Source organism: Stappia sp. TSB10GB4 (genome assembly GCF_900185745.1).
Taxonomy (GTDB): domain Bacteria; phylum Pseudomonadota; class Alphaproteobacteria; order Rhizobiales; family Stappiaceae; genus Stappia.
Genome location: NZ_FYAV01000032.1, coordinates 56467 through 110738, shown reverse-complemented (window position 1 = coordinate 110738; position 54272 = coordinate 56467). Strand labels below are relative to the sequence as shown.

Sequence of the window (54272 nt, the reverse complement as noted above, 5' to 3'; positions counted from 1 at the left end):
GCCAGTCATACGCGGCAACTCCGGTCCATGCGGCTATCGGGTCTGAGCGCCGAGCCAGAGGCCGACGCGGGATCGTTCGACTTGATCGTCGCCTTTTAACCTTGAGAGAGGGTTAATAGGGCCGAAACTCCGCGGAAATCTTCCGCCGGACGGGGGAGCGCGGGCCTGCTCTTGGTTAATGCCGGGAGCGCCGAACCGGCGGAAATGGTTTGCCGGACAGGCGTTTCTAGAACGGGCAGGGGGAGGAGAAGGTGATGCGCTTTCCGCCCTCGGGATGATGCAGCGTCAGGCTGGCCGCGTGCAGGTGCAGCCGCGGAGCGGCTCGTTGCGACTCAGCACTGCCATAGAGCGGGTCGCCGAGAATCGGGTGGCCGAGGGCGCACAGATGCACCCGCAACTGGTGCGACCGGCCGGTCACCGGCTCCAGCAGCAACCGGGTCGCGTCCTGTTCGCGGGCGATGACGCTCCAATGGGTTCGCGCCGGCCGCCCCTGCTGCGGATCGACCATCTGCCGGGGTCGGTTGGGCCAGTCGCAGCGAAGCGGCAGGTCGATGGTGCCGCGATCCTCGCCGACATTGCCGGCGACCCGCGCCACATAGGTCTTGGCGACATGGCGCCGTTCGAACTGCAGGCCGAGATGCCGGTGCGCGGTCGGGTTCATCGCCAGGACCAGCACGCCGGACGTGTCCATGTCGAGCCGGTGGACGATGCGGGCATCGGGATCGAGCGACAGGGCCCGGGCCGCGACGCAGTCGGCAAGCGCCGGGTCCTTGCCCGGAACGGTGAGCAGGCCGCTCGGCTTGTCGATCACCAGAATGTCCGCGTCGCGATGCAGCACGACGAGGAACGGCTCGCGTGCGGGGGCATAGATGCGCTCGGGCAGGGGCCGGACTTGGGGCTGGTGCTGGCTCGACATGAGCGGATCAATAGCGCCGGAACGCGCCAGTGCAAGCGGCTTGCTGTCAGCGTGGCTCGCCGGCGGGGAAGATCATGCAGGTCTCGACGCCATGGGCGATCAGCTTCCCGGCCCTGTCGACGAGCCGGGCTTCGGAGGTCGCCATGCGCCGGCCCCGGTGCAGCACCCTGCCTTCGCAGGTGAGAAGGCCGCTGGTCTCGAAGGCCGGCCGCACGTTGTTCACCTTGAACTCGATGGTCGTATAACCCTCACCGGCACCGAGGGTTGCGTGAACCGCGCAGCCGAGGGCGGAGTCCAGAATGGCTGCGATCCAGCCGCCATGTACCGTGCCGAGCGGATTGTAATGATCGAAGGACGGCTCGCCCTCGAAACGGGCGAACCCGTCCTCCGTCGCCGCTGTGAGAATGAAATTCATCGTCCGGCAGATGGGCGGGGCCGGGAAGCGGCCAGTCAGCATCGCCTCCAGTTGCCCGATGCCTGTGAGCTTTGCCGCTTCAGCCGGATCGGCAAGGCCGAAGCTCCGAGTCTCGATATTCATCTGTCAGTCCTCTCATAAGCGTGCATATGCACATAAACATGAGGCGAGAGCGCGCGCAAGCGCGCCAGGCTGAACAGTCGGGGCTTCTTCCGATCAAGGGAATGCCGGAACTGCGTGCCTATGCACGCATAGGGTCGGTGTGATAGGCTGCCGCATGGCATCCAACCTCCTTTGCTCCTGTCACCGCATCCACCGGGCCGGACGTGTCGTCACGCGTCTCTACGAGCGGGCCATCGCCGACAGCGGCAGCGGCCTGACGCCCCAGCAGTTCGCCGTTCTCGCTGCGCTTGCTGAAGTCCAGGCGATGACGGCTTCCGAGCTGACCGACGTGGTGGGGGCGGATCGCAGCACCCTGACCCGTGCATTGGAGCGCCTCGATGCGTCAGGTCTGGTCGTGGGAGCGCCGGGGACCGACCGCCGCGAGCGCCGCTTTACGCTGACAACGGCCGGCCGGACGGAGTTCGAGGTGGCAGTCTCCGGCTGGCGCCGGGCGGAAGGCGCCCTGCGCCGAGCCATGGGGCCGGACAAGGTGGCGCAGCTCTGGGATCTGCTGGAAGAGGCCGAGGCGGCGACGCAGACCTATGTGCAGAAGACGGGGCGCTAGAGCGCTCTCCGATCGGGCGGAATTGCCTGATCGATAAGAAATCGGCCCAGATTCAATATGCTCTAGCGCCCGCCGACCCGCAGCCCGAGGGCCGGGCGTTCCTTCAGGACCTCGTGGCGGAAGCGGAACAGGGCAGCCGGGCGCCCGCCGGTCTGGGTCGAGGTTTCGCCCGTGGGCTCCACCAGGTCGCCCTTCTCGACGAGCCGGCGGAAGTTCTGCTTGTGAATGTGCCGGCCGGAGATCGCCTCGACGCAGCGCTGCAGGTCGGTCAGGGTGAAGACATGCGGCATCAGCTCGAAGATCAGCGGCCGGTATTTCAGCTTGGTCCGCAGCCGCGAGATGGCGGTCGCCAGGATCCTGCGGTGATCGTGCAGCATCGGCTGCCCGAGCGGCGGCAGGCTGTCGCGCCCCTGCGCCGCGGGGCGCCCGTCGCGGCGCGCCTCTTCCAGCAGCCCGGCTTCATAGAGCATCTCGTAGCGGTCGAGCACGCGCTCCTCGTTCCACATCCCGTCGGTGATGGCGAAGGCCTGGTGCACCCGGTCCTCGCGGGTGTTGCCGCGCGGCGGGCTGTGTCTGGGAACGGGGGCATTCGTCCATCGCTCCAGGGCGGGCAGGATCTCGCGCTCGACGATGGCCGGCATGCCGTCGCGCCAGTCCTCCCAGGGGAAGAACGAGTACCAGGACCGCCATTGGGCGTTCTGCTGGGTCAGGGTTTCGTCGGACTTCGGGGTCTGGCGCGCCAGCGCGAGATAGCCGACGGAAACCACATGCGGCCCGGCATCGGAATGGATGTGGTGACGGCCCCGGTCGCCGAACGTGTAGAGCTGCTCGACATAGCCGAGCTTCAAGGCGGTCTGCTCCTCCACCCATTCGCGCAGGCCGATCTCGAAGGTGCGGTGGCGGGTCGGATCGAAGGGGCCGAACGGGAGCGAGGGGACGCGGGGGTCCGGAGGGGCCGCGATGGTCAGAACCTGCGGCTGGGGAGCGGCAACGGAGACGATGACGGCGTTGAGACCGATCTCGATCATGCACGCCCCGGAACCGGGCGCGGGTCGCGCGGTGCGACGGACAGGCTGAACGGCGTGCCCTCGAAGGCATCGGCTCCCCGGCCGATGGAGCGGACGGCCTCGACCATGCGGCCGTTGCGCCCGAGTACCTCGTCGGCGAGCGCGACGAGCCGGGAGTTCGGCGTTGCCGAGGCAGAGGCGCGGCGCAGGGCCGTCGCCAGCGCCATCTCATTGGCGGTGGGCGCCAGTGCGCAGGTGGTGATGAAGGCCGCTGCCGTCGACCGGCTGATGCCGGCGAAGCAGTGGATCACCATCGGCGTCGTCCGGTCCCAGTCGTGAACGAAATCGAGCAGGTCGCGAACATGGGCCTCGCCGGGAGGCGTCAACCCTTCCGCCGGGGCGGTGATGTCGTTGAAGGCCAGGAACAGATGGTTCTCGGTAGTGATGATTTCGGGTCGATCCACCCGCGTTCCCGCATTGATCAAGGTGATCATCCGGCGCGCGCCGGTCCGCTCCACGGTGTCCTGCAAACGGGCGAGCGAACAGACGGTTATCATGGCATCTCCGGTGGCGGTTTGCGGTGCGGCCCCATCGCCTCGCGAGGTCGGTGAGGTTCTATATTCCAGGTTCCGATTTATTTAGGGTGTGACGTGGGGCCTGTCACCGGCCGGACGGGGAACGGCGTCGGTCCAACTCGGAAAATCGTTCAAGGAACAGTCTTTGTGCGTCCGCCGCCGGCAAGGCGCGCAGGCCGAGACGGGGCGGCTGGCCGCGGCGCGTCGGAAACCCCGTCGGCGCGCCGAACAGTCGGACGGCCTCCTCGTCGTCGAAGCCGGCCAGTTCCACCGCCTCGAAATAGGCGGCGATGTGGTCGGCCTTCTTGGTCAGCTTGCGCAGGACCGCCGGCGTCGTCGCGGGCAGGGAGAACCGCAGATGGATCGCGGCCTGCAACCGCGCCTCGATCTCCTTGTAGCTGCCGCCCATCACCGCCTTGAACGGCGAGATCATGTCGCCGATGACATATTCGGGGGCATCGTGCAGCAGGATCGTCAGGCGGCTTTCCGGCGAAAGTCCGGGCTCGATCCGCAGCGCAAGCCGCTCCACCAGCAACGAATGCTCGGCGACGGAGAAGGCGTGGTCGCCGACCGTCTGGCCGTTCCAGCGCGCGACGCGCGCAAGGCCGTGAGCGATGTCCTCGATCTCGACATCGAGCGGCGAGGGGTCGAGCAGGTCCAGCCGCCGGCCGGACAGCATGCGCTGCCAGGCCCGCAAGGGCTCCGTTTTCTTTCGTGCCGGTCGGATCATCGGGGCGCCCGCCGTCATTCGGCTGTCTCGGCGCTGGCGGAGGGCTCCGGCCAGGCGAAGCGGGCGAACGCCGGCAAGGCCGGCTCCAGCGGCACGCCGCCCGCCGTCACCGGCTCGCCGCGAGCCCGGGCCTGGGCGATCCGGTCGAGCCTGACAAGCGCGAGGCCGGCGTCGCCGGCGACGGTCCCCAGCGTTCCGGCCGGCTTGTCGCCGGCGAGGATCTCCGTTCCCGTGGCGGGCAGGTCGCGCGTGCCGGTCACCTGGACGATGCGGCGCCGCGCCGTGCCGCGATGGCGCATGCGGCTGACCACTTCCTGGCCGATGAAGCAGCCCTTGTCGAAGGCGACGCCGTTGAGATCGTCCATGTCCGCATCATGCGGGAAGGCATCACCGAGCGCGAAATCGAACGGCGCTTCCGGCAGACCGAAGGCAACGCGGCGCGCGTGGTAGCTCGCCTCGGTCTCGCCACCGGCAAGGGCGCCGACGATGACGGGCGGGCCGATCACGCGCCAGCCGAACCCGGCAAGGCGGGGGTCGGCGACGACGAGGCAGCTCTCCGCCTCCGGCTTGCGCCCGAAGGCGGCCGCGACCGTCAGCGTCTCGCTGGCATCGGCGATGTCCACCTTCGAGCGCAGCTTGTAGAAGCCGAGCCGGCGCGCCAGCTCGCTTGCCGTCTCTCGCCAGGTGTCGAGGAGATAGCCGCCGTCAGCCGGCATCACCAGGAAGTCGAACAGGATCTTGCCCTGCGGCGTCAGCAGGGCGCCATAGCCGGCTCCGGTCGCATCGACGGCGTCCATGTCGCAGGTCAAAAGGTTCTGCAGGAAGCCGTGTGCGTCCGCCCCCGCGACGCGAAGCACGGCGCGTGCGGGAAGGGGAACGAAGACGGTCTCTACCCCCTGGCCGGTGGCCGGGGCGGGATCCGTCCTGCAAGTGTCTTCACTCATCGCGTGGCCGCTCCTTCGATCTCGTCGCGGTGAAGGCCGATGGTGCAGTCCGACTCATGCCGACCGCAATCCGTTTCTGGCGACTTAGGCCTGAACGGCGCGGCCAACAAGGGGAGGGCGGGCTTCGTGGCCGCTCGGTGGGAAACTCGCACAAAAGCCTGAGGGCGGGACCGGATGCCGAAAATTCGACACGGTTTGTTACCCCATTGACATTACCATCCTCACCGGACTCGTACTCCACTTTCTGGCCTGCAGCCGGCATGTCCGGCGGTTTCTGGGGTTTGCTGACATGTGTCGCCTGGCTGCCTATATCGGTGCCGAAATTCCGCTGGAAAATATCATCGCCCGTCCGCGCCACTCGCTGCTGGTCCAGAGCCAGGATGCCCAGGAGGCGAAACTGCGCGTCAATGGCGACGGTTTCGGCATCGCCTGGTACGGCCACCTTCCCGAACCCGGCCTGTTCAAGGACGTGCTGCCGGCCTGGGCCGACACCAATCTGCCGAGCATCTGCCGGCTGGTGCGCTCCGGCCTCTTCCTGGCGCATGTGCGGGCGGCGACGACCGGCGCGTCCTCCCGCGAGAACTGCCATCCCTTCACCCATGGGCGCTGGGCCTTCATGCACAATGGCGGCATCGGCAATTTCGGCCATCTGCGGCGCGACATGGAGGCGGTGATCGCCGACGACTACTACGCTTTGCGCCGGGGCACGACCGATTCGGAGCTGTTCTTCCTGATGATGCTGTCCAACGGTCTCGACGAGGATGCGCCGACCGCGCTTCGCACGACGCTGGCACAGCTCATGGCGATCGCCGGGCGGCGCGGGACGGCCGGCCAGCCGATCCGCCTCACCTGCGCCTTCAGCGATGGCGCGCGGATCTTCGCCTTCCGTTTCGCCGACGACGGCCAGGCGCCGACGCTCTATCTCTCCGACTGCCTCGACCACGGCGGGCGGGCCTTTGCCTCCGAGCCGCTGGAAGGACGTTGCGCACGCTGGCGTGCGGTCGAGCCGGATCTCCTGTATGAACTGGGGCCTGAGCGGCTCGCCGTTCATGCAATCGATCAGGTCCAGGCAGCAAGGAGCGCCGCATGTCCCCTACGTTCGATCTCGTCCTGAAGGGAGGCACCGTCGTCAATCAGGACGGTGCGATCGAACGGGATATCGCCGTCTCCGCCGGCCGGATCGCCGGGATCGGCAGCTTTGCCGAAACCTCGGCCGGCGAAGTGGTCGATTGCCGGGGCCTGCATGTTCTTCCCGGGGTGATCGACACGCAGGTGCATTTCCGCGAGCCCGGACTGGAGCACAAGGAAGACCTTGAATCCGGCTCGCGCGCTGCGGTGATGGGCGGCGTCACCGCCGTGTTCGAGATGCCGAACACCAATCCGCTGACGACCAGTGCCGCGACGCTGGAAGACAAGGTATCTCGCGGCCGGCACCGCATGCATTGCGATTTCGCCTTCTGGGTGGGCGGCACGCGCGACAATGTCGACGACCTGCCCGAGTTGGAGCGGTTGCCGGGAGCCGCCGGCATCAAGGTGTTCATGGGATCCTCGACCGGCGATCTGCTGGTGGAGGACGATGAGGGCGTTGCCCGCATCCTGTCGAAGACGCGGCGGCGTGCGGCCTTTCACAGCGAGGACGAGTTCCGCCTGCGCGAGCGCGCCGGCGAACGCCGGCCGGGCGATCCCCGCTCGCACCCGGTCTGGCGTGATGAGATCGCCGCGCTGACCTGCACGCAGCGGCTGGTCGGCATCGCCCGCTCCGTCGGAGCGCGCATCCACATCCTGCATCTGTCGACCGCGGAGGAGGTGGATTTCCTCATACCGCACAAGGATGTCGCCTCCATCGAGGTGACGCCGCACCACCTGACGCTGACCGAAGAAGCCTATGACCGGATCGGCACGCTGGCGCAGATGAACCCGCCGGTGCGGGCACAGCGCCATCGCGACCGGCTCTGGTGGGGCCTGGAGCAGGGGCTGCTGGATATTTTCGGCTCCGACCACGCGCCGCATCTTCTGGAGGAAAAGCGGAAGGACTATCCGGCCTCGCCCTCGGGCATGACCGGCGTGCAGACCCTGGTGCCGATCATGCTCGACCATGTGAATGCCGGCCGGCTCAGCCTTGCCCGATTCGTCGACATGACCTCGGCCGGGCCGCAGCGGCTCTTCGGCATCGCCCGCAAGGGGCGGATCGCGCTCGGCTATGACGCCGACTTTACCATCGTCGACATGAAGCGCCGCGAGACGATCACCAACGGCTGGATCGCCTCGAAATGCGGCTGGACGCCCTATGACGGCACGTCCGTTCAGGGCTGGCCGGTCGGTACGATGGTGCGGGGCCGCCTTGCCATGTGGCAGGGGGACCTCGCCGCGCCCTCGACCGGCGAGCCGGTGCTGTTTCACGAAGCCTTGCCGCGCGGCTGAACGCGGCGTTCAGGACGGGCGAGGGGACGGGCTTAGGCCGGGCTGGGCAGGGAGCCGCGACCGCTGCCGAAGACCGCCGTGATCGATGCGATGCGGGCGCTTGCCGGGATCGGGCGAATGGTGAAGAGCCGGGGGATTCGGGTGTGTCCCGCGTCGCTGGCGAGCGCCATCAGCGATTCGATCTGCTCGCCGACCCGGCGATGAGTTTCCGTCTCGATGCGGATGCGCCGCCACACATGCCGCTGGATCACCAGATCCATGCAGGTCTTGATGTCGGTGATGAGGAATTCGAGATCGAGCGTCGGCAAGCCGAGATAGGCGCGCAGTTCCTCGAAGATCGTCCTGAGCACCGCCGCATAGGCGAGGTCCTCGGAGGCCGGCCGCAACTCGTTGATGTCGAGGCACTGGATTTGCGCCTCCTCTCGGGCGGTCTCGATGAAGGCGGAGATCTGGCCGCTCGCCAGCACCGCCGTGCCGTCCTCCAGCGCGAGCTGCTTCATCAGGAGCGAGGCCTCGAAGATGTCGAGGATGCGCCGCGACAGCAGATGCACCAATTCGCGCAAGGCCCGCTCCTGGACCGGATTGCACTCCACGAAATTCATCTCGAAAATGTCGAAAAGCCCGGCCTCGAAGGTCTCGCTCATGTTGCGGAAGCAGGGATGATGATGCAGCAGCCTGTTCACCGCCGGCAGGGCGTCGACCTCGACGGGGCAATCGGACATGCGGATGTCGTTGATATCCGTGAAGAGCGGGGTGCTGGCGCGGTTCTGGCTGTTCTGGCACTTGAACACGGCAATCTCCTTTGCCGGCCCCGACTTGGGCGGCGCGATCATTTGTCTTGTCGTCTGGGCTTCCCGGCCGGAGGGGCCGTCTTGGTTAAACGATTCCGAATCGCGACCTGAGTCGCAATCAGGAACTGTCCGGTCTGCGCAAGGTTATTTTTGTGTTGATGGGCGCTTTCATGTGGACAGTCGCGAATCGGTCCCGGCGCCGGGAAACGCAGGCCTGTGACGGCAATCACGGTAAGTTGAGGCCCCGAATGCGAAGGATCTGCTGGAAATAACGAGGGATTTACGGCTTTCGGCTAGGTTTCGGACCAAGTCGCATCCGCGAGACTTTGAAGGTTGGGCGAATGATCGAGAACGCACGCAAGACGTCCCCGGTGGCGAGCCGCTTTCCGCTGGCCCTTGCCGCCATGCTGACCGCCTCTGGAGCCTTGGCCATTTCCGGCGGCCCGGCGGTCGCCCGCGATCCCGCGCCGATGACCGTGGTTGCGGGGGGCGGCGCGGCGGCCGGCACGGATGCCGAGCCCGCCACGGACATGCCCTTGCAGATCCTCGTGTCGCTGGACGACCAGATGCTCGAGGTCTATCGCGGGACGACCCTGGTCGAGACGAGCCGCATTTCGTCCGGCAAGAGCGGGCACGGCACGCCGACGGGGGTTTTCAGCATCCTGGAAAAGCGCCGGCGGCATTTTTCCAATCTCTATAACAACGCGCCGATGCCCTTCATGCAGCGCCTGACCTGGTCCGGCATTGCCCTGCATGAGGGTGTGGTGCCGAACTATCCGGCCTCGCACGGCTGCATCCGGATGCCGCGCGGCTTCGCGCAGCAGCTTTTCTCGATGACGGATCGCGGTGCCCATGTGATCGTCACCCGCAAACGCGCCGAGCCGCGCGCGGTCAGCCATTCGGCCTTGCCCGCCTTCCGCCTGCCGGCGATGGCGGTCGCGAGCCTTGACGTGAAACTGCGCCCCGGCCTGCCCGGCGCCGTTACGGACGGCGATGCGGCGACGGTCGGGTCCGTCGGTGCCGCCGATGTCGGGCTGAAGCTTCCCACCGAGCCGCTGCGCATCCTGGTGACGCCGGCATCGCCCCAGGAGCGCATCCGCGACATGCAGCGCGTGCTCGACCGTCTCGGCTATGGTCCCGGTCCGGTGGACGGGGTGCTGGGACAAAAGACCCGTGCCGCCATCCGGCTGTTCCAGGAGGGGGCCGAACTGCCGATCACCGGCAATCCGACCGACCTGGTGCTGCGCGCCCTCTATGCCGAAGCCGGGGAGGTGGGGCCTGCCACCGGTCGCCTTTATGTGCGGCGCAACTTCAAGGAGGTTTACTCCGGCAACGTGGTGCTGAAGGACGCGGATCAGCCGCTGGGCACCCATCTCTTCACGGCCATCGCCGACGTCGAACCGGGCGCCGCGCCGCGCTGGATGACCGTTGCGGCGGAGGAAACGGGCAGCCGTTCACCCAACGCCATTCTCGACCGGATCGAGTGGACCGACGAGGCACGCGCCTTCGTCGAGGAGAACCTGGCGCTCGGCTCGTCGCTGATGGTGACCGACCGGCCGTTCAACCTGCATTCGGGCCTTGGCACCGATTTCGTCGTGATGACGCGGCAATAGGCGCTCGCCTGGAGGGGCTTGCAGCGACAGGACCGATGCGAGGCGGCGCTTGCGTGCGGCCCGCCGCTCGCTCAGTCGCCGGCGACGAAATAATGCAAGGTGCCGTCCGGGCCAATGCCGACCCGATAGAAAGTCCAGGCTCCCATGGCTTCCATGTCGGCGAGATCCCCGGACGTGACCACCCGGTACATCTCGACCTTCTGCTCCCGGGTCAGCCGGGCCAGCGGGATGCGCGAGAAATACGGCCAGACATACATTTCCTGTGCCGTGCCCTTGTCGACATGGACATAGCCGGCCTCAAGGATCTCGGTGAGGATCGCCATCACCTCCAGGCCTTCGCCGTCGCCGGAACTGGCCTTGAGAAACTCGATCGGGTCGTCCATCTCGCCGAAGGTCAGCGTCGGCATCATCTCGTTGGCCTCCAGCACCATGCGCAGGCGGTCGAGGTCGCCCGCATAGGCGGCTTCCAGCAACTGGGACCGGGTGCGGGCGACGGGCTTGGGCAGGTCCGCCTCGCCGTAGAGCACCTCGGGCAGGGCCTCGGGCTGCACGCCCGGCGCGCCGGACGCTTCGGTGGCGGGCTCGGGGGGCGCTGCCGGCGTCTCCAGCGCGTCGGACGGGATCCGCGTCCCGTCTGCGGGGTCCTCGCTCGGCGCCACCTGGATCCGTTCCGTCTTCACGGTTGCGGCCTCCGCGACCGCCGGGCCGCCGAAAGCGACGGCGAGCAGGAGGGCAGCGAGCGGGGGAACAGGGTGCATGTCGATCCTTCCTGTCGTTGGGGGAGGTCGTGGAACTCGACCCTATACCAAGTGATCTGGCGGTGGAATCGCGCCTTGGCAAGGTATGTGGTTTGCCACGCCCTTCGAGGGATGGGCGGCCGCCCGAAGCGGCTATCCACGAATGTCTCTATCGGACTGTTGAGCTTGCCAGCGCCCTTGGATAGGGATTGTCGACAGGGCAAGCTGCGGTCACATCCGCGGGCAAAGGGTCGGTAGCTTTTGCAGGAACCAATCTTCTTCTTCATCATCGGCCTCGGCATCGGCATTGTCACCAGTGCTCCGGTCGGTCCCGTCAACATTGCTGTCATCCAGCGCTCTTTCCGATCCGGCCTGTTGCCCGGACTGTCCGCAGGCCTGGGGGCTGTACTGGCCGATGGGCTCTATGCGGCCTTTGCGGCGTTTGGCGTGACCGTCGTGTCCGATTTCGTGGAGAAGCAGAGCTGGATCATCCAGTCGGTGGGCGGTCTGATCGTGATCCTGTTCGGCCTTCGCGTCCTGATGACCAGACCGCATTTCGAGGCCGGCGCCGCTGCGCCCAAGGGGTTCACGGCGGGGCTCGCCGGCGGCTTCGTGATGACCATCACCAATCCCGGCGTCGTTCTGGGGTTTCTGGCGATCTTCGGAAGCCTGGGCGATTGGGCGCCCGATCCGGGAAACTATATGGGGGCGGTGTTTCTCGTTGCCGGCGTGCTGGCCGGGGCGCTGGGCTGGTGGATCGTTCTTGCCTCGCTCGTGTCCTATCTTCGCGAGCGGATGAACGATACCTGGCTGCTGTGGATCAACCGTGTGGCGGGCGGCACGCTCTGCCTGTTCGGCCTCGCGATCTTCGCCCATCTGTATCTGTAGGAGCAGGGCCCAAGGTTTGGCGGTCAGGTGGGTTGCCCTGACGTCTCGACAAGCGCCGCGCGAAAGGCGCGGCGGATCAATGCATGGGCTTGAACAGGGTGTAGTCGCCGCGCCGGACCCGCTCCGGCAGGCCTTCCGCCAGTTGCGCGACGGCTTCCTCGCCAAAGGTCATGACAAGGTCGGCAAAGGCTGTAAACAAGGCGGCATGCGCCACCGCCGCCGAATCGAGACCGTCGGCCACGGCCTCGGCGAAGGCATGGTCGATATAGCCGAGCGCCATCCGCCGGATATCCTGGTCGGTGGCTGTCGCCTCGTCGAACTCGGCGTCGGTGTTGTCGGTGTCGCGCATCTCGGCCCGCCTGCTGGCCTCCGCCCCGGAAAAGGCGTGGCATTTTGATGCGCTCACTTTGCGTGAGTCGCGGCGGGACCGTAAAGAAAAGCTTAACTCGTTCGTTAAAATCCGCGGAATATGGTTAATGCCGGTTTAGCAATTCAGCGGTTGTAGCGAGTGGTGACATTGCGGGTCAGGGCGCTGCCCTCCTCGATATACCGCGCAAGTGCGGCTTCGGCCGCTGGCGTGCACTTGAGATAGACCGAGGAAAAGCCGCGATAACCCTGGTTGAAGCGCTCGATGAAGCGCCGCCTGCGCTCGTCATCCTGCACTTCCGCCTCCAGCAGCGCCTCCATCTGGTCGCGCCAGACGCTGCCGTCCGGGGACCCGCAGAGCGGGCGAAGGTAATGGAGGGCGCCAAGGATCTCCGAAAGCCGCATCAGATCGGCCTCGTAGGGCGGGTCGTCGGTGCGGGGAGGCACCTGGGCGAGGGCAGGATGCCCCAGCCCGGCAAGGAGCAGGACGGCCAGCGGCAGGGCGAGTGCTCGCAGGCGCTTGGAGCCGGAAGCGGAACGGGATCGGCGGGTCATGGCCGGCAAGATGCGCTGTCCCGGTTCGTTCCGCAAGGGGAGGCGGCGCGCCTCATTCGGGGCGCAGGCCGCCGATCAGGCGAAGGATCCGCGCTGCGGTTCCTGGCGTCATGGAGAGCCCGCCGAGGGTGTCGGCATGAAAAAAGGCGGCATCCGCGGCGTCGTCGCCGGGCCGCAGCCTGCCTTCCGGCTGGCGGGCGAGGAAGACGGCGATGACGAAATGGCGTGTCCCGGTGGCGGTGTCGGGCACCAGTTCGACGATCTCGACCGGTACCGGCTCCAGTTGCGCCGACAGTCCGGTCTCTTCGAAGAGTTCGCGCGCCGCCGCCTCGCGCAGCCGCTCTCCGAACTCGACCGTCCCGCCCGGCAGGCTCCAGTGGCCGGCAAAGGGGGGCTTGCCACGCTTGATCAACAGCACCTCGTCCCGCTGTTGCAGGAGAATGCTGACCCCGAGCCGTGGGTGATTCGCACCGCCCATGGCTCTCAAGCGAACAGGGCGTCGATCGAGGCTTGCGAGTCCGTCTCGGAAACATCGGACGCATCGAGATGGCCGTGAATGATCGCACTTGCGGTGGCGATCAGCGGCTTGATCTCTTCAACGGTCTGCAGGGCGACGGCCGGCGCCACAGCCATGATATCGTCGGTTTCGCGCAAACGGCCCTGCTTCTCGCACACGGCGGTGTCCAGGGTCGCGACAACGTCCTTCAGGGCCTTGCGCACGGTGGAAGGGGCCGCCTGGAACGCCTCGATCGCCAGATGCTTCTCGGCGAAGTTCGAGGCCTCGAAATGCTGCTCATAGCTGAGCGGCTGCCAGTCAAGAACGTCCTCGGCGCATTCCGGCATATCCGGGAGCATCTCGAGCAGCATCACCACCTCGTTGAAATGATTGAGGTAGTCGGTGGCCAGCCCCGTGCGCGGATTGATGTTCGCCGCAAGGAGCCGCTCAGCCGATAGGTGCCCTTCTCCCAATGTCGGTTCCGCGAGGCTCATTTGACGTCCTTTGACGATCTCATCTCGGCAGTTTTAACTGCATGGGGTTTCGATTTGCCTAATTGCGCGAATACGATAACTGGCAACTTGAAACGATGGTCCGGCGGCGACCGGCAACAGGATCGGGATCTCATGTGCGGCCGTTTTGCCCTCAAGGCCTCTTCGGAGGAGTTGCGCAGCGTCTTCGACTATCTCGGCGCCGCGCCGGGCGCCGAGGGCATGCCCCCGCGCTTCAACATCGCGCCGACCCAGCCCATCGCGACCATCCGCCAGGCCCATGGGGCGAGACGCTTTGCCCTGGTGCGCTGGGGGCTGGTGCCGGGATGGGTGAAGGATCCCTCGACCTTCTCGCTGCTCGTCAATGCAAGGGCGGAGACGGTTGCGGACAAGCCCTCGTTCCGTGCGGCCATTCGCCATCGCCGCTGCCTCGTGCCGGCCAGCGGCTATTACGAATGGCACCTTGCCGAGGATGGCTCCAAGCAACCCTGGTACATCCGGCCCCGTCAGGGAGGCCTCGTCGCCCTGGCCGGTCTTTGGGAAGAGTGGTGCGATCCGGATGGCGGCGAGATCGAGACGGGGGCCTTGCTGACCGTTCCGGCGAACGGCGCGCTGGCGCCGATCCATCACCGGATGCCGGCCGTGATCGCGCGACAGGATTTCGACGCCTGGCTCGATGTCGGCGGCACGCCGGTCAAGGAGGCGGTCGCCTTGCTCAAACCGGCGCCGGACGATTTCTTCGAGGCCGTTCCGGTGTCGCGGAGGGTCAATTCGGCCCGCGATGACGACGAAGCCCTGACCGCGCCGATCACCCTTGAGAAGACGCCAGGCGGACCGGCGCCGTCGTCGCGCGAGGCATCGGTCGGAAAGACGGCGAAGGAGCAGCCGGCCGGACCCGCGGCCGGCCAGCTCGACCTGTTCTGACGGTCAGAGAATACGCCCAGGGTTGAGCGTGTTGTTGGGATCGAAGGCCGCCTTGATCCGGCGCATCAGCTCCAGCTCGACCGGGGACTTGACCTGCGCGAGCAGGTCCCGCTTCAGCCGACCGATCCCGTGTTCGGCCGAGATCGATCCGCCATATTTCAGGACGATGCCGTGAACGAGGTCGTTCATCTCGTCCCAGCGCGCCAGATAGGCGGCCTTGTCGGCGCCGACCGGCTGGCTGACGTTGAAGTGGATGTTGCCATCGCCCATGTGGCCGAACGGCACCGGCCGGCAGCCGGGCACCATGGCCTCGACGGCGGCGATCGCCTCGTCGAGAAAGGCCGGAACGCTGGCGACGGGGACGGAGACATCGTGCTTGATCGAGCCGCCTTCCTCGCGTTGCACCTCCGACATGCCGTGCCGCAAATGCCAGAAGGCGGAGGCTTGGGCGACCGATTCGGCAAGGGCGGCATCTTCGACCAGTCCGGCCTCATAAGCCTCGCCGAGAATGGTCTCCATCAGGATGCGGGTCGGGTTTTCGCCTTCCTCGCCGTCCGTGCCGGAGGAAAGCTCCATCAGCACGTACCAGGGCGAGGGGGCCTGCAGCGGGTCGCGCGCACCGGCAAGGTGGCGGACGGAAAACTCCAGCCCGACGCGCGGCATCAGTTCGAACCCGGTCAGCATGGCACCGGCGCGGGCCCTGGCGCGGGTGAACAGCTCCAGCGCGTCCTGCGGCGAGGCCAGTCCGACGAAGGCGACATCCTGCGCGCGCGGGCGCGGATAGAGCTTCAGGACCGCCGCCGTGAGGATGCCGAGCGTGCCTTCCGAGCCGATAAATAATTGTTTCAGATCGTAACCGGTATTGTCCTTGCGCAGGCCCCGGAGCCCGTCGACGACACGGCCGTCGGCGAGCACGACCTCCAGTCCGAGAACGAGGTCGCGGGTGTTGCCATAGGCAAGGACCGCGGTGCCGCCGGCATTCGTCGCGATGTTGCCGCCGATCTGGCAGGAGCCTTGCGAGCCGAGCGTCAGCGGGAACAGGCGGTCGACCTCTCCGGCTGCGTCATGGATCGCCTGCAGCGTGCACCCGGCCTCCACGGTCATCGTATAGCCCTGCGCATCGACATCGCGGATGCGGTTCAGTCGGCCGAGGCTGAGCACGATTTCCGTAGCGGAATCATCGGGAATTTGCCCGCCGACGAGCCCGGTATTGCCGCCCTGCGGCACGATCTTCAGGCCTGTCCTGTCGGCATGGGCAAGGATCGCCGACACTTCCTCGCGCGAGCCCGGCCGCAGCACGACCGGTGTGCGCCCCTGATAGAGATCGCGCCATTCCCGCAGATAGGGGGCTGTATCGGCAGGGTCGGTCAGGGCGTTGCGCGGCCCGACAATGTCGATGAGCGGGGCGAGGAGGCTGGCGTCGGACATGGCTGGACCGGGATCTGGAAAACGAGGACAGGGAGCGTGGAGGGTCACGCATATCACATTTTGCGAAGCAGTCGATGTGGGACAGGCGGCTGGCGATGGCTTGAAGCGGTGGGGGGGCTGTGCCATAGGAACCGTCCCGGACTGCCGGTTGCGGTGCGGGGCGGTTGGCGTTCGGCCCGTATGGCGAACGCCGCGTGTATGGACTTGCTGGAGACTTGAGCATGGCGATGACGCAGGGACTGATGGCTGGGAAGCGCGGCCTTATTATGGGTGTCGCGAACAATCGGTCCATCGCTTGGGGGATCGCCAAGGCGCTCGCCGATGCTGGCGCGGAGATCGCGTTGACCTATCAGGGCGATGCGCTGCGCAAGCGGGTGGAGCCGCTGGCCGCCGAACTGGGCGCACAGGTGGTCGGTCATTGCGATGTGCTGGACGAGACCACCATCGATGCCGTCTTCGCCCGCCTCGAAGAGATGTGGGGAAAGATCGACTTTCTCGTGCACGCGGTCGCCTTCTCCGACAAGGACGAACTGACCGGTCGCTATGTCGATACTTCGGCGGAGAACTTCCGCAACACGATGCAGATCTCCTGCTACTCCTTCACGTCCGTCGCGCAGCGCGCCGAGAAGCTGATGACCGACGGCGGCTCGATGCTGACGCTCACCTATTACGGCGCCGAGAAGGTCATGCCGCATTACAACGTCATGGGCGTTGCCAAGGCGGCGCTCGAGGCGAGTGTGCGTTATCTCGCGGCGGACCTCGGCAAGGGCGCGATCCGCGTCAACGCGATCTCGGCCGGCCCGATCAAGACGCTCGCCGCCTCGGGCATCGGCGACTTCCGCTACATCCTCAAGTGGAACGAGTACAACGCCCCGCTGCGCCGCACGGTCACGATCGAGGAGGTGGGCGATGCCGCCCTGTTCCTGCTGTCGGACCTTGGGCGCGGTGTCACCGGCGAAATCCAGCACGTCGATTGCGGCTACCACATTGTCGGCATGAAGGCAGTCGATGCTCCCGACATCTCGGTGGTCAAGGACTGACCTTTCCCGAAATGGCAAGAGCGCCGAACAGCGGTCCCCCTGTCCGCAAGGGCGGGTGAGCGTCGGCCGCGATGGCGCGTCTTCGGAGGTGCAATGAACAAGTCCGGGAACAATTCCGGGGCGGGTGCGGCCCGCTTCGCTCCCCCCTTCATGATCTTCATCCGCCACGGGCAGACGGACTGGAATGCCGAAGGCCGGATGCAGGGGCAGCGCGACATCCCGCTCAACGACACGGGACGCGACCAGGCCAGGCGCAATGGCGCCGCCCTGCGGGACTACCTGAAGGAACAGGACATCTCGCTGAAGGACCTGTCCTATTTCGTCTCGCCCCTGTCGCGGGCGGTCGAAACCATGGACCTGATCTTTGGCGAACTCGACCTGCCGACGGATCTCTACCAGCGAGATGAACGGCTGCGGGAGATCACCTTCGGCGCCTGGGAAGGCTATACAATTCCCGAGATCGCCGCGCGCTCCCCGGAACAGGCCGCGGCCAGAAAGGCCGACAAGTGGGGGTTCGTGCCGCCGGAGGGCGAAAGCTACCGGATGCTGTCGAGCCGGATCGACGCCTGGCTCGCCACGATCACGCACCCCGCCGTGGTGGTCTCCCACGGCGGAGTGATGCGCGTGCTGCAAGGCCGCCTGCTGCCGATGCCGCCTCAGGACATCCCGACGCTCGACATCCCGCAGGATCGGTTTCTCGTCTGGAAGGACGGGGAGATAGAGTGGGTCTGACCGCCGGAGGCGGTCAGTCGAGGATCTGGACGTCGGTCAGCATGCGGTTGCTGGTCGTCTCGTCGTAGAACACCAGCACCCGCATGCCGGTCTTCAGGTCGTCGACGAAGAAGTCGACCGGGATGGCATAGGTCTGGCCGTCCGACAGCACCAGCACGGATGCGTCGGGACGAATCTCGACAATGGTCGCCTCGACTTCGCCGGCCAGGGACGCGGCCGTCCCGGCAAGCATCAGCATGACGGCGGCAAGGGTCATCTGCAGCATGCGTTTCATCGTGTTCTCCGTGGACCCGCCCGTATGGTCCGGGGCGGGATCGAACAAAACCTCGGCTCTGGCGTCAAGTGGGGATCGGCAGAAGCGCGAATGGACGTCGCCGGTTCATCGGCGCTTTGAAGCGGGGTGCCAGTTGTGACTGCTTCGCCGACGTGATCGGCGGCTACGCCTCCTGCCCGGACGCAATGTCCACACGTCTTTCAGTCTGCCAGTCAAGCATGGCGTTTCGATGGCGCCGGTCGCCGCATCGACCGGGTCACCAGCCGGCGAAGGGCGTCGGCCGCGGCGGCTTTGCATGGCCGGGAACAGGGCTTGATAAAAGATCGCGCGCGATCTATATCCGGCTCATAGGAGATCCGACATGGTGCCCGATACGCCCGACCCCAACATGCTTGACCCCAACATGCTTGACGATGACGGGGCGACCCGCGGTCTGCCGCAAGAGCTTCTGTGCTTTTCCGTCTACGCGGCATCCCACGCCTTCAACCATCTCTACCGCCAGGCGCTGGCCGATATCGGCCTGACCTATCCGCAGTATCTGGTGATGCTGCTGCTGTGGCAGGCGGACAACCGCATGGTGAAGGATATCGGCCGGCACATGGACCTGGAGTCCAACACGCTGACGCCGCTGCTCAAGCGGCTTGAAAGCCTCGGGCTGATCCGGCGCACGCGGGACGCCGAGGACGAGCGGGTCGTGCGGGTTCATCTGACGGCCAAAGGGCGCGATCTCGAGCAGGCGGCGCGCGCGGTGCCCGACTGCATCGCGGCCGCCGTCGGACTCGACCCGGAGGAGGTGAGGGATCTCTCCCGGCGTCTGCACGCTTTGCGGAAACGTCTGCTGGAGGCCTGACGGCGCCCATATCCGTTCTTGAAGAGATTCGATCCGCTCCTGATATCGGCAACTGGCAGGGCGGAATGCCTTGCCTGCGGTGCAGCGGTGGCGGACACTGCCGCGTGAGGCGGAAGGATGGTGTCGTGAGCGATATGACCGAGGGAACCGGACACTTCTACCAAGCCTTACCGGTGTTCAGCGAGTTCGCGAAAGTGAGCGATGCGGCCGCCTTCGAGCCGCTTCCCGATGACTGGATCCTTCTGGCCTCGGACATCGTCCGCTCGCGCGATGCCATCGCCGCCGGGCGCTACAAACATGTCAATATGGTTGCGGCGGCAGTCGTTTCTGCAGTGTTGAACGTGGCGGGGCGCATCGAGCTTCCGTTCGTGTTCGGCGGTGACGGCGCGCTGGTGGCGGTGCCTCCGGCGCTTGCCGAGGAGGCCGGTCGTGCGCTCGTCTCCGTTCGCGCGATGGCGCGGGAGACGGCCAGCCTCGATCTGCGGGTCGCGGCCATTCCGGTTGCCGCGTTGCGGGCTGAGGGGGCCGATCTGCGGGTCGCGAAGTTCGAACTCAGCCGGGGCAACAACCTGGCCATGTTCTCGGGCGGCGGCATCGAGCTTGCGGAGACGATTCTCAAGGACGAGGCGCGCGTCGCCCCCTACCGGCTCGTCGAGCCGGATGTCGTGGAGCCCGCGCCGCTCGACGGCCTGTCCTGTCGCTGGGAGCCGCTGCCGGCGCGCCGTGGCAGGATCGCGACGCTGCTCCTGCGGCCCGCCAGCGGCCGCATGGAGGAGTTGAGCGGGATTCTCGACGACCTTCGCGGCATGCTCGGCATCGATCTGACGGGAGCAGACCCCGCGAGCGCTCCGGTGCGCCGAAGTTCGCTGAAATTCCGTTTTCCCCCTGCGGGGCTGAAGATCGAGGCGCGGATGGTTGGCTGGCGCCGCAGCCGGTGGCGCACCTACCTTGCCGGGCTGGCTGCATGCGTCGCCGTCGTCGTCAGCGTTGCCACTGGCCGCCGCATCGGCCCGTTCGAACCGGAGCACTATCTGCATCAGCTCGCGCTCAACACCGACTTTCGCAAGTTCGACGACATGCTGCGCCTCGTGCTCGACCTCGACGGGCGCGAACTGGAGGCTCTCACCGCCTATCTGGAAAAGGGAGAGGCGGCGGGACACCTGGTCTACGGCCTGCATCTCTCGGACGAGGCGCTGATGACCTGCCTTGTCTTCAGCCTTGAGGAAAACCGCCATATCCATTTCATCGATGGAGCCGATGGCGGCTATGCGCGCGCCGCGCAGGATTTCAAGCAGCGGCTGGCAGAGCAAGCCTCCGGCGCTGCCGCCTGAAAGCCCCTTGTCGCTTTTGCGGTTTCCCTGCGCGGCCGGGCGCTTTAGAAGACCTGTGCCAGTCCGTTTGTCGGTCATGTTCCGGATCCCCAGATGTCGCACAATACCTTCGGCCATCTTTTCCGTGTCACCACCTGGGGCGAGAGCCATGGCCCGGCGCTTGGCTGCGTCGTCGACGGCTGTCCGCCGCGCATCGAACTGACCGAAGCCGAGATCCAGACCTTTCTCGACAAGCGCAAGCCCGGCCAGTCGAAATACACGACCCAGCGGCGCGAGGCGGACGCGGTCCGCATCCTTTCCGGCGTGATGAGCGACGACCACGGCGTTCAGCGCACCACCGGGACGCCGATCTCGCTGATGATCGAGAACACCGACCAGCGCTCGAAGGACTATTCCGAGATCCGTGAGAGCTACCGCCCCGGCCATGCCGATTTCACCTATGACGCCAAATACGGCATCCGGGACTATCGCGGCGGCGGGCGCTCATCCGCGCGTGAGACGGCGGCGCGCGTTGCCGCCGGCGCCATCGCCCGCAAGGTGGTGCCGGGGCTCGTGGTGCGCGGCGCACTGGTGCAGGTCGGGCCGCACAAGGTCGACCGCAGCCGCTGGAACTGGGACGAGATCGGCAACAATCCGTTCTTCTGTCCCGATGCGACGACGGCCGCGCGCTGGTCGGACTATCTCGACCAGATCCGCAAGGACGGCTCTTCCGTCGGCGCCGTGGTCGAGGTGGTGGCCGAGGGCGTGCCGGCCGGTCTCGGCGCACCGCTCTACGGCAAGCTCGATCAGGAGATCGCCGCCGCCCTGATGTCGATCAACGCGGTCAAGGGTGTGGAGATCGGCAATGGCTTCGAAGCGGCTTCTCTGACCGGCGAGGAAAATGCCGACGAAATGCGGATCGGCGCCGATGGGCGCCCGGTGTTCCTCACCAACCATGCCGGCGGCATTCTCGGCGGCATTTCCTCCGGCGAGCCGGTCGTCGCGCGCTTTGCCGTCAAGCCGACCTCGTCGATCCTGACCCCGCGCCGTTCGGTGACCCGGTCGGGCGAGGAAGTGGATGTGCGGACCAAGGGGCGGCATGACCCCTGCGTCGGCATCCGCGCCGTGCCGGTGGGCGAGGCGATGCTGGCCTGCGTCATCGCCGATCACTATCTGCGCCACCGCGGGCAGGTAGGATAAATTCAGTATAACTGAATTTCTCGATATTTTTCATTGTAACTGAAATTGTCCGAGGCTAGCATCCGGGCATGCGTCTGGATGCTTGGCTTACCCTCAACAAGGAAACCCGGTCGGCCTTTGCCCGCCGCGCCGGCCTGTCGCCGGCGGCTGTGACCGCCCTGTGCAACGATCCGGGCGTCTGGGTCTCGCGCGAAAGCGCGGAACGGATCGCCGCCGCCACCGGTGGCGCCGTGACCCCGAACGACCTGCTTGGCTTGAAAGGATCTTCAAACGTGGACATGTCCCAGACACGCGTTGCGGAGGCGCTGCGCGCCTTCGAACGCGGCGAAATGCTTGTGGTTACCGACGACGACGACCGGGAGAACGAGGGCGACCTGATCGTTGCCGCCTCGCTGATCACGCCGGAGCAGATGGCCTTCATGGTCCGCCATACGTCCGGCATCGTCTGCGCGCCGATGACGCGCGAAAACGCCCGCCGCCTGCGCCTCGACCCGATGGTTGCCGACAACGACGCGCCGCTGTCGACGGCCTTCACCATCTCGGTCGACTATCGCCATGGCCTGACCACCGGCATTTCCGCCGAGGAGCGCTGCTCGACCGTCCGCGGGCTCGCCAATCCCAATGCCGGGGCCGCCGATTTTGCCCGCCCGGGCCACATCTTTCCGCTGGTCGCCCGCGAGGGCGGCGTGCTGATGCGCTCCGGCCATACCGAGGCGGCGGTCGATCTCTGCCGTCTTGCCGGTCTGCCGGAGGTGGGGGTGATCTCCGAACTCGTCAACGACGACGGAACGGTCAAGCGCGGGCCGGAAGTCGCCGAATTCGCCGCCCGCCACAATCTCAAGATGGTGTCCGTCGCCGATCTCATCGCCTGGCGTCAGCGGATGGAGCGGCTGGTCGAGCGGGTCGCGGAGCAGCCGATCGAAACCATCGCCGGCCCGGCCTATGCGGTGACCTATTCGACGCCCTACGACCCGATGCATCACGTGGCGGTGGTCTTCGGCGACATCCTCGACGGCCGCAATGTGCCGGTGCGCCTGCAACTGGAATCGGTGCTCGACGATGTGTTCGGCGATGCGCGGGTCATGGACGACGTGATGCGGGATTTCGCGGCGCGTGGCCGCGGCATCGTCGTCTACCTGCGCGAAGGCTCCGTCGGCGTTGCCCGCCAGGCGCGCCGCGCGCGCACCGACCTTGCCGCCGCCGAGGCCGAAGAGCATCAGTCGGCCCAGGCGCGCGAGGAGCACTGGCGGGAAATCGGCCTCGGCGCCCAGATCCTCAAGGATCTCGGCGTCAACTCGATCACCCTGCTGGCTTCCCGACAGCGCCGCTATGTGGGGCTTGAGGGTTTCGGCATCGTCATCGAGACGACGGAGATCCGCGAGGTGTGATTGCGGCGCCCCCGGCCTGCGGCGGAACCGCGCAGGCCGGGCACGGAGAGGGCGCGCAAACGGGCACCTGCACAAAAAGGAGGCCGTGCCAAAGGCACGGCCTCAAGTCGATCACTGTGCACGTGGCCCCATCGACCACAACCTGTATTTAGTAGCTTTTCATGCCTCTTGCATCACCTAAATGGGTGGGTAAAACCAGAATTTTCCCGCTATATCAGAAGTTTCGACAGGTATTGATTTACCCAGGGTTGCATTCCCCCGGCTCGAATAGTGATATTCTCCCCGCACGGTTGCCGCATTTTCGGCGCGATTGCGGGGGGATGCGAGCAGTGGATTTGCGCCCTATGTCTACATGGTGGTATTGAGCGACCTTGGCCGTCATAGCCCGGCCGCCACAGGGTGACGGGAGCATGTGCCGCTTCCGCCGTCTCGCGTCGAACTCCTGGGATCGCTTCCGTGTACAATCGCCCCGAAACGCCGCTGCTCGACACTGTCCGTTCGCCGAGCGACCTGCGCCAACTCTCCGAGCGCGACCTGCGCCAGCTTGCGGACGAACTGCGCGCAGAGGTGATCGACGCGGTTTCGGTCACAGGCGGTCATCTGGGGGCGGGACTTGGCGTTGTCGAACTGACGACGGCGATTCACTACGTCTTCAACACGCCGGACGACCGGTTGATCTGGGACGTCGGCCATCAGTGCTATCCTCACAAGATCCTGACCGGACGGCGCGAGCGGATCCGCACCCTGCGCCAGGGCGGCGGACTGTCCGGCTTCACCAAGCGCTCCGAAAGCGAATATGATCCTTTCGGCGCAGCGCATTCCTCGACCTCGATTTCCGCCGGCCTCGGCATGGCGGTGGCCCGCGATCTCGACGGGCGCTCCAACAACATCATCGCGGTGATCGGCGACGGCGCCATGTCGGCGGGCATGGCCTATGAGGCCATGAACAACGCGGGTGCCCAGCATTCGCGGCTGATCGTCATTCTCAACGATAACGACATGTCGATCGCCCCGCCCGTCGGCGCGATGAGCGCCTATCTTGCCCGCCTGGTGTCGGGGCGCACCTATCTGACCTTGCGCGATGCCGCCAAGCAGCTCGCCAAGGCCCTGCCGCGACACCTGCAGCAGAAGGCCGCCAGGGCCGAGGAATATGCCCGCGGCTTCTGGACCGGCGGCACCATGTTCGAGGAACTGGGCTTCTATTATGTCGGCCCGGTCGACGGTCACAATCTCGACCACCTGCTGCCCGTGCTGAAGAACGTTCGCGACACGCATCAGGGGCCCGTGCTGATTCATGTCGTGACCCGCAAGGGCAAGGGCTATGCGCCGGCCGAGAATTCCGCCGACAAGTATCATGGCGTCGCCAAGTTCGACGTCATCACCGGCGAACAGTCCAAGCCCAAGGCCAACGCGCCGAGCTACACCCGCGTCTTCGCCGAGAGCCTCGTCGAGGAGGCGCGCCACGACGAGCGCATCGTGGCGGTCACGGCGGCGATGCCGGACGGTACGGGTCTCGATCTCTTCGGCGAGGTCTTCCCGGAGCGGACCTTCGATGTCGGCATCGCCGAGCAGCATGCGGTGACCTTCGCCGCCGGCATGGCGACGGAAGGCTACAAGCCGTTCTGCGCGATCTATTCGACCTTCCTGCAGCGCGGTTACGACCAGGTGGTGCACGATGTCGCCATCCAGGGTCTGCCGGTGCGCTTCCCGATCGACCGGGCCGGCCTGGTCGGTGCCGACGGCCCGACCCATGCCGGCAGTTTCGACACGGCCTATCTCGCCTGCCTGCCCGGGTTCGTCGTCATGGCGGCGGCCGACGAGGCGGAGCTTCGCCACATGGTGGCGACGGCCGCAGCCTATGACCAGGGGCCGATCTCCTTCCGCTATCCGCGCGGCGAGGGCGTCGGCATCGACCTGCCGCAGCGCGGACAGATCCTGGAAATCGGCAAGGGCCGGATCGTGCGGGAAGGGAGCAAGGTCGCGCTGCTGTCCTTCGGCACAAGGCTGCGCGAGTGCCTGCTGGCGGCGGATGAGCTCGACGCGGCCGGCCTGTCGACGACCGTTGCCGATGCCCGTTTCGCCAAGCCGCTCGACGAGGACATGGTGCTGCGGCTGGCCCGCGAGCACGAGGTCCTGGTGCTGATCGAGGAAGGTTCCGTCGGCGGCTTCGGCTCGCATGTGCTGCAACTCCTGGCCGAGCGCGGCGCGCTGGACGCTGGTCTCAAGGTCCGGCCGATGTGCCTGCCCGACCGCTTCATCGAACACGACAAGCCGGAGCGCATGTATGCCGAGGCCGGCCTCGATGTTCGCGGCATCCTGCACACGGTGTTCTCGGCGCTCGGGCGCGGGAGCGAGACGGCCGCGCTCCTGGCGTGACGCCGCCGCCTGAATGGCGCCCGCATGACCCATGCCCTGCCCGGGCAGCGCCATGCGCCTTGCGTGCATTGACACCGGCACGCGAATATTGAAACGGTCCCGGCGACGTCACGTGTGCGCCCGTGCGCGCCGCAGTCATCGCGTCGGGATGTGTCGGGCAGCGCCGGGCCGCACTGCCTCAACCTTCCGCGAGACCACCCCGGCCGGGACACCGGCCCGCATCTGTGAGGAAAGGGCGCGACATGGCGCAGGCGCTGGCCCCGGTATCGGCCCTTCTGATCGCGATCGCACTGCTCGTCACCGGTCACGGACTGCAGAGCACGCTGATCCCGCTGGCCGGCTCCCAGGCCGGTTTCTCCGATCTCGAGATCGGCCTGGTGTCGTCGAGCTATTTCATCGGCCTGGTTCTCGGCTGTCTTGGCGCGCCTTACGTGATCATGCGCGCCGGGCACATCCGTGCGTTCGCCGCCCTGGTGTCGCTGATGTCCGCCGCCGCCATCCTGCATCCGATCATGGTCGAGCCCTTGGCCTGGAGCGCCATCCGCGTCATCTCCGGCTTCTGCCTCGCCGGTTTCTACATGATCGTCGAAAGCTGGCTCAACGAGCAGGCTTCGAACGAGAACCGCGGCACGATCATGTCGATCTATATCGTGCTGGTCTATGCGGCGATGACCGCCGGGCAACTGTCGCTGACGGTGATGGATATCGCCACATTCATCCCCTTCGCGATTGCGTCGGTGGCGGTCAGTCTCGCGGTGATTCCCGTTTCGCTGACCACGGCCAACCAGCCCGCGCCGATCACCGTCGTACGGTTCCGGCCGGTGAAGCTCTATCGCAACTCTCCGACTGCGCTGGTCGCGGTTCTGATGATCGGCATCACCCAGGGTGCACTGTGGATGCTGACGCCGCTCTATGCCATCCAGATCGGCTTGACCACCAGCCAGGCGGCCTATTTCGCCGCCGCCTTCGTCGGCGCTGGCGCTCTCTCGCAATGGCCGATCGGCCGCCTGTCCGACAGGCTGGACCGCCGCCTCGTGCTGCTGGGCCTGGCCGCCTCCGCCGTCGTCGTCAGCATCGTGTTCATGACCGTGCCGATCAACGGTTTCGCCATGGCCATCGCGCTGGTGCTGCTTGCCGGCATCGCCACGCAGCCGGCCTATGCGATCGCGGCCTCGCATGCCTTCGATCACGCGGATCGCAGCGACTATGTCGAGACGTCGTCGGGCATGAACCTCGCGTTCGGCATCGGCTCGTCCTTCGGCCCGCTCACGGCCGCCTATCTGATGCAGTCCGTCGGCTCCTGGGGCCTGTTCCTCCAGGTGGCGGTGATCCAGGCGCTGATGGGGTTCTATATTCTGTCGCGCCTGTTCCAGCGGGCGGCGCCCTCGACCGAGGACAAGACTGACTTCGACTACGCGGCCTCGGCGCAGGTGGGTACGGTCCTGAGCCCCGAGCCGCTGGACCTGGAGGACCCCTCGGTGATCCCGCCGGAAGAGTTTCCGGCCTATGATCATGTTTCCGACGACACGCTGGGGGCGACCGCCGCAGCCATAGGCGAGGAACATCTGACTCCTGCCGCGTTGGCGCAGACACCGGGCGGGGCGGCCGCGGGATCAGGGGAGCCCAAGGTCTCGGATGCTCCGGCTGCCGAGGCGCGGGGGGACTGACGATGTCCTTCGCGGCCCGGCCTGCGGCATCTCATCTCTCGACCCGGCAGGCAGGTTGGGGCATTGTCGCACGATGATCCAGCGAGCGACCATGTTCGGCCTTCTGCGCCGCGAAGCCTTGCCGCTTGCGCTGGCATGCGCGCTGGCTCTGCTGCTGCAACTGGCTGCCGTGCCGATGACGCTGGCACAGGTCGGGGAGGACCAGGCGCAGGCCCTGTCCTCCCTTTGCCTTGGCAGTACCGCCGCAGGCGAGGAACCTGGTTCCGGCCCCTTGCACCATGTCCCGGGCCTGTGCCCCTGCGGGCCCGTGTGTCCGCATTCCGCCTCGGTGTTCACAGCCCTCGCGGCAGCATCAGTTGCGACCGCCGAGCCCCCGTATCGGGCGAGCCTGCTGGTCCCGCTGGGCTCTCGCCGCGAGCCGCCTCTCGTCGGCTTGACCATCCGTGCCGGAGCCATTCGGGCACCGCCTCCCGCCAGGATCTGACCCGGCAGCGCGCGAACACTGCGCGCCCCACCTGCCGTCCTGCACCATGTCCCGTCTTTGCGCCTTGTCCATGTCGCCACGGGACTGAGCTGTTAGATATCGATTTTCGGGAGACGAAAATGACCTACTTTTCCAAGCTTGCCCTTGCCGCCCTTCTCGCCACCGCGACCCTGCCGGCAGCCACTCTGTCGGCACTTGCGCAGGACGTGACCGTCGGCGCCCTCACCCTGTCGGGCGCCTGGACCCGCGCCACGCCGCCCCAGGCGCGTGCCGGTGGCGGTTTTCTCACAATCACCAATTCCGGCGAGGCCGATCGTCTCGTCGCAGCCGTGTCGCCGGTCTCCAGCCGCACCGAGATCCATGAGATGGCGGTGGTGGACGGCGTCATGAAAATGCGCGAGATGGCGGACGGCGTCGAGGTTCCGGCCGGTGGAACGCTGGAACTGAAGCCGGGCAGCTATCATGTGATGTTCATGGATATCGTCGAGCCGCTGAAGGAAGGCGAAACCGTTACCGCGACGCTGACCTTTGAAAAGGCTGGCGAGGTCGATGTCACGTTCACGGTGGAGAAGATGGGCGCCAAGGCCATGCCGGGGCATGGGATGCCCGGCCACGGCAAGCAGGGCGTGAAGGAGTAAGCCAGCATGTCCGCACTGAAGATCCTGCGCTATGTCGCCTGGGCAGCGGTGATCGCGCTGCTCGGCGCCATGGGCTATGTCGGCTATCAGCAATATGTCGCGCCGGAAGGCGAGGGGCTGATCTCGCCGGTCGCCAGCATCGGCGGCCCCTTCACGATGACCGATGCGTCGACCGGGACGATCGTCACCGACGCCGACTTCCGCGGCAAGCCGGCGGCCTATTTCTTCGGTTTCACCTTCTGCCCGGATGTTTGCCCGACCACGCTGGCCGAAACCCAGATGTGGATCGAGCAACTCGGACCGGATGCGGACAAGATGAATTTCGCCTTCGTCTCCGTCGATCCGGAGCGCGATACGCCGGAGGTCATGCGGGACTATGTCGCCGCCTTCGACAAGCGCATCCGGCCGCTCACCGGCACGCCCGAGCAGGCGGAGCAGATGATCAAGGCCTATCGCGTCTATGCCCGCCGGGTGCCGCTCGACGATGGCGATTATACGATGGACCACTCGGCTGCGGTGTTCCTGATGGACAAGGACAACCGCTTCGTCGGGACCATCGCCTATGACGAGGCCCCGGAAAACGCCATGGCCAAACTGCGTCGCCTCATCGATAATGCGTCCTGAGGCGACCTGAACCGGACCTGTCGACATGCGCTCTGATCTGCTCCTTCCTGCCGGACTGTTCTTCGCGGCGGCTTTCGCTGCGACGGGGGTCCTGTGGTGGGTCTACGGCGAGCGCATCTATGTCGACCGGTTGCTCACCGGCATCGCCAATTGCTTCTGAGCCATGGCGGAGCGTGAGCGGCTTGACCAGCTTCTGGTGGCGCGCGGGCTTGTCGAAAGCCGTGCCCGCGCGCGCGATGCCATTTTGCGCGGCCATGTCCGGGTCGATGGCGTGGCCGTCGACAAGCCGGGGCAGAAGGTGGCGATTGCGGCCAGGCTCGACGTCGAGGACCCGGCGGGCGGCTATGTCTCGCGCGCGGCCCTGAAGCTCAAGGCCGGGCTCGAGCGCTTTTCTTTCGATGTTGCCGGGCGCATTGCCCTTGATCTCGGCGCGTCCACCGGCGGCTTCACCCAGGTGCTGCTGGAGGCCGGCGCGCTCAAGGTCCATGCGATCGATGTCGGCCACGGGCAGATGCACCCGTCGGTCGCGGGAGACCCGCGCGTGCTGCGCCGCGACGGGGTCAACGCCCGCGCCCTGACGCTCGACGATCTCGGCGGTGAGCACCCCGGCGTTGTCGTCTCCGACATGAGCTTCATTTCCCTGCGCCTTGCGCTGCCTCCCGCGCTTGGGCTTGCCGCGCCGGGGGCTTGCGGCCTGTTCCTGGTGAAGCCGCAATTCGAAGCCGGCCGCGAGGCGGTCGGCAAGGGCGGGCTGGTCGCCGCCGAAATCGGAGAGGGTGTGGCGAGGGATCTCGCCGGCTGGCTCGCCGGTCAGCCGGGCTGGTCCGTGCTCGGCCTCGAACCCTCGCCGATCACCGGCGGAGACGGCAACCGCGAGTGGCTGCTGGCGGCGGTCAAGGACGGCTGATCGCCGGTCTTGCCGGTTTCTGCCGCATGCGGCTTGCCTGTGTCCCGGCGGCGGAGTAACCGGTGCGCATGAGCCAGGATGTCACACTCGAAATCGCCGCCCTTGCCCACAAGGGCGAAGGCAGGGCGGAGACCGCCGAAGGTCCCGTCCACGTTCCCTTCGCGCTGCCGGGGGAGACCGTCCGCGTCCGCCGCGAGGGCACGCGGGCGCGTCTGCTGGAAGTGCTGACGCCCTCGCCCCTGCGGGTGGAGCCCGTCTGCCCGCATTTCGGCACCTGCGGCGGCTGCGTGCTGCAGCATATGGATCAGGCGGCGATCCTCGACTGGAAGCGCCAGCAACTCGTCGCCGCGCTTGCCGCACGCGGGCTCGCCGAGGTGGAGCCCCTGGTCGAGCCGACGGCGGACGCTGGCGGGCGTGGTCGCCGCCGGGCGGTCTTCGCCGCAACGCGGGCCGGCGCCCGCATTCTGCTTGGCTTTCACGAGCGCGCGAGCCACCGCCTCGTCGATGTCGTCCGCTGTCCGGTGCTGGTGCCGGAGATCGTCGCCCTGCTGCCCGCGCTGAAGGAACTCGCCGCGCGGGTGATGCCGCGCAAGGGCGAGGTGACGCTCAACGTCCTTGCCACGCCCACCGGCGTCGATCTTGCGCTCGTGTCCTCGGCAAGGGTCGAGCCGCGCGGGGGCGCCGCGCTGATCGAGGAGGCGATGGCCGCCGGCATTGCCCGCCTCTCGCTCAACGGCGAGGTGCTGGTCGAGGCCCGCGCCCCGACCCTCGACATGGGGGGCATTCCGCTGGTGCCGCCGCCCGGTGCCTTCGTCCAGGCGACGGAAGCAGGGGAGGAGGCGCTGGCCGCCCGCGTCCTGGCCGGTGTCGGCAAGGCACGCAAGGTCGCCGATCTCTTCTGCGGGTCGGGCACCTTTGCCCTGCGCCTTGCCCGGCAGGCAACGGTACGGGCGGTCGAAGGCGAGGCTGCCGCCCTTGCCGCGCTGGACCGGGCGATGAGAACCGGGGCGGGGGCGCTCAGGGAGATCAGGGCCGAGCGGCGTGATCTTTCCCGAAACCCGCTGACCGCGGTGGAACTCGACGAGTATGGACGCGGGATGGAGGCGGTCGTCTTCGATCCGCCGCGCGCCGGCGCCGAGGCGCAGGCACGGGAGCTTGCCCGCTCGAAGGTGCCGACGGTGGTGGCGGTCTCGTGCAATCCGGCGACGCTTGCCCGCGACCTGCGCATCCTGGTCGATGGAGGCTACCGGATCTCGTCGATCCTGCCGGTGGATCAGTTCCGCTATTCGCCCCATATTGAGGGTGTTGCGGTTCTGTCGCGCGGCTGAGAGCTGCCGCGGCGGTCCGGGTCGAAAGACGGGAGAACGCCATGGCGGAAACGAGTCTTGCCGGACGTGCCTTCACCTGGGGCCGCAGGGCGCGCTATGCCGCCCGGCAGGGGAGCCGTGTCGCCTGGTTCGCCGTGCATGGCGAGATCGCCCAGGCGATCTCCCGCCGGATCGTCAGGGCAGCGCGCGCCGGCGGCGAAGCGGCCTCCCAGCCGGAGGATCGCGAAGACGGGCGCCGGGAGCCGCGCCGGTCGGTATCGACACCCGATCTCCGGCGCCTGTTTTCCCAGATCGCCGCGCTGTTCGCCCGTGATCTCGCCAATGTCGAGGCGGGGCACTACCCGATGCCGGAGGGCGAGTTCGGCGGCCCGCGCGGCTTTCTCGATCTCAGCCGACGCTTTCTCGCCGACGTGCCGAAGGTGGCCCGGCGGCGCGTGACCGGTGGACATCAGGAGGTCTTCGAGGCAACGCGCGAGGCATCCTCCGGCCTGCCGCGCTACTACCGGCAGAATTTCCATTTCCAGACCGAGGGCTGGCTGTCGCGCGACAGTGCCCGCATCTACGACTTCCAGGTCGAGGTCCTGTTCAAGGGGGCGACGGCGGCCATGCGGCGGCAGGGCCTGGTGCACCTGTCGCGCCTCGTGCGCGAGACCGACCAGCGACGGCTCGCCTATGCCGATATCGCCTGCGGCACGGGCGGCCTGCTGGCCCCGGCCCTTGCCGCCTTCCCGCGGCTTCGCGGCATCGGCGTCGACCTCTCGCTACCCTATCTGCAACATGCGCGCGAGGCTCTGCCGCCTGCCCGGCAGCGCCGCGTCGGCTTCGTCAATGCCAATGCCGAGCGCTTGCCTTTCGCGGATGCCAGTCTCGACGCGATCTCCTGCGTCTACCTCTTCCACGAACTGCCGCCGAAGATCCGCCGGATGGTCGCCCGCGAGCTTGGCCGTGTGCTGAAGCCGGGTGGGCGTCTGATCTTCATCGACAGCCTGCAGCACGGCGATCTGCCGGAAAACGACGGACTCCTGGAGCTGTTCCCGGACCTCTTCCACGAGCCCTATTATCGCGGCTATCTGAAAGAGGATCTCGACGCGCTGTTCGGCGCCGGCGGCCTGCGCCGCGCGGACTTGTCGACGGCGTTCCTGTCGCGCGTCGCGCTGTACCTCAAGGAGTAGGTGAATGCGTCAGTCGACGTCGAGCGGGGCTGTTCCGGTTGCGCTGCCGTCCTCGGCAAGCTGGATACGCTCAACCTTGGCTTCGGCCGCCTTCAGCAGCTTGTCGCAGTGTCGGCGCAGCAGATCGCCGCGCGAGTAGAGCTTGATGCTCTCCTCCAGCGGAACGTCGCCGCGTTCGAGCCGGCCGACGATCTCCTCGAGTTCCTTGAGGGCGACCTCGAAGGCGAGCGCCTCGATCGCCGGGTCGGTGTCGTCTCGGGTCACACGCCTGCTCCTGCTTGCTGCCTCGATGGAGTGCCAACCTACAAGCCGCCCCGCCACCGGGCAAGGCAAGCCGTCCGGCCTTCCGCCTTGCCTGTGGACGGGCGGGATCAGGACTTCATCAGGGTCATGATATGGGCAGCGGCCGAGCGCGCGAGGCCTTCCAGGTCGTATCCCCCCTCGAGCAGCGACACGACACGACCGCCGCATTTGCGGTCGGCAATGTCCATCAGCCGCATCGTGATCCAGGCAAAGTCCGCCTCGACCAGATTGAGGCCGCCGAGCGGGTCGCGGGCATGGGCATCGAAGCCGGCGGAGATGATCACCAGGTCGGGTTGGAAGGTCTCGATGCGCGGCAGGATCGCCACCTCCATCGCCTCGCGGAACTCCTCGCCGCCGTCGCCGGCCGAAAGCGGCGCGTTGACGATCGTGTCGGCCTCGCCCCGTTCGCTCGCCGCGCCGGAGCCCGGATAGAGCGGCATCTGATGCGTCGAGCAGTACATCACCGTCGGGTCGGCCCAGAAGATGTCCTGGGTGCCGTTGCCGTGATGGACGTCGAAATCGATGATCGCGACGCGATCGGCGCCATGTTCCCGCTGGGCGTGGCGGGCGGCCACCGCGGCATTGTTAAAGAGGCAGAAGCCCATGGCCCTGGCCGCTTCCGCATGGTGTCCCGGCGGCCGCGAGGCGCAGAAGGCATTGCCGACCTTGCCGGTCATCACTTCGTCGACCGCCTGGCAGGCGCCGCCGACCCCGCGCATCGCCGCCTCCCAGCTTCCCGGCGACATGGTCGTGTCGGCGTCGACACGCACCAGACCGTCCTGCGGCGCCATCCTGTGAAGCATGTCGATATAGGAGGAGGGGTGGACCCGGGCGATATCCTGGATCCGCCCCATCGGCGCCGTCTCCCGTTGCAGCGTCTGGAACCGCTCATGCTCCAGGATCCGGTCGATGGCGCGGATCCGGTCGGGGCGTTCGGGATGACCGACAGGGGTCAGATGATCGAGATAGGCGGAGTGGTGCAGGTAGAGGGTTGCCAAGAGCGTTTCCTTAGCTTGGGCCGTTTTCGGGCGCTTGGTGCCTCATCTGACCGGGCATGGCAGACCCTGTCAATGAGCCAAAGGCAAGGGGGATCGCGGAAGGCAATCGCAAATTTGAGGCTCTGGGCAAAAGAAAACCGGGGCGGCTTGAAACGCCGGCCCCGGAAGAGGTGCGGGCAGTCTAGGGCCCGTAGGGGAGGTCCGCTGCATCACCTGTGAAGGTAATGATAATACTAATTGATTCGCACCCCTTTCAGAAGGAGGAATTTGCGAGAGACGGCGTTTTCGAGCATGAAATGATCGAATTTGGTAAAATCAGGATTTATTTTTCACTGTAAAAAATCCCGATGCCCAAGTTGTGCGGGGCAACATCTTGGTGTGCCCCTGCGTCAGATCGAGCAGGTGGATGCGTCTTGCGGTGCCCGGACGCGAACCGCCTTTCGCGGCTCAGTCCCGTGGAGCGGCGGCGCGGCGCAGGCGATCGTTGATCGCCTCGCCCAGCCCGGTCTCCGGGACCGGCATGACGGCGATGCGCTCTGCCCCGCTGGCGTCGAGGCGCCGCATGGCGGTGAACAGGTGGGCGGCCGCCTGCCGAAGGTCGGCCTGTTCGCTCAGTTGGACCACGGCCGCGGCGTGTTCGGAGCCGGGAGGCAGCGGCGTTCCGAAGGCGAGAAGCGCTTCCCCGGGCTCGACCCGCTCGGCATTCAGCCGCATCCCGGCGCGCGGGGCATAGTGGGAGGTCAGCATGCCAGGTGCCTCCGGCGCGGTTTCGCAGGAGAGGGAGGGGGCGGCAAGAGCCTCGCCCAGCGCCGCCTCGATCTCCGCGCGTGACACGCCGCCGGGCCGCAGCAGCGTCGGCCGCTCCCCGGCTAGACCGACGATGGTCGATTCCACGCCCACCGGGGTCGGTCCGGCATCGATCAGCAGGGCAAGGTGCTCGCCAAGGTCGCCCGCCACCGCATCCGCCGTGGTGCCGCTGATGCGGCCGGAGCGATTGGCACTAGGGGCGGCAATCGGCCGCCCACTCGCCGACGAAAGTTCACGCATGATCGCCGCTGCCGGTACCCTCAGCGCAATCGTTTCAAGCCCCGCCGTCGCCAGATCGCAGACCGGGCTGTCCGGTCGCTTGGCGACCACCATCGTCAGCGGTCCGGGCCAGAAGGCGTCGGCCAGCCGTCTTGCACGCTCGTCGAGGATGCCGTGCCGGTGGGCCTGCTCGGTGGAGGCGACATGGGCGATCAGCGGGTTGAAGCTCGGCCGTCCCTTGGCCGCGTAGATCGCCGCGCAGGCAAGCGGGTTCGTGGCGTCGGCAGCGAGCCCGTAGACGGTTTCCGTCGGCACCGCCACCAGGCGTCCGGCGAGAATGTCCGCCACCGCCGCCTCGAACTCCGGCGTGTCGCGCCAGCCCGTCTCCTGCGGGTCGATCCGCCAGCGCCGCATGGCTTGCCCTCGTGTCCTGTCCGCTGGCGGATGGTTGCGTGGTTCCGTCACGTCACATGTTGACGTTTACGTCAGCCGCAGCCATCCTCGCGCCCGAAATGATGCCGGGCGGTTCTGCGGCCTCTGTCGCCGTTCGTCAAGCACCGGCCTGTCAAGGGAGTGAGAGATGTACCGTGCCCCCGTATCGGAGATCGCCTTCACGCTGAAGCAGGTGGCGGGACTGGGTGAGGTCCTTGCCCATTCGCGGCATAGCGAGGTCACCGATGACCTGGTGGACGCAATCCTGCAGGAGGCCGGTCGTTTCGCCGCCGAGGAGATTGCCCCGCTCAACAGCGTTGGGGACCGGCAGGGCGCGCGTCTGGAGAACGGGACCGTGACCATGCCTGACGGGTGGCGCGCGGTTTACCGGGCCTGGATCGAGGGCGGCTGGAACGCACTGACCGGCGCGCCGGAGTTCGGCGGGCAGGATCTGCCGGCGATGCTGCACGCTGCGGCGCTGGAGATGTGGAACTCCGCCTCCATGGCCTTCGCCCTTGGCCCGACCCTGACCACGGGGGCGGTCGAGGCGCTTGAAAAGCACGCAAGCAACGACCTGCAGGAGACGTATCTCGCCAAGCTCGTCTCCGGCGAGTGGATGGGCACGATGAACCTGACCGAGCCGCAGGCCGGGTCCGATCTCAACGCCCTGCGCGCCCGGGCCGAGCGCGCCGGCGACGGCACCTACCGGATCTTCGGGCAGAAGATCTTCATCACCTATGGCGAGCACGATTTCACCGACAACATCGTCCATCTGGTGCTGGCCCGCCTGCCGGACGCACCGGCCGGCACGCGCGGCATCTCGCTGTTCCTGGTGCCGAAGTTCCTGGTCAACCCGGACGGATCGCTGGGCGCGCGCAACGATGTTCGCTGTGCCGGCATCGAGCACAAGCTCGGCATCCACGCCTCGCCGACCTGCACCATGATCTATGGCGACGAGGGCGGTGCCATCGGCTGGTTGATCGGCGAGGAAAATCGCGGCCTTGCCTGCATGTTCACGATGATGAACAACGCCCGCCTTGCGGTCGGCATCCAGGGGCTGGGCATCGCCGAGCGGGCCACCCAGCAGGCGCTGGCGTATGCGCTGGAGCGGCGGCAGGGCCGGGTGCCGGGTCAGAGCGGTGAGGGCATGAGCCCGATTGCCGCACATCCCGACATCCGCCGCACGCTGCTCGACATGCAGGCCTGGACGCAGGTCGCCCGGGCGATCTGTTACGCCAATGCCCATGCCATCGACATGGCGCGACTGGCGGGGGACGACGCGGCGCGCGCCCACTGGAGCGAGCGCGCGGCAACCCTGACCCCGCTTGCCAAGTCCTTCGCCACCGATATCGGCGTCGAGGTCGCCTCGCTCGGCGTGCAGGTGCATGGCGGCATGGGCTTCATCGAGGAGACCGGAGCAGCGCAGCACTATCGCGATGCGCGTATCGCGCCGATCTACGAGGGCACCAACGGCATCCAGGCCATCGATCTGGTCACCCGCAAGCTGCCCCTGTCAGGCGGGGCGCAGTTTCGCGGCCTGGTCGAGGAACTCTCTGCCATCGCGGCGAAGGCAAGCGGGGCCGGCCCGGACTTTGCCGATATCGCGGCGCGGCTTGAGAGCGCCCTGGAAAATCTCTCCGGCGCCACGGATTGGATGTTGACCGCGCTTGCGGGCGGTCGGCAACAGGAAGCGCTCGCCGGCGCCACGCCGTTCCTGCGGCTGTTCGGCCTTGCCTATGGCGGCGCCATGCTGCTGAAGGGCGCGCTCGCGAGCAGCGGCGATGCCGCGCCGGAGGCTGCGCGCCGGCTGCTGCTGGCCCGCTATTTCGCCTCCGCGCGTCTCGCCGAGACGGCCGCGCTGAAGGAGCAGGTGGTCTCCGTCGCCTCGGCGGTGCTGGATTACGATCCGCTGGCCTGAGGCGGTATTGGGGAGGACGCGATGATCGAGATCGAGCGGGACGGGGCCGTCCAGCGCATCCGGATGAACCGGCGGGACAAGAAGAACGCCCTCACCGGCGAGATGTACTCGGCTCTTGCCGAGGCGCTGGAACAGCGGGACCCGGACATCCGGGCGCATCTCCTGTGCGGCGTGCCGGGAGCCTTCACCGCCGGCAACGACATCGCCGACTTCCTTGCCATGGCCGGCACTGTGGGCATCCAGGACGCGCCGGTGGTGCGATTCCTGCGCGCGCTTGCGGCCTGCGAGATCCCGATTGTCGCTGCCGTCGACGGTCTCGCGATCGGCGTCGGCACGACGATGCTGTTCCACTGCGACATGGTCTTCGCCAGCGAGCGGGCGCTGTTCCGCACGCCGTTCCTGGACCTTGGCCTCGTGCCCGAGGCCGGCGCCAGCCTGCTCGCCCCGCGCGTCATGGGCCATGCCCGGGCCTTCGAACTGTTGTGCCTGGGCGAGCCTTTCGATGCGGCGCGGGCACTGTCCGCCGGCTTCGTCAATCACGTTGTGGCGGAGGAGGAGGTCGAGGCGCGTGCCCTTGCCGCTGCCAGGGCGATCGCCGCCAAGCCGGCCGAGGCGATGCGCCTGTCCCGCGCCCTGCTGTGGGGCGAGCGCGCGGACTTGCGGGCCCGCATGGAGGAGGAAATCCGCCTGTTTGCGGAGCGCCTGGCCTCGAAGGAGGCGCGCGCCGCCTTCACCGCATTCATGGATAGGTCGCGCGGGAGCGACTGAGGTCGCGACCGCTGTTGGGAGGAACGCATGTCGCTCAAGAACCGAACGCTTTTCATCACCGGTGCGTCACGGGGCATCGGCAAGGCGATCGCCCTGCGCGCCGCGCGCGACGGCGCCAATGTGATCGTTGCCGCCAAGACCGCCGCGCCGCATGCGAAGCTGGAGGGCACCATCTACAGCGCGGCGGAGGAGATCGAGGCAGCCGGCGGCCGGGCCTTGCCGCTTGTCGTCGATGTGCGCGACGAGGCGTCGGTGGCCGATGCGCTGGCGCAGGGCGCGCAGACCTTCGGCGGCATAGACATCCTCGTCAACAATGCCAGCGCCATCCAGTTGACGCCCTTGTCGCAGACCGACATGAAGCGCTTCGACCTGATGCATCAGATCAACACACGCGGCACCCTGGTCTGTGCGAAACACGCGCTGCCCTGGCTGGAGAACAGCGACAATCCGCATATCCTGATGCTGTCGCCGCCCCTCGACATGCAGGAGAAGTGGTTTGCGCCGTTCACTCCCTACGCCATCGCCAAATATGGAATGAGCCTTGCAGTGCTCGGCCTGGCCGGAGAACTGCGAGACAAGGGAATTGCGGTCAACGCGCTGTGGCCGCGCACCACCGTCGCCACCGCGGCGGTGCGCAACCTGATCGGCGGCGACGAGATGATGCGCTCGAGCCGCACGCCCGAGATCCTGGCAGATGCCGCCTGGGAAATTTTCACCAGTCCCGCCAGGGATTTCACCGGCAACTTCCTCATCGACGACAGCTTCCTGGCATCGCGCGGCATCACCGATTTCGACAGGTATCGGGTCGATCCGTCCTGCGCCCTGATGCCCGATTTCTTCGTGCCGGAGGACAGCCTTCCGCCGGCCTCCCTCGCGCCGCTGCGGGACTGAGGAAGAGGACGCGATGGGCTACCAGCCCATCGCTTTCCAGAGGAGCCCACCGAGAACGGCGCTGGCGCAAAGCCCGAAAAGGACCCATCGCAGGACGGGATTGTCGTCCTTGCGCGGTGGGCGTCGTTTCCTGCCGTGCTCCTCGGCCATGCCGGTGTCAGTCGAATTCAGGCCCGCGGGCGCGGTAGGGCCGCAGTTCCTTCCAGGCCCGCATCAGGGTCGTCAGTTCCTCGTCGCCCTCCTCGGGCAGCACGATGCGCAGGGTCACCAGCAGGTCGCCCCGGCCCCCGGTACGGTTCGGCAGGCCCTTGCCCTTAAGCCGCATGGTCTTGCCGGCCTGGGCGTTGGGCGCGACGGTCAGGTTGACCGCGCCGTCAAGGGTCGGCACGCGCACCTTTGCACCCAGCACCGCCTCATAGAGGGTGATCGGCAGGTCGAGCCGCAGGTCGTCGCCGGAGGGGGTGAAGATCGGATGCCGGGCAAGGCGCACCTCGATGATGGCATCGCCGGCGGGACCGCCGTTTTCCCCCGGCTCGCCCTGGCCGCGCAGGCGGATCTTCTCGCCGTCCACCGTGCCGTCGGGCAGCTTCACGTCCAGCGTCTTGCCGGAGGGCAGGGCGACGCGCACCTTGCGATCATGGACGAGCTGCTCCAGCGTCACCCGTGCGGTGACGTTGGCATCGCTGCCGCGCCGGGTCGGTCGCGGACGGGGGCCAGCCTGCCCGCCCGGTCCGGCGCCTGCAAAGCCGCCGTCACCGGCAAACCCGCCGCCGCCGCGGGCGCGTCCGCCGAGGCCGCCGAGAATGTCGTTCAGGATGTCGTCGAAGCCGCCGCCCCGTCCAAAGCCCGAGGACTGGCCGCGTGTCTGGCGAAACAGGTCGGAATCGTCGAAGCCGCCGCCGAACCCATGCGCCTGAAAGCGCGGCTTGCCTTCGGCGTCGATCTCGCCCCGATCGAACTGGCCCCGCTTCTCCTTGTCGCCCAGGATCTCATAGGCCTGGTTCGCCTCGGCAAAGTGTTCCTTCGCCTTCGGATCGTCGGCGTTCTGGTCCGGGTGATACTTTTTCGCAAGCTTCCGGAAAGCCCGCTTGATGTCGGCCTCGCTCGCCGATTTTGCGACGCCGAGAACGGAATAGGGATCACGCATGGTTCAGACCGCGATGGTGTGTGGTGCAACGGGTATACACCCGCGCCTTGCTCGGGAACCATATGGTTGTTGATAGGAATAAAATCCAGTGGCGAGCCTCGCCCACCGTGGCCGCCTTTGCAGGCGGATATCAGCCCCGGCCGTGACGTCAGCCTGCCGTCTCCGGCTTCGGGTTCTTCACGGCCAGTTCGATGATCGCCCAGTCCTGCATGACATCGCGGCAGGCGGTGCCGAGATAGGCGCGCACGCCGCCGATGGTGTTGGCGGTCGTCTCGAAGCGGGTGCAGCCGGTGCCGCCGGGCTGGGTGTCGTCCTTGATCGCGACGATGGTGCCCGAATTGCCGCTGATCGGATTGTTCCAGGAGAAGGGCGGATCTGCCTTGCCGCTTTCGTGAGCGGTGGCAATGGCGCGGGCGATGATCGCACGGTCCTGCGAACTGATGTCGACATCCGCAGCATTCTGCTGCGAATCGATGGATCCGGTCAGATCCAGCGGCACTTCCGGATCGGCGCTGCCGATCGGCATGGAAATGCTGCCGCAACCGGCAGCCACGAGCGGCAGAACCAGGGCGAATGCCAGCGCGCCCGCCCGATAGCGGTTGGCGGCTGCTCCATCCTTTTCGGCGGATGTCGCGGTGACCCGTATGGATGTCATGGCGTTACCGTCCCGAAGCTCGATGCGCGGTCTCGCGTGGCGAGGTTGTTGCGCCTTTGCAACAGGATGAAAGAAAGCGATTAACAAATGGTAAGCCGGATCCTCCAGCGATCCCGTTTCCACTTTTAGGGCAGGGGCTTGGCGATGAGGTGCGGAGCACAGCCGGAGCGAATCGTCATGTCGCCTTGCCGAGCACGGCGCAGAATTCGCTGACCAGATAGGGGGTTGGGTAGACCCGGTAGGGAACGAGGCCGATCAGACCCAGCCCGTTCAGGGTGGTGATGATCTGTGTGAAACTTTCGGGCGTGAAGCGCCAGGCATGCACGTCGATATAGGCGCCCTTGCTCTGTTCCCATTCCTGGATGGCGTTGCGCGTGCGCGCCACCGTGTGCTCCAGCGTGCCATGATCGCCCTTCCAGTGGCGAGCGGCATCGTTGTGGGTGGTCAGCGCCCGCATCTCGATGACGCTGCGCAGGGTGTGCACTTTCGGGTTCTGGCGATGCGCCTCGATCACCTGACCGAGGGTGGAGGGCGGGATGAAATGATCGAAGCAGAAGCGGCAATCCGGGATGATCATCGCGTAGACGCCGCCTGCGTCGAGGATCCGCTCGACATGGGCAAGATGCGCAACCAGGTTGGGCTGATGCTCGATCACATGCGAGGAGACGACCATGTCGAACTGCTCGTCCACCACCGCAAGGTCGCCGGACGGCGACACGAAATCGATATTGGGAATCCCGTCGGGGTTCTCGCCGATGGCCTTGGCCCGCTCGATGAGTTGCGCTCTCGGCAGGACGTCGAAATGCTTGGTATGGGCGCCCCGCATCAGTGGCCGGTGGAAGGCACCGAGTTCCAGCGAGCGTTCGTTGCCCTGCAAGGCATCGACGAAATAGCCGCGCGCGGCGAGCGGCGAGGCGACCCGCCCCTCCATCCGGCCGCTGTCGCGGTAATGGGCGGCGAGCGCCTCGTCCTCGAGTTCCACAAGGTCCGGATAGAGCGCGCGGTAGTAGTCGGGATCGAACTCGGCAAGGAACCGGTCCCGTAGCGGCAGGGGAGCGATCCGCTGCAGCACGGCCTCTTGCGACCACGTTCCGGTGCGCTGCGGCCGACGCGCCGCCGGCGGCCGGCGGCGGCCCCGGCGCAGGGCCCCGGCGAGTTTTGCGGCGAGGCTCGTCATCGGGTGGGTTCTGGTCCTGACTGCGGCATGGTCAGGCAAACTAGGGCAGACGCGGGCAGGCTCAAAGCAGCTTCTTCCATCTGAAATAAAGGAAAGTGATGGCGACCGACATGAACATGATGCCGATCGAGAACAGATAGCCATACGCCCAATTGAGTTCCGGCATGAACTCGAAGTTCATGCCGTAGATCGAGGCGATCAGTGTCGGCGGCAGGAACACGACGGCGAGAACCGAGAAGATCTTGATGATCTGGTTCTGCTCGAGGTTCACGAGACCGACCGTCGCGTCGAGCAGGAAGTTGAGCCGGGCATCGAGGCCGGTCGCATGTTCGCGGATCGAGCGGATATCGCGGCCCAGCGTCTTGGCGGCGGACTTCTGCTGTCCGTTCAGGCCCAGGGTCTTGGCATGCAGCGAGAGAAACAGGAACAGCCGCTCCAGACTGGCGCAGGCATCGTGCATGCGGGCGATCTTCAGGCCGATCTGGCCGATCTTCTGGATGGTGGCCTTGTACTGCGCGCTCTTGCGGCTGTCGATTCCGCGGCCGAACACATCACTGGCAACAGTATCGAACGCGCTGGAGCATTCTTCCACCACATCGGCGGCCCGGTCGGCAATGGCGTCCAGCAGGACGAAGAGAATATCGCTCGCGGTGCGGATCGGAACGCCGTCATGCTGGATCCGCCGGACGGCGGCGGCGACGGAGGTCGGCTCGCCGTGGCGGAGCGAGACCAGCCGCTCCTTCGTCACCACCAGGGTCATCGCCGCCGATTTCAGATCGGGCTCGCGGACAACCAAGGGCATCACCGCCGTCATCACCAGCGTGTTCTGCACCTCGTACAGCCGCTCGGATGTTTCGATCGCGGCCATCTCCTCGCGGGTGGGAATTTCAGTTCCGATCCAGAGCTCCGCCATCGCCCGCTCCTCGGGTGTGGGAGACGCAAGGTCGACCCACAGGGCCAGATCGGGAATTCGGGTCTCGGCCGAGCAGCGAATCTCGACGATGGCGCCGGCATCGAGCGTATAGGCGGTGATCATGCAAAAAAGGCTCCCGATGAAATCGCGTGCGATTCGGGAACCCTATAGCGTTTTCTTGACGGATTTTCCGCAACGCGGTGCAGGAGGCGCCGTGCCGGCGCCGTTTCCTGCTCCGTGCCTGCGGCGCTCGGCGTCACTTGGCCTTGGGCTGCGACGCCTTGACCATCCCGGTCTTGCAGATGTTCGCCGCGGTCACGGCACCGATGCCGACCGGCTTGTACAGAGAGGCAAGGCTCGGTCGCGGAGCGGGAGCGGCGGCTTGGGGGGACTTGGAAGTCATGTCTGGGTCCGGGTCGTTGGTTGCGCCGGGGAACATCCTGTCGGCGATGCGCACAAATCGTCTCCGATTTGGTCAAAACTAAGGATGACGCAAGGAAACATGGTGGCGCCAGTCACTCTTCTTAACACCTTGTAACCTTTTGCGATTCCGAGAAAGGGGACGAACCTTCCGCAGAGCGGTGCCGGCCCCTTGCCGGATCGGGAAACGCGAAGCGGAATCAAGAGGGTGACGAAGCCGGAAAGGCGTCACCTCGCCGGCGTTCCGCCCGGGACGTCCTCTTCATAGATTTCCGAAAGATCGTCGGGCAGTGGCTCCAGCGGCAGAGGTGCCGGGGTCGTCGCCGAACTCTGTGCGCCGGAAGCCTCGGGATCGGGCTTTGCGCCGGGCAGAGGCGTCTGCCCGTCTTCGCGCTCCGGCGCGTCAGCATCCAGCAAGGGCAGGTCGGCCGGCAGGTCCTCGTCCTCTTCGACCGGGTCGAGGATGCCATAGGCTGCGACCAGGACGGCGTCGAGGTCCTCGAAGAAGCCGCGAACCCGGTTGGCATTGGCACCGAAATCATGCCGGCCGAAGCGCGAGGCGGAGCGGATGTCGAGCCTTGCGCCGACCGGATCCGGCAGGATGCGCACGGCGATGTCGTCGCGAAAGGCGAAGACAAGCGTTGTCGCTACGGCCTGGAAGCGTGTCGGCTCGTCGGGCATGCCGGGCGGCAACTCGGCGGTGATCGTCCAGCGGTTGCGCGCCGCGACCTGCAGGGCCGCCCTGTGCAGCTCCGGCGGGGCGATGCGGAAACGTCGCGACACCAGGTCGGGATAGCTCTCCGCTTGTCTCGAAGCCCCGGTGAAGGGGAGGCCGCTGGCAATCTGCGGCGGGTTTTCCGTGTCGGTGCTGACATCGGCGAGTTGCGGATAGATCGCGAAGGCGTAGAGCGCGAAGAGGGCAGGCGTCAGCGCCACGACACCGTAGAAAAAGCCGCGCACCGCCAGCGCCCAGCCGGTGCCGCCGCGCCGCCACAGGACGAGCCCCGCGATCAGCGCTGTTCCGCAGGCGGCGGCGGCCAGCAGCAGGCCGAGGGTCAGAAGAACCAGGAATTGCGGCGTCGTGACGATATCCGCCCGGTGGATCAGCGCGGAGATCACCAGAACAGGCAGGGCCAGCCGCCCGAACTGGAGGCTTGCCGCCGCGAGGCGCGACCGGGAGAGGGGCAGGATCTTGCGCATGCGGCGGGCGGAAACTTCCCTGTGACTGAGACCGCGTTTCGTTCCAACCGCTTACCACGACCGTCGGCGAATGCGAACCTCCTTGCGCCGCCGGGCGTGCCGTGGGCTTGGCAGCGGCGGCCGCAAGGGCCGTCGCACCGACCTGTGGCAGGGGCCGGTCAGGTTCGGGCGAGGAGCGTCTCGATCCAGTCGATCGCCTCGCTCAGCGAGGCGGCGACATGGTCGGCATGCGGCGCCAGCACATCCGCGCCGACGACGCCGGTGGTCACGGCGAGCGTGCGCGTTCCCGCGGCCTGGCCGGCATGCATGTCGTGCAGGCTGTCTCCCACCATCACCACCTCCTGCGGCGCAAGGCCGAGCGCCGCACAGAAGCCGGAGACCATGCCCGGCGAGGGTTTTGCCCCGTGGCCGCTGTCGAAGCCGATCACCGCGGCAAAGCGCTGCGTCAGGCCGAGCGCGTCGAGTTGTGCCAGCGCCGAGGCTTCCGCGTCGTTGGTGGCGATGCCGAGCATCAGCCCATGCCCGGCCAGCCGGTCGAGCGCGGGGACAAGGTCGTCGAACGGTGCGAGATGCGGCAGGCTCATCGCCCCGATGCGGGCGTTGATATCCTCTGCCAGCGCCTGCGGATCGGCAAGGCCGAGGATCTCGGCGAAGGCATCGACGATGTCGTCGTTGGAGCCGGCGACCAGCACCGAGTCCGGGGCGAAGCGCACGCTGGCAAGGTCGAAGCCGGCGGCCGAGGCCAGCCGCTCCGCTGTCAGCCTGTCGCCGGCCGCAAGCTCGCTCATCAAGGTGTGGAAGGTCGGCGCCCAGGTGTTCTGGAAGTCGATCAGCGTGCCGTCCTTGTCGAACAGCACAGCGCGCACGGTGCCCATGGTCAGGCCGCCCTGCCGAGCGCCACGGGCAGCAGGTCCGACATGCGTTCGATCACGAGATCCGCCTCGTCCACCAGCCGCTCGCGCGGGATTGCACCAGTGGTCACGGCGATGCGCATCATGCCGGCCGCCTTCGCCGCATGCATGTCGTGCAGACTGTCGCCGACCATGGCGATCTCCCCCGGCTCAAGGCCCGTGTGGCGGGCGAACGCGAGCAATTGGCCGGGCTCGGGCTTCGACCCGTGACCACTGTCGTAGCCGGCGAGGAAGCCGAAGGCGCCCGCGAGGCCGAGCGCCTGCATCTGCTTGCGCGCCGAGGCTTCGGTGCCGTTGGTGGCGATGCCGAGCGGCAGGCCGCTTGCCTTCAGCGTGGTCAGCGTCTCCACCACGCTGTCGAATGGGGTGACCGTGCGGTCGCAATGCTCCAGCAGGATCGTCTCGATGCGCTCCAGCATCGCCTGCGGGTCCGGCTCGCCGATCACCTCGGCCCAGCCGGTGGAATAGTCCTTCGGCGACTGCACCTTGAGGATCGACGGACCGGTGAAGCGGGCCTGCGCCACGTCGAACATGGCGAGTGTCTCCAGCGTTTCCAGCAGGGCCCCGTCGCCGCGCGCCAGATCCTGCAGCACCAGGGCGATCGCGGGGCCCCAGGTCCTGTCGAAGTCGGTCAACGTGCCGTCGCGGTCGAACAATACGGCCTTGATGCGCATGCGGGGTCTCGTCCGGTGGGAGATGTCCGGCGGGCGTCGGCCCGCATTTTGCCGTCACATGCCATGTTCCTGGCTGCCCGTCAAAGGAGATGGCGCGTGGCACCCGTTTCGGATGTTCGTCAGGCGAGTTCCAGGCGGCTTGCCAGCGTCAAGGTCGGACTTTGGCCGGGCGCCAGGCCGACCAGCCCGCGCTCGATCAGCCATTCGACCTGGGCGAGCACCGACAACGCCGCCGCGCCGTGCAGCGCGCGGTCGACATCGGCATAGATCCTCGCCACCATCTCCGGGATCGTCCGGTCGCCGGCGGTGAGCCGGTCGAGGATCGCCGTCTCCCGCGCCTGTCGATGGGCGATGAGCCCCGCGATATACTCTGCCGGAGCGGTCACGGCTCCGCCATGCCCCGGCAGATAGACGCTGTCGTCGCGCTGCGAAAGCCGCGCCAGCGAGGCCATGTAGGCGCTCATCGAGCCGTCCGGCGGCGCGACGATCGAGGTCGACCACGCCATGACGTGATCGGCGGAGAAGAGCACATTGCCGTCGTTGAGCGCAAAGGCGAGATGGTTGGCCGTATGGCCGGGCGTTTCCACCGCGGTCAGGGTCAGGCCGTCAATGGTGAGGCTGTCGCCGTCGCGCAATTCGCGGTCGGGGACGTGGTCGGCATCGGCGCTGGCGTCGAGCGGATTGGTCTCGCCCGGCTGGAGGGCGCGCGCTGCCCGGTGCCGACCGCAGCCGACGATCGGCGCCCCGGTCATCTCCTGTAGCAGCCTTGCGCCGGGGGAATGGTCGACATGGGTGTGCGACACCAGGATGGCGGCGAGCCTGTCCTTGCCGACGGCGTTGAGAAGCAGCCTCGCGTGAGTGGGGTCGACGGGGCCGGGATCGAGCACTGCCACCTCGTCGCGCCCGATCAGGTAGGTATTCGTTCCGTGCCAGGTGAAAGGACCGCGATTGGGCGCGGTCGCGCGTCGCACAGCCGACGATATCTCGACGATTTCGCCATGTCGCGGATCGAAATTCCGGTCGTGTCGCAGGGAAACCATCGCTTTTCAGGCTCCGCTTCTGACTTTCGGATTTGCCTATACGAAAAGGGCGGCAAGCCGCAAGTGGGCCGCTGCTTCGCCATTGCTCCACAGCCGGCTAATCTTTCGGTTGAAAGATCATATCTGCACCAATAACGTCTGCCTTACATGCGAGGGACGCTCTTGCTGGAGATTGCCGCGAGGGGAGGCCGTTCCGGTCCTGTCGCGCCGGCCAGCCGGCGGATGCCGTACCCTTCCGTGTCATACTAACGTTGTCAAACTGACCTATGGCCGAGCGAGCGATGCGGGGAGGAGACCCGCCGATCCGTCGCCGCTCGCAAGACCAATGTAACGGAGAGGTCCGACATGTCCATTTCCCGCCGTTCGGTGCTCAAGGGCTCCGCAGCCGCATCGACCCTGCTTGCCGCCCCGGCCATCCTCAAGGCCGGCGACGCGCTGGCCTCGTCCGGCCAGGTGAACGTCTTCGCCTGGGGCGACTACATCCAGCAGAACATGATCGACAAGTTCCAGGGCGACACCGGCATCAAGGTGAACCTGTCGACCTATGGCTCCAACGACGAGGCGGAGCAGAAGCTGCGCGCCGCCGGCGGCAAGGGCTTCGACGTCATCTTCCCGTCGATCACCAACGGCAACAACTACTATCCGGACGGCCTGCTGCAGCCGCTCGACGAGAGCAAGCTCGAGCTCGACAAGCTGATCCCGTCCATGCTGCGTGACAGCGTCCAGCTCGGCGGCACCTATCGCGGCAAGCGCATGCTGCTGCCGTTCAACTGGGGCACCGAGGCGATCACCCTCGACAGCACCCAGTTCAATGCCGACGACGTGTCCTATGGCACCATGTGGTCGCCGGAAGCCGCCGGCAAGGCCGCCTTCCGCCAGAAGTCGGTGATCATGGGTGTCGGCCTCTATCTCGACGCGATCGGCGAGGTGAAGTCCGACCGCATGCTCGACGTCTACAAGACCGAGGATGAGGCCCGCCGCGTGTGGGATGCCTGCGCCAAGTTCATCATCGAGCGCAAGGCCAACATCGCCGCGTTCTGGAACAATGCCACCGAGGCGACGAACGCCTTCAAGCAGGCCGGCGCCACCATCGGCCAGACCTGGGACACCACCGGTCTCCTGCTGAACCGGGAAGACGCCAAGTGGAAGTACCGCATGCCGAAGGAAGGCGGCATCACCTGGATGGACTCCATGGGCATTCCGTCGGGCTCCGAGAACCTGGAGCAGGCCTACGCCTTCCTCAACGCCATGCTGGACCCGGAGATGGCCGGCCTTCTGGCAGGCAACACCGGCTACAACTCTGCCGTGACCGGCGCTGCCGACTACGCGGGCGACAACTACAAGGCCCAGTTCGCCGACGTCTACAATGCCGAGAACCTGGCCAACCTGTGGTGGTGGCAGGCCGACACGCCGTGGTTCGCCACGCTGCGTGAGGAGTATGTGGACAAGATCACCAACGCCTGAGGCGTTTGGACCCGGCGGATCGCGGCGCGTGCCGCGATCCGCTTTTCTTTCCGGCCGAACGCTGCCGGATCGCGTGCCAGATGAGGGGCAAATGCACGGACAAGACGTCGTCCTTGACGGGGTATCGATGCGCTTCGGCGATTTTACCGCCGTTCAGCCGACCGACCTGACGATCAATGCCGGGGAGTTCTTCTCCATTCTCGGCCCCTCGGGCTGCGGCAAGACCACGATCCTGCGGATGATCTCCGGCTTTCTCGACCCTTCGGCCGGCGACGTGCGCATCGGTGGGACGAGCATGGCCGGCATCCGCCCCAACGCCCGGCCGACCGCGCTGATCTTCCAGAACCTTGCGCTCTTCCCCCTCATGAGCGTGTGGGAGAACGTCGCCTTCGGCCTGGAGGCGCGAGGCGTGCCGAAGAAGGTACGTCGCCAGCGGGCCGAGGAATTGCTGGCCATGGTCGCGCTCACCGGCCAGGGCGAGAAGAAGCCGACGGAGCTGTCCGGCGGCCAGCGCCAGCGCGTCGCGATTGCCCGTGCGCTGGCGGTCGAGCCAGCGGTGCTGCTGCTCGACGAGCCGCTGTCCGCTCTCGATCTCAAGCTGCGCCAGCACATGCGCAGCGAGCTCAAGGACCTGCAGCGCAAGACCGGCGTCACCTTCATCTACATCACCCATGACCAGGGCGAGGCGCTTACCATGTCCGACCGGGTGGCGGTGATGAACCGCGGCGTGGTCGAGCAGGTCGCCTCCTCCGACGAGATCTACAATCAGCCGGGAACGCCCTTCGTCGCCAGCTTCGTCGGGGAACAGAACGTCTTCCGTGGCAAGCTTTCCGGGCTCGACGGCGAGATTGCCCGGGTCGACACGCCGCAGGGCGAGATGCTGGCGCGTCTGCGCGGGCGCGCCGGTGTCGGCGACGAGGTCATGATCTTCGTGCGCCCCGAGCGGGTGGGCCTTGGCGGTACCGGGACCGACGATGCGCCGCGCAACCGACTGCGCGCCACCATCGAGCGCCGCGATCTGGAAGGGCCTTTCGTCAACCTGCATTGCCGTGCCGGCGACGCGCCGGTAACGGTGCATCTGCCGAATTCGGGCGACACGGCCTCTTCGCTGGCATCCGGCGAGACGGATCTTGCCTTCCGGCCCTCGGACGCGATCGTCATGCCGGTGGGGGATCTCGCCCGTGAATAGTCTGGTCAAGAGCTATGGCAAAGGCCTGACCGGGATCTTCCTGGCGCTCACCGCCGTTTGGATCGCCTTGCTGATCGTGCTGCCGCAGGCGCGCATGATCGAGCGCGCCTTCACCTATGTCGACCGGTCGGGCGACGCGGCGACCCTGTCGCTGGAGATCGACCGTGCCTATACCCGCGTCTTCGACATCGACACGGATCTGCGCGATCTGCGGGCCCAGCTTCAGGCTGGACAAGAGGCTGGACAGGCGGCGGGCGGAGCTCCGGTAGGCGGTCTGCCGTCGCCGTCGCTGGTTCCCTCGCCATCCCTGACCCCGTCTCCCTCTCTGACGCCCTCACCCTCTCTGACGCCGTCTCCCTCGCAACCCTCGCCCGCGGCGCCGTCACCAGGCGTCGCCCCGAGCCCCTTCGCGCCGCCGCAACAGGCTGCGCTGCCGCTTGAGGAGGTCGAGGGCCGCATTGTCGCGCTGGAGGAGGAGAAGGCCGGCCTGCAGGGGCGCATTGCCGAACTGGAGGCGATCGAGGCCGAGACGACCAAGACGGCTGGCATCAGCGAGAGCTATTCGGCCAAGAACTTCACCAATATGAGCGAGCTGCACTTTCGCATCTTTCTCTCGACGATCTTTTACGCGCTCTGCGTGACGCTGCTCTCCTTCGTCGTGTGCTATCCGGTCGCCTATGCGGCCGCGACGGCGAAAAGCGCCAACAAGGTGGCGCTGATGATGCTCGGCCTCATCATTCCTTACGCGATCAACGAACTGCTGCGGATCTTCTCCTGGGTGATGATCCTGGAGAAGCAGGGCATCCTCAACGGCGTTCTCGATGCCCTCGGCCTGATCGACATGCAGGCGGGAGAGGGCATCCGCTTCGTCGCCTCCAACGGCGCCGTCTTCACCGTGATGGTCTATGCCTATGTGCTCTTCATGGTGTTCCCGATCTACAACACCATCGAAACGCTGGACAAGAACCAGATCGAGGCGGCGCGGGATCTTGGCAGTTCCACCTGGCGCATCCACTGGCGCGTGGTGCTGCCCCATGCCAAGCCCGGCATCGCCGTCGGCGCGATCATGACCTTCATGCTGTCCGCCGGATCGATCGCCGTGCCGGAGATCGTCGGCCGCGGCCTGCATCCGGACTGGTTCGCGCAGGTGATCTACCGCCGCTTCTTCGAGGCGGGCTCGTGGAACGAGGGTGCGGCCTATTCGCTGGCCCTGCTCGTCGCCTGTATCGCCTTCATCCTCGTCAACATGGCCGTCTTCCGCGTCGGCATCAGGGATATCGCGAAATGACGGTCATCACCGCAGAGCAGATCGCAGCGGGTGCCGCCCCGCGCCGGCGCCGGATCCGGGACTGGTCCGACGCGGTGCTCTCCGGCTACCTGCTGCTGTTCTTCGCCTATATGTTCCTGCCGCTGATGTTCATGGTCGCGGCCGCGTTCAACGCCAACCCGACCCCCTCCGTCACCGACTGGCAGGGCTTCACGCTGAAATGGTTTCAGGCGCTGCCGCGTGATGCCCGGTTCGTGCAAGGACTGCTGCACTCGCTGGCGATCGCCGGCGGCGTGATCGTCATCTCGATTCCGCTCGGCCTTGCCGGCGCGCTGATCCTGACGCGGCTGCAGTCGCGGGCCTCGACCCTGCTCTACACGGTGCTGGTCTCGCCGATCCTCACCCCCGGCATCGTGCTTGGCGCCACCACCATGATCTTCTGGCGCGATGCTTTCGGCATGGAGGCGGGGCTGTTCACTGCGGCCATCGCGCAGGCCGCCTTCATCGCCTCCTATTGCATGCTGATGTTCATGGCGCGCCTGCAGCGGCAGGACCGCGCGCTGGAGGAAGCGGCGCTCGACCTCGGCGCCTCCTCGGTCTTCGTCTTCCGCCGCATCACGCTGCCCTTCCTCATGCCGACGATGCTGACGGCGGCGCTGATCTCCTTCCTGCAGTCGATCGAGAACTACAACACTACCTTCTTCGCGATCGGTTCCAGTTGGACGCTCGTCACCGAGATCGGCGCGCGCATGCGCTTCGGCCTGTCGCCGATGATCAACGTCATCGGCGTGATCTTCGTCGTCATCACCGTCGTATCGGCCACCATCTGGGTTCTGGCGAGGCGTCGCGGCGGCAACGGTTGACGGCCCGGCCGGTCGGCTGCGACCTTCAGGGTCTTCGTTCCGGCGACTGATTCGGGAGCTGACATGTCCGAAACGGACGGTTCCATCGTCTTCGTTCGCACGCTGCCGCTGGCACGCGAGGCGGCCTTCGATCTGCTTGTCGACCGCATCGGCGAGTGGTGGCCCTGGCAGCGCACATTTTCCCGCGATCCGGCGGCCGACCTTTCGATCGAGCCGATGGCGGGCGGTGCCTGCACCGAGCAGACGCCCGGCGGTCCGCGCCGGGTCTGGGGCACGGTCCTGTCGATCGAGCCGCCGCTCTATCTGCGTCTCGCCTGGCAGATTTCGCCGGACGGCGAGCCGGTGGCGGATCCCGCCGCTGCCAGCCGCGTGATGATCGAGTTTCGCCAGGCGGCCGAGGGCACCCGCATCGAACTGACCCATGGCGACTTCCTGCGCCATGGCGAGGCCGGCATCGCCTATCGCGAGGCGATGGCGTCACCCGAAGGCTGGCCCGCCTGTCTCGACGCGCTGGAGGCCGCCGCCCGAAACCGTCCGGCGCGGCGATGAGGCTCTCGTTCCGCTGTCTGCCGGAACTGGTCGGCCATGTGCCGGAGCCGGTGCCGGCGCGCGCCGGCTTTCCCGACTGGCTGAAGGCGGTGCCGTCCGTGGTCGCGAGCGAGTTTCTCGGCGGGGCGCAGGTCCGCACCCTCAAGCACTGTCCGCCGCTGATCGATGCGCTGGCGCTGGGGGTGATGTTCCGCCTGGCCGCCGATCTCCACGTCGCTGACGGCGAGATCTCCTGGGACTGGTCGCCGCCGGTGGCGGAAGGGGCGCGCCAGACCCGCTCGCCCATCGGCCTGCATGTGCCGGAACAGGCCGCAGGTGTGCCCTTCGGTCTGCCGGACGGGCAATTCGTGGTGAAGTTCACGAATTTCTGGACGGTCGAGGCGCCCGAGGGCGTTTCCCTGCTCTTCACCCATCCGCTCAACCGCGAGGACCTGCCCTTCCGCACTCTTGCCGGTCTTGTCGACTGCGATCGCTACCGGGACGGCTTCGTGCATTTCCCGGCGATCTGGCGCGATGCCGGCTTTTCCGGACGCCTGCCTGCCGGCACGCCGGTGGCCCAGGCCTTCCCGATCCGCCGCGAGGCGCTGGACCTCGACATCCGCGCCATGGACCGGAACGAGCTTGACCGGCACCTGCAGGTGCAGGACGGGCTTCAGGATGATCCGGGTCTCTATCGCAAGAGCTTCCGCGCGCCGCGCGACAGGTGAGGGGCTCAGCCGGCCTCGTCGACGCGCACCGTTCCGGTCAGGGCAAGGCCCGACAGCGGAATTTTGCCGCGCGGCCCCTGGCTCATCGCCTTGAGCAGGCGCGGTCGCTCGGCCGGCAGTTCGGTGAAGAGGGTTCTGAGCTTTGCCGCGGCCTCCGCCCGTCCCTGGCGCAGTCCCGCCTCCGCCAGGCCGATCTCCGCGTCGCGGTCGCTGGGGCGCAGGGCAAGGACCCTGGCAAAGGCCGCTTCCGCCTCGCCGGCCGCGTCGCGGCGCAGACACAGCCGGGCAAGGTTCAGCCAGCCGTCGGCATCGTCCGGCGCCTTCTCCAGATAGGCGGAAAAGCCGGCCTCCGCCGCCTCCCGGCGGCCGGCATCCATCGCCGCCGCCGCTCGCTCGAACAGGGCGTTGAGATGGCCGGGAGAGACCTTCAGCGCCGCGCCGAAGGCATCGTCGGCGGCGTCCGGATCGCCGAGCCGGCGCAGGACGAGGCCCAGGTTGTAATGCAGCGAGGCATTGCCTGGATCCGCCCGCACCAGGCGCTTGAGCGCCTTGCGGGCCGTCTCCCAGTCCTGCATCGCCAGTGCCTGGGGCAGCCGTTCAGCCGCCTGAGCCGGGGTCATGGCAAAGCCTCCCTCGCGCATCGCGCCGTCCGTCGGCGCGTCTGCCTGCATCCAGGCAGATAGCATTCCCGCCGGTGTCCGTGAAGCGGCCGGCTGCGATTGTTTCCCGTCTTCGATTTCTGGCTTCTGTTTCCGTCTTGGGCCTGTCATATGGCCCATGCTATGGAAGACCTTCCGCTTTCCCGGCCTTTCCGCTCCGCGTCTGCCGCGCCGCCCCGCGGACGGATAGGCCGTTGGGAAACCCGACAGGATCGACCGGCGACAGGAATGAGTGACGACACCACAGAGCGCCCCGCAGCGCGTCCCGGCCTGCGCAGCCGGCTTCGCGAGCGCGTGGCCGAGCAGCGCTGGGTGTTGCTCGCCGTGGTCGCGGTGGCGCTGCTCGCCGTGTTTGCGGCCGGGGTGCCGGCACTGATGGTCGCCGCCGGGGCGATCGCGGTGTTCCTTGCGGCCCTCGTTTCCCCCACCCGCCGACTGCTTGTCACCCGTCGCAGGCGGGAAGCACGGGCACTGACCCCCTGGCCCGAGACCGGCATGAAGCAGCTCGCCGACGCGCTGCCCAATCCCTGCTTCATCGTCGACCGGCGCGGCATCACCCGCTATGTCAACCGAGCTGCAAGGGTGCGCTTCGGCGACCCGCTGCCGGGCGATCCGCTGTCGCTGCGCCTGCGCGTGCCGGTGCTGCTGGAAGCGCTCGACAAGGTCATGGCCGGCGGCCCGGCCCAGCGGATCGAGTGGAGCGAGCGGGTTCCGACGGAAAGCTGGCTCGAGGCCTATGTGACGCCGATCGCCGAGCCGGCGGCGGCGCCCGGCGAGGCGCCGCGCGCCGGCGCCGCCGGCGGAGCAGGGCGCTTCGTTCTCGTCACCTTGCAGGACCTGACCGAGCAGCGCCGGCTGGAGCGCATGCGGGCCGACTTCGTCGCCAATGCCAGCCATGAGCTGCGCACACCGCTCGCCTCGCTCACCGGCTTCGTCGAGACGTTGCAGGGCCCGGCGCGTGACGACCCTGTGGCCCGCGAGCGATTCCTCGCCATCATGCTGCAGCAGGGCAACCGCATGCGTCGGCTGATCGACGACCTCCTGTCGCTCTCGCGAATCGAACTGAAAGCGCACGTTCAGCCCGAGG

General features: G+C 67.0%; 58 protein-coding genes (2 of these 58 only partly in view). 30 read left to right on the top strand and 28 right to left on the bottom strand.

What is annotated here, in order from left to right; translation table 11 throughout:
• The 3 genes from TSB10GB4_RS05980 to TSB10GB4_RS05970 form a co-directional block, all read right to left on the bottom strand.
• Nucleotides 1–9, bottom strand: partial view of a cell wall hydrolase gene (locus TSB10GB4_RS05980; protein WP_208984484.1) — the 5' end (the start) only. It extends 1269 nt beyond the left edge of the window; the window shows 9 of its 1278 coding nt (coding positions 1–9); the start codon lies at nt 7–9; its stop codon lies beyond the left edge, outside the window.
• Between the two features lie 217 nt (nt 10–226).
• Complete coding sequence (locus tag TSB10GB4_RS05975) at nt 227–916, bottom strand: RluA family pseudouridine synthase (RefSeq protein ID WP_186394967.1); 690 nt, start codon at nt 914–916, stop codon at nt 227–229.
• A gap of 46 nt (nt 917–962) precedes the next feature.
• The gene (locus TSB10GB4_RS05970; protein WP_186386917.1) at nt 963–1454 is read right to left on the bottom strand and encodes a PaaI family thioesterase; all 492 of its coding nucleotides are present in this window, start codon (nt 1452–1454) and stop codon (nt 963–965) included.
• Between the two features lie 154 nt (nt 1455–1608).
• Between TSB10GB4_RS05970 and TSB10GB4_RS05965 the strand changes: the two genes are divergently transcribed.
• Nucleotides 1609–2058, top strand: coding sequence for a MarR family winged helix-turn-helix transcriptional regulator (locus tag TSB10GB4_RS05965; RefSeq protein ID WP_186394966.1), 450 nt, complete (start codon nt 1609–1611; stop codon nt 2056–2058).
• A 62-nt stretch (nt 2059–2120) separates the two neighbouring features.
• On the opposite strand, the gene TSB10GB4_RS05960 is transcribed toward TSB10GB4_RS05965, so the two are convergent.
• The 4 genes from TSB10GB4_RS05960 to TSB10GB4_RS05945 form a co-directional block, all read right to left on the bottom strand.
• Nucleotides 2121–3086, bottom strand: a complete 966-nt coding sequence (locus TSB10GB4_RS05960; RefSeq protein WP_186394965.1) for an NAD regulator — start codon at nt 3084–3086, stop codon at nt 2121–2123.
• Nucleotides 3083–3622, bottom strand: coding sequence for a tyrosine phosphatase family protein (locus tag TSB10GB4_RS05955; protein WP_186394964.1), 540 nt, complete (start codon nt 3620–3622; stop codon nt 3083–3085). The genes TSB10GB4_RS05960 and TSB10GB4_RS05955 overlap by 4 nt, the downstream gene beginning before the upstream one ends.
• A 103-nt stretch (nt 3623–3725) precedes the next feature.
• Complete coding sequence (locus TSB10GB4_RS05950; protein WP_186394988.1) at nt 3726–4370, bottom strand: HD family hydrolase; 645 nt, start codon at nt 4368–4370, stop codon at nt 3726–3728.
• Nucleotides 4371–4384: 14 nt separating this feature from the next.
• Nucleotides 4385–5314, bottom strand: a complete 930-nt coding sequence (locus tag TSB10GB4_RS05945; protein WP_186394963.1) for a folate-binding protein YgfZ — start codon at nt 5312–5314, stop codon at nt 4385–4387.
• A gap of 289 nt (nt 5315–5603) precedes the next feature.
• Here TSB10GB4_RS05945 and TSB10GB4_RS05940 point away from each other — a divergent pair, with 289 nt between their 5' ends.
• Nucleotides 5604–6428 (top strand): class II glutamine amidotransferase, encoded by an 825-nt coding sequence (locus TSB10GB4_RS05940; protein ID WP_186386912.1) that lies wholly within the window; start codon nt 5604–5606, stop codon nt 6426–6428.
• Nucleotides 6401–7735, top strand: coding sequence for a dihydroorotase (locus tag TSB10GB4_RS05935; RefSeq protein WP_186394962.1), 1335 nt, complete (start codon nt 6401–6403; stop codon nt 7733–7735). The genes TSB10GB4_RS05940 and TSB10GB4_RS05935 overlap by 28 nt, the downstream gene beginning before the upstream one ends.
• A gap of 32 nt (nt 7736–7767) precedes the next feature.
• On the opposite strand, the gene TSB10GB4_RS05930 is transcribed toward TSB10GB4_RS05935, so the two are convergent.
• Nucleotides 7768–8526: a hypothetical protein gene (locus TSB10GB4_RS05930; protein WP_208984482.1), complete on the bottom strand. Its 759-nt coding sequence runs from the start codon at nt 8524–8526 to the stop codon at nt 7768–7770.
• Nucleotides 8527–8867: 341 nt separating this feature from the next.
• Between TSB10GB4_RS05930 and TSB10GB4_RS05925 the strand changes: the two genes are divergently transcribed.
• Entirely contained in the window at nt 8868–10139 is a 1272-nt protein-coding gene (locus tag TSB10GB4_RS05925) for a L,D-transpeptidase family protein (protein ID WP_186394960.1), read from the top strand.
• A gap of 71 nt (nt 10140–10210) precedes the next feature.
• Here the strand turns inward: TSB10GB4_RS05925 and TSB10GB4_RS05920 are convergent, their stop codons facing one another.
• Entirely contained in the window at nt 10211–10897 is a 687-nt protein-coding gene (locus TSB10GB4_RS05920; protein ID WP_186394959.1) for a hypothetical protein, read from the bottom strand.
• A gap of 240 nt (nt 10898–11137) precedes the next feature.
• Here TSB10GB4_RS05920 and TSB10GB4_RS05915 point away from each other — a divergent pair, with 240 nt between their 5' ends.
• Entirely contained in the window at nt 11138–11764 is a 627-nt protein-coding gene (locus TSB10GB4_RS05915) for a LysE family translocator (RefSeq protein WP_186386907.1), read from the top strand.
• 76 nt (nt 11765–11840) lie between these two features.
• On the opposite strand, the gene TSB10GB4_RS05910 is transcribed toward TSB10GB4_RS05915, so the two are convergent.
• The 4 genes from TSB10GB4_RS05910 to TSB10GB4_RS05895 form a co-directional block, all read right to left on the bottom strand.
• A complete protein-coding gene (locus TSB10GB4_RS05910; protein WP_186386906.1) occupies nt 11841–12113 on the bottom strand; it encodes a hypothetical protein in 273 nt (90 codons plus the stop codon).
• Nucleotides 12114–12256: 143 nt separating this feature from the next.
• Nucleotides 12257–12685 carry a TIGR02301 family protein gene (locus tag TSB10GB4_RS05905; protein ID WP_186394958.1) on the bottom strand — a complete coding sequence of 143 codons (429 nt, stop codon included), beginning with the start codon at nt 12683–12685 and terminating at the stop codon, nt 12257–12259.
• A 52-nt stretch (nt 12686–12737) separates the two neighbouring features.
• On the bottom strand, nt 12738–13163 hold the full coding sequence (locus tag TSB10GB4_RS05900) for an NUDIX hydrolase (protein WP_186394957.1): 426 nt from the start codon (nt 13161–13163) through the stop codon (nt 12738–12740).
• 5 nt (nt 13164–13168) lie between these two features.
• On the bottom strand, nt 13169–13675 hold the full coding sequence (locus tag TSB10GB4_RS05895) for a hypothetical protein (RefSeq protein WP_186386903.1): 507 nt from the start codon (nt 13673–13675) through the stop codon (nt 13169–13171).
• Between the two features lie 132 nt (nt 13676–13807).
• Between TSB10GB4_RS05895 and TSB10GB4_RS05890 the strand changes: the two genes are divergently transcribed.
• A complete protein-coding gene (locus TSB10GB4_RS05890) occupies nt 13808–14596 on the top strand; it encodes an SOS response-associated peptidase (RefSeq protein ID WP_186394956.1) in 789 nt (262 codons plus the stop codon).
• A gap of 3 nt (nt 14597–14599) precedes the next feature.
• On the opposite strand, the gene TSB10GB4_RS05885 is transcribed toward TSB10GB4_RS05890, so the two are convergent.
• Nucleotides 14600–16024, bottom strand: a complete 1425-nt coding sequence (locus TSB10GB4_RS05885) for an FAD-binding oxidoreductase (RefSeq protein WP_186394955.1) — start codon at nt 16022–16024, stop codon at nt 14600–14602.
• A 221-nt stretch (nt 16025–16245) separates the two neighbouring features.
• On the opposite strand from TSB10GB4_RS05885, the gene fabI reads away from it, so the two are divergent.
• Both fabI and TSB10GB4_RS05875 read left to right on the top strand, forming a co-directional pair.
• Nucleotides 16246–17064 (top strand): enoyl-ACP reductase FabI, encoded by an 819-nt coding sequence (gene fabI / locus TSB10GB4_RS05880; RefSeq protein ID WP_186386900.1) that lies wholly within the window; start codon nt 16246–16248, stop codon nt 17062–17064.
• A gap of 93 nt (nt 17065–17157) precedes the next feature.
• A complete protein-coding gene (locus TSB10GB4_RS05875) occupies nt 17158–17796 on the top strand; it encodes a histidine phosphatase family protein (protein ID WP_186394954.1) in 639 nt (212 codons plus the stop codon).
• 13 nt (nt 17797–17809) lie between these two features.
• On the opposite strand, the gene TSB10GB4_RS05870 is transcribed toward TSB10GB4_RS05875, so the two are convergent.
• Nucleotides 17810–18070, bottom strand: coding sequence for a DUF1344 domain-containing protein (locus tag TSB10GB4_RS05870; protein WP_186394953.1), 261 nt, complete (start codon nt 18068–18070; stop codon nt 17810–17812).
• A 361-nt stretch (nt 18071–18431) separates the two neighbouring features.
• Between TSB10GB4_RS05870 and TSB10GB4_RS05865 the strand changes: the two genes are divergently transcribed.
• The 12 genes from TSB10GB4_RS05865 (at nt 18432) to TSB10GB4_RS05815 (ending at nt 32014) form a co-directional block, all read left to right on the top strand.
• The gene (locus TSB10GB4_RS05865) at nt 18432–18920 is read left to right on the top strand and encodes a MarR family winged helix-turn-helix transcriptional regulator (protein ID WP_186394952.1); all 489 of its coding nucleotides are present in this window, start codon (nt 18432–18434) and stop codon (nt 18918–18920) included.
• 65 nt (nt 18921–18985) lie between these two features.
• On the top strand, nt 18986–20251 hold the full coding sequence (locus TSB10GB4_RS05860) for a DUF3095 family protein (protein ID WP_208984480.1): 1266 nt from the start codon (nt 18986–18988) through the stop codon (nt 20249–20251).
• A 93-nt stretch (nt 20252–20344) separates the two neighbouring features.
• Complete coding sequence (gene aroC / locus TSB10GB4_RS05855; protein WP_186394951.1) at nt 20345–21430, top strand: chorismate synthase; 1086 nt, start codon at nt 20345–20347, stop codon at nt 21428–21430.
• A gap of 68 nt (nt 21431–21498) precedes the next feature.
• Complete coding sequence (ribB, locus tag TSB10GB4_RS05850) at nt 21499–22818, top strand: 3,4-dihydroxy-2-butanone-4-phosphate synthase (RefSeq protein WP_186386894.1); 1320 nt, start codon at nt 21499–21501, stop codon at nt 22816–22818.
• A 456-nt stretch (nt 22819–23274) separates the two neighbouring features.
• A complete protein-coding gene (gene dxs / locus TSB10GB4_RS05845; RefSeq protein WP_186394950.1) occupies nt 23275–25194 on the top strand; it encodes a 1-deoxy-D-xylulose-5-phosphate synthase in 1920 nt (639 codons plus the stop codon).
• A gap of 242 nt (nt 25195–25436) precedes the next feature.
• Nucleotides 25437–26861 (top strand): MFS transporter, encoded by a 1425-nt coding sequence (locus tag TSB10GB4_RS05840; RefSeq protein ID WP_186394949.1) that lies wholly within the window; start codon nt 25437–25439, stop codon nt 26859–26861.
• 603 nt (nt 26862–27464) lie between these two features.
• On the top strand, nt 27465–27983 hold the full coding sequence (locus TSB10GB4_RS05835; protein WP_186394948.1) for a copper chaperone PCu(A)C: 519 nt from the start codon (nt 27465–27467) through the stop codon (nt 27981–27983).
• Between the two features lie 6 nt (nt 27984–27989).
• Nucleotides 27990–28607: an SCO family protein gene (locus TSB10GB4_RS05830; protein WP_186386889.1), complete on the top strand. Its 618-nt coding sequence runs from the start codon at nt 27990–27992 to the stop codon at nt 28605–28607.
• Between the two features lie 25 nt (nt 28608–28632).
• Complete coding sequence (locus TSB10GB4_RS23950) at nt 28633–28767, top strand: hypothetical protein (RefSeq protein ID WP_256376563.1); 135 nt, start codon at nt 28633–28635, stop codon at nt 28765–28767.
• Nucleotides 28768–28770: 3 nt separating this feature from the next.
• Nucleotides 28771–29514 carry a TlyA family RNA methyltransferase gene (locus TSB10GB4_RS05825; RefSeq protein ID WP_186394947.1) on the top strand — a complete coding sequence of 248 codons (744 nt, stop codon included), beginning with the start codon at nt 28771–28773 and terminating at the stop codon, nt 29512–29514.
• Nucleotides 29515–29582: 68 nt separating this feature from the next.
• The gene (locus tag TSB10GB4_RS05820; protein ID WP_186386887.1) at nt 29583–30842 is read left to right on the top strand and encodes a class I SAM-dependent RNA methyltransferase; all 1260 of its coding nucleotides are present in this window, start codon (nt 29583–29585) and stop codon (nt 30840–30842) included.
• 41 nt (nt 30843–30883) lie between these two features.
• Complete coding sequence (locus TSB10GB4_RS05815; protein WP_186394946.1) at nt 30884–32014, top strand: class I SAM-dependent methyltransferase; 1131 nt, start codon at nt 30884–30886, stop codon at nt 32012–32014.
• Nucleotides 32015–32023: 9 nt separating this feature from the next.
• Here TSB10GB4_RS05815 and TSB10GB4_RS23780 read toward each other — a convergent pair whose 3' ends face one another.
• From TSB10GB4_RS23780 to TSB10GB4_RS05800, 3 genes are all read right to left on the bottom strand, one after another.
• Nucleotides 32024–32278, bottom strand: a complete 255-nt coding sequence (locus tag TSB10GB4_RS23780; protein ID WP_244292997.1) for an exodeoxyribonuclease VII small subunit — start codon at nt 32276–32278, stop codon at nt 32024–32026.
• A gap of 107 nt (nt 32279–32385) precedes the next feature.
• Nucleotides 32386–33315, bottom strand: coding sequence for a histone deacetylase family protein (locus tag TSB10GB4_RS05805; RefSeq protein ID WP_186386884.1), 930 nt, complete (start codon nt 33313–33315; stop codon nt 32386–32388).
• A 447-nt stretch (nt 33316–33762) separates the two neighbouring features.
• Nucleotides 33763–34755: an L-threonylcarbamoyladenylate synthase gene (locus tag TSB10GB4_RS05800; RefSeq protein WP_186394945.1), complete on the bottom strand. Its 993-nt coding sequence runs from the start codon at nt 34753–34755 to the stop codon at nt 33763–33765.
• A gap of 166 nt (nt 34756–34921) precedes the next feature.
• Here TSB10GB4_RS05800 and TSB10GB4_RS05795 point away from each other — a divergent pair, with 166 nt between their 5' ends.
• The 3 genes from TSB10GB4_RS05795 to TSB10GB4_RS05785 are packed head-to-tail and all read left to right on the top strand — an operon-like array spanning nt 34922 to nt 38350.
• Entirely contained in the window at nt 34922–36691 is a 1770-nt protein-coding gene (locus TSB10GB4_RS05795) for an acyl-CoA dehydrogenase (protein ID WP_186394944.1), read from the top strand.
• A 21-nt stretch (nt 36692–36712) separates the two neighbouring features.
• Nucleotides 36713–37459, top strand: coding sequence for a crotonase/enoyl-CoA hydratase family protein (locus tag TSB10GB4_RS05790; protein ID WP_186394943.1), 747 nt, complete (start codon nt 36713–36715; stop codon nt 37457–37459).
• 27 nt (nt 37460–37486) lie between these two features.
• Complete coding sequence (locus TSB10GB4_RS05785; RefSeq protein WP_186394942.1) at nt 37487–38350, top strand: NAD(P)-dependent oxidoreductase; 864 nt, start codon at nt 37487–37489, stop codon at nt 38348–38350.
• A gap of 157 nt (nt 38351–38507) precedes the next feature.
• Here TSB10GB4_RS05785 and TSB10GB4_RS05780 read toward each other — a convergent pair whose 3' ends face one another.
• The 9 genes from TSB10GB4_RS05780 to TSB10GB4_RS05740 all read right to left on the bottom strand — a co-directional run bounded on the left by TSB10GB4_RS05780 (nt 38508) and on the right by TSB10GB4_RS05740 (nt 46487).
• A complete protein-coding gene (locus tag TSB10GB4_RS05780; protein WP_186394941.1) occupies nt 38508–39497 on the bottom strand; it encodes a DnaJ C-terminal domain-containing protein in 990 nt (329 codons plus the stop codon).
• A gap of 148 nt (nt 39498–39645) precedes the next feature.
• A complete protein-coding gene (locus TSB10GB4_RS05775; protein WP_208984478.1) occupies nt 39646–40152 on the bottom strand; it encodes an RT0821/Lpp0805 family surface protein in 507 nt (168 codons plus the stop codon).
• Between the two features lie 175 nt (nt 40153–40327).
• Nucleotides 40328–41329 (bottom strand): bifunctional 2-polyprenyl-6-hydroxyphenol methylase/3-demethylubiquinol 3-O-methyltransferase UbiG, encoded by a 1002-nt coding sequence (locus tag TSB10GB4_RS05770; protein ID WP_244296503.1) that lies wholly within the window; start codon nt 41327–41329, stop codon nt 40328–40330.
• A gap of 61 nt (nt 41330–41390) precedes the next feature.
• On the bottom strand, nt 41391–42365 hold the full coding sequence (locus TSB10GB4_RS05765; protein ID WP_186386878.1) for a magnesium transporter CorA family protein: 975 nt from the start codon (nt 42363–42365) through the stop codon (nt 41391–41393).
• 133 nt (nt 42366–42498) lie between these two features.
• A complete protein-coding gene (locus TSB10GB4_RS05760) occupies nt 42499–42645 on the bottom strand; it encodes a hypothetical protein (RefSeq protein WP_208984470.1) in 147 nt (48 codons plus the stop codon).
• Between the two features lie 245 nt (nt 42646–42890).
• Nucleotides 42891–43862: a DUF1499 domain-containing protein gene (locus TSB10GB4_RS05755; RefSeq protein ID WP_186386876.1), complete on the bottom strand. Its 972-nt coding sequence runs from the start codon at nt 43860–43862 to the stop codon at nt 42891–42893.
• Between the two features lie 158 nt (nt 43863–44020).
• Nucleotides 44021–44737 (bottom strand): HAD family hydrolase, encoded by a 717-nt coding sequence (locus tag TSB10GB4_RS05750; protein ID WP_186394940.1) that lies wholly within the window; start codon nt 44735–44737, stop codon nt 44021–44023.
• 2 nt (nt 44738–44739) lie between these two features.
• Nucleotides 44740–45447, bottom strand: a complete 708-nt coding sequence (locus tag TSB10GB4_RS05745; protein ID WP_186394939.1) for an HAD family hydrolase — start codon at nt 45445–45447, stop codon at nt 44740–44742.
• Nucleotides 45448–45566: 119 nt separating this feature from the next.
• Nucleotides 45567–46487: an MBL fold metallo-hydrolase gene (locus TSB10GB4_RS05740; protein WP_186394938.1), complete on the bottom strand. Its 921-nt coding sequence runs from the start codon at nt 46485–46487 to the stop codon at nt 45567–45569.
• Between the two features lie 345 nt (nt 46488–46832).
• On the opposite strand from TSB10GB4_RS05740, the gene TSB10GB4_RS05735 reads away from it, so the two are divergent.
• The 6 genes from TSB10GB4_RS05735 (at nt 46833) to TSB10GB4_RS05710 (ending at nt 52526) form a co-directional block, all read left to right on the top strand.
• Nucleotides 46833–47951 (top strand): extracellular solute-binding protein, encoded by a 1119-nt coding sequence (locus TSB10GB4_RS05735; protein ID WP_186386872.1) that lies wholly within the window; start codon nt 46833–46835, stop codon nt 47949–47951.
• Between the two features lie 91 nt (nt 47952–48042).
• Complete coding sequence (locus TSB10GB4_RS05730) at nt 48043–49140, top strand: ABC transporter ATP-binding protein (protein ID WP_186386871.1); 1098 nt, start codon at nt 48043–48045, stop codon at nt 49138–49140.
• Nucleotides 49133–50428 (top strand): ABC transporter permease, encoded by a 1296-nt coding sequence (locus TSB10GB4_RS23775; protein WP_244296501.1) that lies wholly within the window; start codon nt 49133–49135, stop codon nt 50426–50428. Before TSB10GB4_RS05730 ends, TSB10GB4_RS23775 begins: the two co-directional genes overlap by 8 nt.
• Entirely contained in the window at nt 50425–51270 is an 846-nt protein-coding gene (locus TSB10GB4_RS05720; RefSeq protein ID WP_186386869.1) for an ABC transporter permease, read from the top strand. Before TSB10GB4_RS23775 ends, TSB10GB4_RS05720 begins: the two co-directional genes overlap by 4 nt.
• 63 nt (nt 51271–51333) lie before the next feature.
• Nucleotides 51334–51819 (top strand): SRPBCC family protein, encoded by a 486-nt coding sequence (locus TSB10GB4_RS05715; RefSeq protein WP_186386868.1) that lies wholly within the window; start codon nt 51334–51336, stop codon nt 51817–51819.
• Entirely contained in the window at nt 51816–52526 is a 711-nt protein-coding gene (locus TSB10GB4_RS05710) for a hypothetical protein (protein ID WP_186394937.1), read from the top strand. Before TSB10GB4_RS05715 ends, TSB10GB4_RS05710 begins: the two co-directional genes overlap by 4 nt.
• A gap of 5 nt (nt 52527–52531) precedes the next feature.
• Here TSB10GB4_RS05710 and TSB10GB4_RS05705 read toward each other — a convergent pair whose 3' ends face one another.
• Entirely contained in the window at nt 52532–53146 is a 615-nt protein-coding gene (locus tag TSB10GB4_RS05705; protein WP_186394936.1) for a tetratricopeptide repeat protein, read from the bottom strand.
• Between the two features lie 267 nt (nt 53147–53413).
• Here TSB10GB4_RS05705 and TSB10GB4_RS05700 point away from each other — a divergent pair, with 267 nt between their 5' ends.
• Nucleotides 53414–54272 carry the 5' portion of an ATP-binding protein gene (locus tag TSB10GB4_RS05700; RefSeq protein WP_186394935.1) on the top strand. 554 nt of this gene lie beyond the right edge of the window, so only the first 859 of its 1413 coding nucleotides appear in the window; it begins with the start codon at nt 53414–53416; its stop codon lies beyond the right edge, outside the window.

Coding starts and splice junctions, on each gene's coding strand:
- TSB10GB4_RS05775 (WP_208984478.1), bottom strand. CDS start 40,152: ATGACATCCATACGGGTCACCGCGACATCCGCCGAAAAGGATGGAGCA.
- TSB10GB4_RS05885 (WP_186394955.1), bottom strand. CDS start 16,024: ATGTCCGACGCCAGCCTCCTCGCCCCGCTCATCGACATTGTCGGGCCG.
- aroC (WP_186394951.1), top strand. CDS start 20,345: ATGTCGCACAATACCTTCGGCCATCTTTTCCGTGTCACCACCTGGGGC.
- TSB10GB4_RS05950 (WP_186394988.1), bottom strand. CDS start 4,370: ATGATCCGACCGGCACGAAAGAAAACGGAGCCCTTGCGGGCCTGGCAG.
- TSB10GB4_RS05720 (WP_186386869.1), top strand. CDS start 50,425: ATGACGGTCATCACCGCAGAGCAGATCGCAGCGGGTGCCGCCCCGCGC.
- TSB10GB4_RS05945 (WP_186394963.1), bottom strand. CDS start 5,314: ATGAGTGAAGACACTTGCAGGACGGATCCCGCCCCGGCCACCGGCCAG.
- TSB10GB4_RS05830 (WP_186386889.1), top strand. CDS start 27,990: ATGTCCGCACTGAAGATCCTGCGCTATGTCGCCTGGGCAGCGGTGATC.
- TSB10GB4_RS05940 (WP_186386912.1), top strand. CDS start 5,604: ATGTGTCGCCTGGCTGCCTATATCGGTGCCGAAATTCCGCTGGAAAAT.
- TSB10GB4_RS05825 (WP_186394947.1), top strand. CDS start 28,771: ATGGCGGAGCGTGAGCGGCTTGACCAGCTTCTGGTGGCGCGCGGGCTT.
- TSB10GB4_RS05925 (WP_186394960.1), top strand. CDS start 8,868: ATGATCGAGAACGCACGCAAGACGTCCCCGGTGGCGAGCCGCTTTCCG.
- TSB10GB4_RS05935 (WP_186394962.1), top strand. CDS start 6,401: ATGTCCCCTACGTTCGATCTCGTCCTGAAGGGAGGCACCGTCGTCAAT.
- TSB10GB4_RS05765 (WP_186386878.1), bottom strand. CDS start 42,365: ATGATCACCGCCTATACGCTCGATGCCGGCGCCATCGTCGAGATTCGC.
- TSB10GB4_RS05730 (WP_186386871.1), top strand. CDS start 48,043: ATGCACGGACAAGACGTCGTCCTTGACGGGGTATCGATGCGCTTCGGC.
- TSB10GB4_RS05755 (WP_186386876.1), bottom strand. CDS start 43,862: ATGCGCAAGATCCTGCCCCTCTCCCGGTCGCGCCTCGCGGCGGCAAGC.
- TSB10GB4_RS05750 (WP_186394940.1), bottom strand. CDS start 44,737: ATGGGCACCGTGCGCGCTGTGCTGTTCGACAAGGACGGCACGCTGATC.
- TSB10GB4_RS05780 (WP_186394941.1), bottom strand. CDS start 39,497: ATGCGTGATCCCTATTCCGTTCTCGGCGTCGCAAAATCGGCGAGCGAG.
- TSB10GB4_RS05735 (WP_186386872.1), top strand. CDS start 46,833: ATGTCCATTTCCCGCCGTTCGGTGCTCAAGGGCTCCGCAGCCGCATCG.
- TSB10GB4_RS05920 (WP_186394959.1), bottom strand. CDS start 10,897: ATGCACCCTGTTCCCCCGCTCGCTGCCCTCCTGCTCGCCGTCGCTTTC.
- TSB10GB4_RS05965 (WP_186394966.1), top strand. CDS start 1,609: ATGGCATCCAACCTCCTTTGCTCCTGTCACCGCATCCACCGGGCCGGA.
- TSB10GB4_RS05890 (WP_186394956.1), top strand. CDS start 13,808: ATGTGCGGCCGTTTTGCCCTCAAGGCCTCTTCGGAGGAGTTGCGCAGC.
- TSB10GB4_RS05860 (WP_208984480.1), top strand. CDS start 18,986: ATGCCTTGCCTGCGGTGCAGCGGTGGCGGACACTGCCGCGTGAGGCGG.
- TSB10GB4_RS05895 (WP_186386903.1), bottom strand. CDS start 13,675: ATGAGCCTCGCGGAACCGACATTGGGAGAAGGGCACCTATCGGCTGAG.
- TSB10GB4_RS05960 (WP_186394965.1), bottom strand. CDS start 3,086: ATGATCGAGATCGGTCTCAACGCCGTCATCGTCTCCGTTGCCGCTCCC.
- TSB10GB4_RS05770 (WP_244296503.1), bottom strand. CDS start 41,329: ATGACGAGCCTCGCCGCAAAACTCGCCGGGGCCCTGCGCCGGGGCCGC.
- TSB10GB4_RS05790 (WP_186394943.1), top strand. CDS start 36,713: ATGATCGAGATCGAGCGGGACGGGGCCGTCCAGCGCATCCGGATGAAC.
- TSB10GB4_RS05740 (WP_186394938.1), bottom strand. CDS start 46,487: ATGGTTTCCCTGCGACACGACCGGAATTTCGATCCGCGACATGGCGAA.
- TSB10GB4_RS05715 (WP_186386868.1), top strand. CDS start 51,334: ATGTCCGAAACGGACGGTTCCATCGTCTTCGTTCGCACGCTGCCGCTG.
- fabI (WP_186386900.1), top strand. CDS start 16,246: ATGGCGATGACGCAGGGACTGATGGCTGGGAAGCGCGGCCTTATTATG.
- TSB10GB4_RS05705 (WP_186394936.1), bottom strand. CDS start 53,146: ATGACCCCGGCTCAGGCGGCTGAACGGCTGCCCCAGGCACTGGCGATG.
- TSB10GB4_RS05975 (WP_186394967.1), bottom strand. CDS start 916: ATGTCGAGCCAGCACCAGCCCCAAGTCCGGCCCCTGCCCGAGCGCATC.
- TSB10GB4_RS05900 (WP_186394957.1), bottom strand. CDS start 13,163: ATGGGCGGTGCGAATCACCCACGGCTCGGGGTCAGCATTCTCCTGCAA.
- TSB10GB4_RS05800 (WP_186394945.1), bottom strand. CDS start 34,755: ATGCGGCGCTGGCGGATCGACCCGCAGGAGACGGGCTGGCGCGACACG.
- TSB10GB4_RS05910 (WP_186386906.1), bottom strand. CDS start 12,113: ATGCGCGACACCGACAACACCGACGCCGAGTTCGACGAGGCGACAGCC.
- TSB10GB4_RS05840 (WP_186394949.1), top strand. CDS start 25,437: ATGGCGCAGGCGCTGGCCCCGGTATCGGCCCTTCTGATCGCGATCGCA.
- TSB10GB4_RS05815 (WP_186394946.1), top strand. CDS start 30,884: ATGGCGGAAACGAGTCTTGCCGGACGTGCCTTCACCTGGGGCCGCAGG.
- TSB10GB4_RS05875 (WP_186394954.1), top strand. CDS start 17,158: ATGAACAAGTCCGGGAACAATTCCGGGGCGGGTGCGGCCCGCTTCGCT.
- TSB10GB4_RS05970 (WP_186386917.1), bottom strand. CDS start 1,454: ATGAATATCGAGACTCGGAGCTTCGGCCTTGCCGATCCGGCTGAAGCG.
- TSB10GB4_RS05745 (WP_186394939.1), bottom strand. CDS start 45,447: ATGCGCATCAAGGCCGTATTGTTCGACCGCGACGGCACGTTGACCGAC.
- TSB10GB4_RS05905 (WP_186394958.1), bottom strand. CDS start 12,685: ATGACCCGCCGATCCCGTTCCGCTTCCGGCTCCAAGCGCCTGCGAGCA.
- TSB10GB4_RS05760 (WP_208984470.1), bottom strand. CDS start 42,645: ATGACTTCCAAGTCCCCCCAAGCCGCCGCTCCCGCTCCGCGACCGAGC.
- TSB10GB4_RS05710 (WP_186394937.1), top strand. CDS start 51,816: ATGAGGCTCTCGTTCCGCTGTCTGCCGGAACTGGTCGGCCATGTGCCG.
- TSB10GB4_RS05955 (WP_186394964.1), bottom strand. CDS start 3,622: ATGATAACCGTCTGTTCGCTCGCCCGTTTGCAGGACACCGTGGAGCGG.
- TSB10GB4_RS05820 (WP_186386887.1), top strand. CDS start 29,583: ATGAGCCAGGATGTCACACTCGAAATCGCCGCCCTTGCCCACAAGGGC.
- TSB10GB4_RS23950 (WP_256376563.1), top strand. CDS start 28,633: ATGCGCTCTGATCTGCTCCTTCCTGCCGGACTGTTCTTCGCGGCGGCT.
- TSB10GB4_RS05785 (WP_186394942.1), top strand. CDS start 37,487: ATGTCGCTCAAGAACCGAACGCTTTTCATCACCGGTGCGTCACGGGGC.
- ribB (WP_186386894.1), top strand. CDS start 21,499: ATGCGTCTGGATGCTTGGCTTACCCTCAACAAGGAAACCCGGTCGGCC.
- TSB10GB4_RS05870 (WP_186394953.1), bottom strand. CDS start 18,070: ATGAAACGCATGCTGCAGATGACCCTTGCCGCCGTCATGCTGATGCTT.
- TSB10GB4_RS05795 (WP_186394944.1), top strand. CDS start 34,922: ATGTACCGTGCCCCCGTATCGGAGATCGCCTTCACGCTGAAGCAGGTG.
- TSB10GB4_RS05865 (WP_186394952.1), top strand. CDS start 18,432: ATGGTGCCCGATACGCCCGACCCCAACATGCTTGACCCCAACATGCTT.
- TSB10GB4_RS05835 (WP_186394948.1), top strand. CDS start 27,465: ATGACCTACTTTTCCAAGCTTGCCCTTGCCGCCCTTCTCGCCACCGCG.